The 57,625-nt window shown below is 67.0% G+C and carries 39 protein-coding genes and 5 pseudogenes; 19 read left to right on the plus strand and 25 right to left on the minus strand.

What is annotated here, in order from left to right; genetic code table 11:
- A pseudogene (locus tag OG580_RS35890) lies at nucleotides 1-193 on the plus strand (hypothetical protein); the annotation flags it as partial.
- 14 nt (nucleotides 194-207) lie between these two features.
- On the opposite strand, the gene OG580_RS35895 reads toward OG580_RS35890, so the two are convergent.
- The gene (locus OG580_RS35895; protein ID WP_267047833.1) at nucleotides 208-1,779 is read right to left on the minus strand and encodes a hypothetical protein; all 1,572 of its coding nucleotides are present in this window, start codon (nucleotides 1,777-1,779) and stop codon (nucleotides 208-210) included.
- 113 nt (nucleotides 1,780-1,892) lie between these two features.
- On the opposite strand from OG580_RS35895, the gene OG580_RS35900 reads away from it, so the two are divergent.
- Nucleotides 1,893-3,100, plus strand: a protein-coding gene (locus OG580_RS35900; RefSeq protein ID WP_267047832.1) for an IS3 family transposase whose coding sequence is annotated in 2 segments (ribosomal slippage) — nucleotides 1,893-2,139 and nucleotides 2,139-3,100 — 1,209 coding nt in all. Because the reading frame shifts where the segments join, the coding sequence is not laid out codon by codon here.
- A gap of 29 nt (nucleotides 3,101-3,129) precedes the next feature.
- Here OG580_RS35900 and OG580_RS35905 read toward each other — a convergent pair.
- Nucleotides 3,130-3,777 (minus strand): hypothetical protein, encoded by a 648-nt coding sequence (locus OG580_RS35905; RefSeq protein WP_267048251.1) that lies wholly within the window; start codon nucleotides 3,775-3,777, stop codon nucleotides 3,130-3,132.
- 589 nt (nucleotides 3,778-4,366) lie between these two features.
- Here OG580_RS35905 and OG580_RS35910 point away from each other — a divergent pair.
- Nucleotides 4,367-4,489, plus strand: a pseudogene (locus OG580_RS35910) (ATP-binding protein); the annotation flags it as partial.
- Nucleotides 4,490-4,523: 34 nt separating this feature from the next.
- On the opposite strand, the gene OG580_RS35915 reads toward OG580_RS35910, so the two are convergent.
- The gene (locus OG580_RS35915; protein WP_267048252.1) at nucleotides 4,524-4,898 is read right to left on the minus strand and encodes a hypothetical protein; all 375 of its coding nucleotides are present in this window, start codon (nucleotides 4,896-4,898) and stop codon (nucleotides 4,524-4,526) included.
- A gap of 145 nt (nucleotides 4,899-5,043) precedes the next feature.
- Between OG580_RS35915 and OG580_RS35920 the strand changes: the two genes are divergently transcribed.
- Together OG580_RS35920 and istB (OG580_RS35925) are read left to right on the plus strand one after the other, a co-directional pair.
- A complete protein-coding gene (locus tag OG580_RS35920; RefSeq protein WP_267048253.1) occupies nucleotides 5,044-5,721 on the plus strand; it encodes a hypothetical protein in 678 nt (225 codons plus the stop codon).
- Nucleotides 5,721-6,485 (plus strand): IS21-like element helper ATPase IstB, encoded by a 765-nt coding sequence (istB, locus tag OG580_RS35925; RefSeq protein WP_267048254.1) that lies wholly within the window; start codon nucleotides 5,721-5,723, stop codon nucleotides 6,483-6,485. The genes OG580_RS35920 and istB (OG580_RS35925) overlap by 1 nt, the downstream gene beginning before the upstream one ends.
- Before the next feature lie 6 nt (nucleotides 6,486-6,491).
- Here istB (OG580_RS35925) and OG580_RS35930 read toward each other — a convergent pair whose 3' ends face one another.
- Nucleotides 6,492-6,821 (minus strand): hypothetical protein, encoded by a 330-nt coding sequence (locus tag OG580_RS35930; RefSeq protein WP_267048255.1) that lies wholly within the window; start codon nucleotides 6,819-6,821, stop codon nucleotides 6,492-6,494.
- 270 nt (nucleotides 6,822-7,091) lie between these two features.
- A complete protein-coding gene (locus OG580_RS35935; RefSeq protein ID WP_323182701.1) occupies nucleotides 7,092-7,883 on the minus strand; it encodes a helicase-related protein in 792 nt (263 codons plus the stop codon).
- 307 nt (nucleotides 7,884-8,190) lie between these two features.
- Here OG580_RS35935 and OG580_RS35940 point away from each other — a divergent pair, with 307 nt between their 5' ends.
- On the plus strand, nucleotides 8,191-8,919 hold the full coding sequence (locus tag OG580_RS35940) for an SMI1/KNR4 family protein (protein ID WP_267048257.1): 729 nt from the start codon (nucleotides 8,191-8,193) through the stop codon (nucleotides 8,917-8,919).
- 42 nt (nucleotides 8,920-8,961) lie between these two features.
- Here the strand turns inward: OG580_RS35940 and istB (OG580_RS35945) are convergent, their stop codons facing one another.
- Both istB (OG580_RS35945) and istA read right to left on the minus strand, forming a co-directional pair.
- The gene (gene istB / locus OG580_RS35945; RefSeq protein ID WP_267048258.1) at nucleotides 8,962-9,756 is read right to left on the minus strand and encodes an IS21-like element helper ATPase IstB; all 795 of its coding nucleotides are present in this window, start codon (nucleotides 9,754-9,756) and stop codon (nucleotides 8,962-8,964) included.
- Nucleotides 9,757-9,768: 12 nt separating this feature from the next.
- On the minus strand, nucleotides 9,769-11,388 hold the full coding sequence (istA, locus tag OG580_RS35950; protein ID WP_267048286.1) for an IS21 family transposase: 1,620 nt from the start codon (nucleotides 11,386-11,388) through the stop codon (nucleotides 9,769-9,771).
- Nucleotides 11,389-11,566: 178 nt separating this feature from the next.
- On the opposite strand from istA, the gene OG580_RS35955 reads away from it, so the two are divergent.
- Nucleotides 11,567-12,661, plus strand: a complete 1,095-nt coding sequence (locus OG580_RS35955) for a TniQ family protein (protein ID WP_267048259.1) — start codon at nucleotides 11,567-11,569, stop codon at nucleotides 12,659-12,661.
- A gap of 51 nt (nucleotides 12,662-12,712) precedes the next feature.
- Here OG580_RS35955 and OG580_RS35960 read toward each other — a convergent pair whose 3' ends face one another.
- Nucleotides 12,713-13,471, minus strand: a complete 759-nt coding sequence (locus OG580_RS35960; RefSeq protein ID WP_267048260.1) for a hypothetical protein — start codon at nucleotides 13,469-13,471, stop codon at nucleotides 12,713-12,715.
- 210 nt (nucleotides 13,472-13,681) lie between these two features.
- Here OG580_RS35960 and OG580_RS35965 point away from each other — a divergent pair, with 210 nt between their 5' ends.
- A complete protein-coding gene (locus OG580_RS35965; RefSeq protein WP_267048261.1) occupies nucleotides 13,682-14,098 on the plus strand; it encodes a hypothetical protein in 417 nt (138 codons plus the stop codon).
- Between the two features lie 233 nt (nucleotides 14,099-14,331).
- Here OG580_RS35965 and OG580_RS35970 read toward each other — a convergent pair whose 3' ends face one another.
- Entirely contained in the window at nucleotides 14,332-15,189 is an 858-nt protein-coding gene (locus OG580_RS35970; RefSeq protein ID WP_267048262.1) for a hypothetical protein, read from the minus strand.
- 123 nt (nucleotides 15,190-15,312) lie between these two features.
- Between OG580_RS35970 and OG580_RS35975 the strand changes: the two genes are divergently transcribed.
- Both OG580_RS35975 and OG580_RS35980 read left to right on the plus strand, forming a co-directional pair.
- Complete coding sequence (locus OG580_RS35975) at nucleotides 15,313-19,659, plus strand: ATP-binding protein (protein ID WP_267048263.1); 4,347 nt, start codon at nucleotides 15,313-15,315, stop codon at nucleotides 19,657-19,659.
- A gap of 40 nt (nucleotides 19,660-19,699) precedes the next feature.
- Nucleotides 19,700-24,259 carry an AAA family ATPase gene (locus OG580_RS35980; RefSeq protein ID WP_267048264.1) on the plus strand — a complete coding sequence of 1,520 codons (4,560 nt, stop codon included), beginning with the start codon at nucleotides 19,700-19,702 and terminating at the stop codon, nucleotides 24,257-24,259.
- Nucleotides 24,260-24,823: 564 nt separating this feature from the next.
- Here the strand turns inward: OG580_RS35980 and OG580_RS35985 are convergent.
- From OG580_RS35985 to OG580_RS35995, 3 genes are all read right to left on the minus strand, one after another.
- Nucleotides 24,824-27,688: an NACHT domain-containing NTPase gene (locus OG580_RS35985; RefSeq protein ID WP_267048265.1), complete on the minus strand. Its 2,865-nt coding sequence runs from the start codon at nucleotides 27,686-27,688 to the stop codon at nucleotides 24,824-24,826.
- 30 nt (nucleotides 27,689-27,718) lie between these two features.
- Entirely contained in the window at nucleotides 27,719-28,201 is a 483-nt protein-coding gene (locus OG580_RS35990; RefSeq protein WP_267048266.1) for a hypothetical protein, read from the minus strand.
- Nucleotides 28,202-28,624: 423 nt separating this feature from the next.
- Nucleotides 28,625-29,155, minus strand: a complete 531-nt coding sequence (locus OG580_RS35995) for a transcriptional regulator (RefSeq protein ID WP_267048267.1) — start codon at nucleotides 29,153-29,155, stop codon at nucleotides 28,625-28,627.
- 557 nt (nucleotides 29,156-29,712) lie between these two features.
- Between OG580_RS35995 and OG580_RS36000 the strand changes: the two genes are divergently transcribed.
- From OG580_RS36000 to OG580_RS36015, 4 genes are all read left to right on the plus strand, one after another.
- Nucleotides 29,713-30,291: a hypothetical protein gene (locus OG580_RS36000; protein ID WP_267048268.1), complete on the plus strand. Its 579-nt coding sequence runs from the start codon at nucleotides 29,713-29,715 to the stop codon at nucleotides 30,289-30,291.
- Nucleotides 30,288-32,348, plus strand: a complete 2,061-nt coding sequence (locus tag OG580_RS36005; protein ID WP_267048269.1) for a DEAD/DEAH box helicase family protein — start codon at nucleotides 30,288-30,290, stop codon at nucleotides 32,346-32,348. The genes OG580_RS36000 and OG580_RS36005 overlap by 4 nt, the downstream gene beginning before the upstream one ends.
- On the plus strand, nucleotides 32,338-35,061 hold the full coding sequence (locus OG580_RS36010; RefSeq protein WP_267048270.1) for a TerD family protein: 2,724 nt from the start codon (nucleotides 32,338-32,340) through the stop codon (nucleotides 35,059-35,061). Before OG580_RS36005 ends, OG580_RS36010 begins: the two co-directional genes overlap by 11 nt.
- Before the next feature lie 262 nt (nucleotides 35,062-35,323).
- Nucleotides 35,324-36,166 (plus strand): hypothetical protein, encoded by an 843-nt coding sequence (locus OG580_RS36015; RefSeq protein ID WP_267048271.1) that lies wholly within the window; start codon nucleotides 35,324-35,326, stop codon nucleotides 36,164-36,166.
- A 356-nt stretch (nucleotides 36,167-36,522) separates the two neighbouring features.
- On the opposite strand, the gene OG580_RS36020 is transcribed toward OG580_RS36015, so the two are convergent.
- From OG580_RS36020 to OG580_RS36030, 3 genes are all read right to left on the minus strand, one after another.
- The gene (locus OG580_RS36020) at nucleotides 36,523-38,724 is read right to left on the minus strand and encodes a family 16 glycosylhydrolase (protein ID WP_267048272.1); all 2,202 of its coding nucleotides are present in this window, start codon (nucleotides 38,722-38,724) and stop codon (nucleotides 36,523-36,525) included.
- A 66-nt stretch (nucleotides 38,725-38,790) separates the two neighbouring features.
- Complete coding sequence (locus tag OG580_RS36025; protein WP_267048273.1) at nucleotides 38,791-39,663, minus strand: glycosyltransferase family 32 protein; 873 nt, start codon at nucleotides 39,661-39,663, stop codon at nucleotides 38,791-38,793.
- A 195-nt stretch (nucleotides 39,664-39,858) separates the two neighbouring features.
- Nucleotides 39,859-41,463, minus strand: a complete 1,605-nt coding sequence (locus OG580_RS36030; protein WP_267048274.1) for a hypothetical protein — start codon at nucleotides 41,461-41,463, stop codon at nucleotides 39,859-39,861.
- Nucleotides 41,464-42,383: 920 nt separating this feature from the next.
- Here OG580_RS36030 and OG580_RS36035 point away from each other — a divergent pair.
- The 3 genes and pseudogenes from OG580_RS36035 to OG580_RS36045 all read left to right on the plus strand — a co-directional run bounded on the left by OG580_RS36035 (nucleotide 42,384) and on the right by OG580_RS36045 (nucleotide 47,269).
- Nucleotides 42,384-45,482, plus strand: coding sequence for a dsDNA nuclease domain-containing protein (locus OG580_RS36035; protein WP_267048275.1), 3,099 nt, complete (start codon nucleotides 42,384-42,386; stop codon nucleotides 45,480-45,482).
- An 862-nt stretch (nucleotides 45,483-46,344) separates the two neighbouring features.
- A pseudogene (locus tag OG580_RS36040) lies at nucleotides 46,345-46,932 on the plus strand (transposase); the annotation flags it as partial.
- A gap of 40 nt (nucleotides 46,933-46,972) precedes the next feature.
- Entirely contained in the window at nucleotides 46,973-47,269 is a 297-nt protein-coding gene (locus tag OG580_RS36045) for a hypothetical protein (RefSeq protein WP_267048276.1), read from the plus strand.
- Between the two features lie 375 nt (nucleotides 47,270-47,644).
- Here OG580_RS36045 and OG580_RS36050 read toward each other — a convergent pair whose 3' ends face one another.
- From OG580_RS36050 to OG580_RS36095, 10 genes and pseudogenes are all read right to left on the minus strand, one after another.
- On the minus strand, nucleotides 47,645-47,776 hold the full coding sequence (locus tag OG580_RS36050; RefSeq protein ID WP_267048277.1) for a hypothetical protein: 132 nt from the start codon (nucleotides 47,774-47,776) through the stop codon (nucleotides 47,645-47,647).
- Nucleotides 47,777-48,051: 275 nt separating this feature from the next.
- On the minus strand, nucleotides 48,052-48,219 hold the full coding sequence (locus OG580_RS36055; protein WP_267048278.1) for a hypothetical protein: 168 nt from the start codon (nucleotides 48,217-48,219) through the stop codon (nucleotides 48,052-48,054).
- 482 nt (nucleotides 48,220-48,701) lie between these two features.
- Entirely contained in the window at nucleotides 48,702-49,007 is a 306-nt protein-coding gene (locus OG580_RS36060) for a hypothetical protein (RefSeq protein ID WP_267048279.1), read from the minus strand.
- A gap of 494 nt (nucleotides 49,008-49,501) precedes the next feature.
- Nucleotides 49,502-49,732 carry a hypothetical protein gene (locus OG580_RS36065; RefSeq protein WP_267048280.1) on the minus strand — a complete coding sequence of 77 codons (231 nt, stop codon included), beginning with the start codon at nucleotides 49,730-49,732 and terminating at the stop codon, nucleotides 49,502-49,504.
- A 313-nt stretch (nucleotides 49,733-50,045) separates the two neighbouring features.
- Nucleotides 50,046-50,219 (minus strand): hypothetical protein, encoded by a 174-nt coding sequence (locus OG580_RS36070; protein WP_267048281.1) that lies wholly within the window; start codon nucleotides 50,217-50,219, stop codon nucleotides 50,046-50,048.
- A gap of 491 nt (nucleotides 50,220-50,710) precedes the next feature.
- The gene (locus OG580_RS36075) at nucleotides 50,711-51,337 is read right to left on the minus strand and encodes a hypothetical protein (protein WP_267048282.1); all 627 of its coding nucleotides are present in this window, start codon (nucleotides 51,335-51,337) and stop codon (nucleotides 50,711-50,713) included.
- On the minus strand, nucleotides 51,328-51,624 hold the full coding sequence (locus OG580_RS36080; protein ID WP_267048283.1) for a hypothetical protein: 297 nt from the start codon (nucleotides 51,622-51,624) through the stop codon (nucleotides 51,328-51,330). Before OG580_RS36080 ends, OG580_RS36075 begins: the two co-directional genes overlap by 10 nt.
- A 930-nt stretch (nucleotides 51,625-52,554) precedes the next feature.
- Nucleotides 52,555-53,001 (minus strand): hypothetical protein, encoded by a 447-nt coding sequence (locus OG580_RS36085; RefSeq protein ID WP_267048284.1) that lies wholly within the window; start codon nucleotides 52,999-53,001, stop codon nucleotides 52,555-52,557.
- A gap of 225 nt (nucleotides 53,002-53,226) precedes the next feature.
- Nucleotides 53,227-53,715, minus strand: a pseudogene (locus tag OG580_RS36090) (DnaB-like helicase N-terminal domain-containing protein); the annotation flags it as partial.
- A 176-nt stretch (nucleotides 53,716-53,891) separates the two neighbouring features.
- On the minus strand, nucleotides 53,892-54,587 hold the full coding sequence (locus OG580_RS36095) for an MOSC domain-containing protein (RefSeq protein WP_267048285.1): 696 nt from the start codon (nucleotides 54,585-54,587) through the stop codon (nucleotides 53,892-53,894).
- A 312-nt stretch (nucleotides 54,588-54,899) separates the two neighbouring features.
- Between OG580_RS36095 and OG580_RS36100 the strand changes: the two genes are divergently transcribed.
- A complete protein-coding gene (locus OG580_RS36100) occupies nucleotides 54,900-55,079 on the plus strand; it encodes a hypothetical protein (RefSeq protein ID WP_323182704.1) in 180 nt (59 codons plus the stop codon).
- A 49-nt stretch (nucleotides 55,080-55,128) separates the two neighbouring features.
- Nucleotides 55,129-57,625: pseudogene (locus OG580_RS36105) on the plus strand (Helicase associated domain protein); the annotation flags it as partial.

Consider the following 57,625-nt stretch of genomic DNA (forward strand, 5'->3'; position numbering starts at 1 on the left):
CCACCGGCCCGTTCCGAGAGGGCACAGCGAACAGATCGAGGTCGACAGCGAGACGGAGCCAGTGACCGTGAAACTCGGCGTGTGGGCATCGAACACCAAATCGAGGAGGGACCGGCTGGACGCTGACCAGCTCGCCGCCCTCGCGAAGCTCGGCATGGACTGGGCTGACCAAGGCACGCACGGCTGTCCGTAGTGGGCGGCCGGTGCTCACTGCCTGTCTCGGGGCGGGAAGAATCCCTGGCGTTCCGAACCGTCCACGCTAAATGCGTGGACGGTGGCACGCCCCCTGATGCCCGCTGGCGGTGTCGGGTTCTCGATCACGATGACTTGGCCCGGCGGGTTCTCCAGGAGGTCGCGGTAGAAGTTCTCGGCGACGTCGGCGGTCATCAGCTCGGGACGGTCCTCGTGCGGGTCTTCGGGCCGGCGGTAGGTGAGGACCGGCGTGTCCAGCACGACGAAGCCCGGGTGGATCAGGTCGCGGGCTGTGTTCCGGCGCGCGAGTGATACTGCGAAGGCGGCGTGGAGGATGGAACGCATACCCCTGCCGCGGCTCTTTCGCGGCTGTCCGTCAACGGAGAGCTCGGCAGCCGTCGGGTCATAGCGGACGCGATTGTTCCCTGGAACATGCCAAGCTTCCAAGGTCTCATGAATCATGCGCTCGAAGTCGGCGATGTCGGCGGCAGGAATGCCGTCGGGACGGGCAGCCGGCAGAGCAGGAGCCACGGTGGACAGCGATGCCTTGAGGTCTTCGAGCTGCTCGATCTGACCGTGCAGGGCAAGCTCGCTTTCGACCCGTGAACGGGCGTTCAGCAGTTCGGTGGCGTCCATGTCGACCGGCTGCATCCGTTGATCGAGTGCGCGGAGCTCCGCAGCGTTGTGCGCGAGCTCTTCGTCTCGGGCGGCGCGGGCCGACTCTATGTCCGCTGCCTGCTCTTCCAGATCTTCGATCATGAGGAGCAGGTCGCTGAGCAGGTCGGTTGTTTTTCGGGTCTCCGCAGATACAGACGCTGCCAGCTGGGTGCTCTCGGCGACGTGGTGCTCCAGGTGCTGGTGCTGAGGCTCGGCGCCGCAGAAGACGCAGGTCCCGGTCTGGAAATAGCCCAGGAGGGTTCCGGCCTCACCAACCATCTGGAGCCGGGCCAAGTCCGACTCGTACTGCTCCTTCAGCAGAGCGAATCGCGCAAGCAGTTGCTGGACCTCGTCGCCCCGCTGCTGGGCCGCGAGGTCAATCTCTTCCAGGCCCCGGCGGTCACGCAGAAGGCTGGTGCGGACTTCAGCAAGTTCGACGGCGGCGGCGGTCACCTCGCCAAGGGCCGCCTGCAGGCGGCCGAGCCGCTCCCGCAGTTGCGACTGGTTCGCCTCCATCGTGAGCTTCCCTCGGCTCTCATCGATCAGGTGGTCGATGACCGCGATCTTCCCCTTGCCGAACTGCTTCTCCAGATTGCTGGGCGCCGCAGGGCGCTCCGGCTCCTCCTCTCCGCTGAGGAGGAGTTTGAAGACCGACTTCTCCCTGGTCTCATTCAGCGGATTTCGAGTGCCGAGTACCGGAGAGTGCTGGTCTGCCATACGGGTGTCGTTGACGACGGCCAGGCGCGCGAGGTCCCGAAAATTTAGCGGCAGCACGTTGCCACGGCCGCTCTGGAGGATCCGCCGGCCGTCGATCCCCAGCACGGTCAGCAGGTAGCGGGAGATGTTCTTCTGCGACTTTGCGTTGTGCTTCGACTTGAGGGTCTCGTCGGCTGGCTCCGATGGCACCTCTCGGAGATCGTGGTTGAACACCTCGATGGTGTCGCCGCCGATGGCCCGGGACAGGGTGAGGCTGCGACTGAGGCTGATCCTTTGGAGTGGACACCCTGACAATGGATCTTGATGGTCCAGGGAGGGATGTCCAGGTGGGACGCAGGTCTCCGTATCCGGAGGAGTTCAGGAAGGACGCGGTCGCGCTCTACCGTGCCGCCGCCGGGAAGAGGACCTACGCGGCGGTGGCCGCGGATCTCGGCATCACCGCGGAGTCGCTGCGGACGTGGGTGCGCAAGGACGAGGCCCAGGCCGTGCCCGGACGCCGTGACACGGGTGGCGAGGCGGAGGAGCTGGCCCGGCTGAGGGCGGAGAACGCCCGGCTGCTGAAGGCCGAGAAAGAGTGGCACCTCGAGCGCGAGATCCTGCGCCGGGCGGCCGCGTATTTCGCTCGGGAGGTGAAGTGAGCCCTCGCCGCTGGGACTTCATCTCCGACAACCGCGCCGACTTCGGCGTCAAGCGGATCTGCCGGGTGCTCGGGGCCTCCCGCGCCGGCTTCTACCGCCATCTGGCCACCGGGCAGGCCCGCGCCGAGCGCCAGGCAGAGGAGAAGCGGACCGTGGCCGAGATCCGCGCCATCCACGCCGAGCACGATGGCGCCTATGGTGCCCCGCGCGTCCATGCCGAGCTGCGGGCGAGAGGACGGCGGATCAACCGCAAACGCGTGACCCGGCTGATGCGGGTCAACCACATCGTCGGCCGGCACCTGCGGAAGAAGAAGCGGACGACGATCGCGGACAAGGCCGCGCCGCCCGTGCCGGACCTGGTGATGCGCGACTTCACAGCCGACACCCTCAACACCAGGTGGTGCGGCGACATCACCTACATAGCCGTCGGCACGACCTGGCTCTATCTCGCCACGGTGATCGACATCTGCTCGAGGCGCGTGGTGGGCTGGTCAATCGCCGATCACATGCGGACCTCGCTGGTCACCGACGCGATCGAGATGGCCGTGGCCGCCCGCTGCGGCCGGGTGGACGGCGTCGTCTTCCACACCGACAGGGGTGCCCAGTACAACGCGGCCGCCTTCGCCGACGTCTGCCGCCGGCACGGCATCCGCCGCAGCATGGGCCGGATCGGCTCGAGCTACGACAATGCCCTGGCCGAGTCGTTCTTCCAGGGCCTCAAACGAGAACTGCTTCACGGAAGACGCTGGACCTCGAAGGCGCAGACACGGCTTGAGGTGTTCCGCTGGCTGTCGTACTACAACAGGCGCCGTCGGCATTCCGCTCTCGGATACCTCACACCAGCCGAGTTCGAACAACAACTGATCACGTCACGTACGCTGTCACTCGCCGCATGAAACCCGGTGTCCACTCCCCGGGATCAACCTCAGACGACATGCTGGTCCAGTTCCGTAGTCAGGCGTGTCTTGCCCACGCCCGGGACACCAACCAACACCGTGTCGTGGCCGGCCCTGACCTCAGCGGTGAGCGCTTCGAGCGAGCCCTCCCGTCCCACGAGAGGAATCGTGACGGCATCGTCGTCCAGCATTTCAAGTGGGTCGTCGAACAAGGCACCAGGTTCTGCGGCAATGCGCAGGAGGTTCCAGCGCCATGCCCTCTCATACACCAGCCTGCTGGCGAACCACTCCTGGCCGTAGATCTCAGGCGCGGGCAGCTGTTGCTTCTCGCACAGCTGGTGCATGGCCCTTCGTGTCTTCGCGTCGATGGCGTTGGAGCAGGCCACCACGACCAGGTCTACTCTCAGGCCCTCCTCGCGCATCCGCTTCAGGCCGTTGCGCAGATTTGCCACAGGGTCGCCTGTCGTGACGAGGAGACGTCCACGGGCGTCCACATCACTGCTGCCATCGGTGAAGGGGAGATAGATGTCGGCGTCGCGGCCGAAGTCATGACCGCCCTCGACTGCTGCCAGCCCTGGGTAGCGTGCTTGCAGGAGCGCGCACGCGCACCGCTCGAACTCGGTGGGATGAATGACCTGCTCACTGAGTGCCTGTCGCACCCGCGCCACGAGATCCACAGGAACTCATGCTACGTGAGGCAGTGGTCCAGCTGTCCGGCTTCCACTGAGTGTGAAACCCCAAGTGGCCATAACAGTGGCGACAAGGGCTGGCGGGCCGAGGCAGAACACCAGCCACTCCGAAGGGAGCTCCTGGGCGGCTTGCCTGTAGGCGGCGTGGCGCGCCAGGTGGTCGGCGATGGCGGTCAAGACGCCCGGAAGGAGAACCGCCAGGGCCAGGTTCATCATCTCTCTGGAGCACATCTCCACCACGCCGCCGTGGGTTGCCCCAGGCCTGTGCCCCAGACGCCGGTCAGTCCGCGGTTCCTCCAGACAGGCCAGTACAGAACGGAGATAGACAGAGCCGATGCCGGCGTCACGGAAGTCCCGGGCCCAGATGATCGCACGCCGCATGCCTGTTGGGTGCAATTCAGCTCCTCCGCTAAGGGCTGTCCCGTAATCCCCGGCGGGCGCGCGGCGTCAGCTACGGCGCCTCGCCGCGTTGTCGGAACGTCCGCATACATCCAGTATGCGGACGCCCCTCCGCCTTGCGATGCACCGCATCTGACGCCGCGCGCTGATCCACCGGGGATTACGGGACAGCCCTGAGGTCCTCGCCACCGCCATCCTCGACCGGCTCCTCCACCACTGCGAAGTGATCTCCATCAACGGCCCCAGCTACCGGCTCAAGAACCGCCTCAAGGCCATCGAGCGGGACAACGACGTGGCCTGACGACCCACGTTGTTTCCGGCGGCCAAGCACTTGATCAGTTGTTGACCGCCCGCTGGAAGATCTCGGAGAACTCACCGTTCTCGATCAGTCCGGCGATCACGTCGGTCATGTTGTCGATGCCGGGATCCCTGACGATCAGGCCGTCCGAGACCCAGAAGTACCGGCCGCCGAGGGCCTCGTCGGTTCCTGCCCAGAGTTTCATCAGGCGCTCGACTTCCGCGACGGTGAACACGGTCGCGGTCCAACGAGATCCATCCTTCAGAGTCACGAAGACATCGACGTTGCAGACCTCGCCCAAGTCCTCGCCGTCGCTGGGCAGGAACGACGCCTGGAAGTCCTGCATGCGGACCCGATACCAGGGCTCGTCCCACCCTCGCTCGATCGGTTCAGACGATGTGCTGTGGCTCATCGCGCGAGTGTCCCTGGTCGGGGCATCGATCTCAACCGAGATCCTCTGCCGTGCTGCTGCCCACGGTCAGAGCTGGGGACGTTCGTCCGTACGCAACTGGGGAGAAAAGTCCGTACGCCGACAGCCATTGCAGGGAGCCGCCCCGATGGCGGTGTTCGAGGCCATCGAGGCCGAGACCCTGCTGCCGCTGCCGCCCACTGCGTTCGTGCTGGCCCGCTGGTCGACGGCGGTGGTCGGGCCGGACATCCACGTCAAGGTCGGCCGCACCCTCTACTCGGTGCCCTGGAAACTGATCGGCCGCAGGGTCGACGTCCGCTCGACCGCCACGATGGTGCAGGTCTTCCTCGACGGCGACCTGGTCAAGACCCACGTGGCACTTGAGCAGGGAAAACGCACCGACAGGAGCGACTACCCGCCGGAGAAGATCGCCTTCCAGATGCGCACGCCGGTCTGGTGCCGGACCCAGGCATCCGAGGTCGGTGACGCCTGCCGGACCGTGGTCGACCAGCTGCTGGAGGTCAACGCGCTCTACCGGCTCCGCGCCGCCCAGGGGATCCTCGGTCTGAAGAAGAAGTACGGCGACGCGAGGCTGGAGGCCGCCTGCGCGAGGGCCATCACGGTCGGTGACCCGTCCTACCGGACCATCAAGGGCATCCTGATCGCCGGCACCGAGACCGATCCGGAGCCCGAATCGAGCGGGGACGCGGGAGCCGCGGCCTTTCTCCACGGGCCCAAGCGGCTGTTCGCCTCCGTCGCCCCGTCCGAGACGGCGGATGAGCTCCACGACGACCAGGTCCACGGCGAAGCTGAGGGAAGCATCTGATGAGCGTGATGGATTCTGCCCTGCGTGAGTCGCTGAAGTCGCTGCGGCTCTCGGGGATGCTAGAAACCCTCGATGCCCGCCTGGCCCAGGCCCACGGCGGCGAGCTCGGGCACCTCGACTTCCTTCAGGTCCTCTGCCAGGACGAGATCACCCGCCGTGAGACCGTCGCCTTCCAACGCCGCCTGACGCGGGCGAAGTTCGAGCAGCAGGTCACCCTGGAGGAGTTCAACTTCACCGCCTCCTCGAAGCTCCCGGCCGCCCAGATCCGCGACCTCGGGGCCCTGCGCTGGCTCCACTCCGGCGAGTCGGTCATCCTCTTCGGTCCGGTCGGGGTCGGGAAGACACACGTCGCCCAGGCCCTCGGTCACCTCGCGGTCCGCCAGGGCGCCCACGTCCGCTTCGCCAAGACCAGCCGGATCCTCGCGGACCTCGCCGGCGGCCACGCGGACCGCACCTGGGACAAACGGATCCGTGAACTGGTACGGCCCGACGTGCTCATCCTCGACGACTTCGCCATGCGCCAGCTCGGCGCGTCCCAGGCCGATGACCTCTACGAGCTGGTCAGCGAACGGCAGGGCAGGTCCCTGATCATCACCAGCAACCGAGCGCCCAGCGACTGGTATCCGCTCTTCCCCAACCCCGTGGTCGCCGAATCGCTGCTGGACCGGCTGATCAACACCAGCCATCAGGTGATCATGAACGGCCCCAGCTACCGGCCGAACAAGCGCCCCAGGAACCCCACCGACAAGCCCGCAGGCAAATGATTCCGTTCAGTCCCACCAGTTGAACATCAGCTCGCCGACCGTGCTGGGGCGCCAGTAGCCCACTTGTTCCAGTTCTTCTTCGGCGAGCTCACTGGTGTCAGCCGAGGCCAACGGGATGCCCAGTTCATCGACGTCCAGCAGCCGGAAGCCGCCCGTCTCAAACGCGGCCGCCCATGCCGGCGGAGGTGTGAAGTCCGGCAGGGGCGCTCCAGCCTGCGGCGGGCTCGCCACAAAGGCGACAACCGGGAGCACCTCGTGGCACAAGACCGTTGACGAACCGGACGGCGTGGTGATCAGAGCCGTATGGAAGCTCGGCGTGGCTCCGGCCGGGGTCACTTCGCCGACCGTGCCACGAATCGATCGGGCCACAGCATGGCAGGCAGTCCTGAAGGCCACGACGTCCGCCCGCGGCAACGGGTCATCGCTATGCCCCCAGAACCCGGTGGCGCCTCGCGCGACACGATTCAACGCACGACTCAACTTTCATTCTGGCCGTCAGATCTGCTGCCAAGGGTGCCACGCGACCCAGCCGAGTGATCACCTGCCCGTTCTGCCCCCCATCAGAACCATCTCCTGAGTGGCTCGCTCAGCCGCGAGGGTGGGGAATTACGTGAACTTACCCCTGGGGAATAACGCGATCGTCCACAGCAGGGCCTGCAGGATGTTCCACAGGCCGCCGAAGCTGGTGCCGGCCAGGATGTCGTGGGCGCTGGCGCCGTCGGGCAGGTAGACGGGGATGACGAGGGTGGCTTTCTTGCCCTCGCCGGGCTGCTGGCGCAAGGCGCGGCCGATGGACTGGATGGCGTCGATGACGCTTCGGCGGGCGGCGGCGAAGACGACGGCGTCGATGGCGGGGATGTCGACGCCTTCGTTGAGGACGCGGACGTTGCTGAGGACCGCGCGCCGGCTGGTTGCGTCGAAGTCCTGGAGCAGCCGTCGGCGTTGCCAGGTTTTCTGTGTGCTGTCGACGGCGTGGGACCACAGGTCGGGGATTCTCAGGTCGCCGGTCAGCTGGCCGACGGTGCCGGGAAGGGCCTTGGCGAAGGCGTGGGCGGCGGCAATGCGGTTGTGGAAGACCAGGACGCGCCGCAGGTCGTGGTCGGCGATGGCGCGCAGTACCGCGACGTGGAGGGCCGCGGTGCGCAGTCCGTTGTGGTGGCTGGTGCCTGCGGGTGGTGCGGTGAGGATGGTGCGCAGGTCCGTGTCTTCGATGACGGGCATGACGACGCGGTAGTCGGCGAGGATTCCGCGTTCGATGGCGTCGGCCATGCCGAGGCGGTAGACGGTGGGGCCGAAGATGTCGACGCGGTCCATGGTGGCGTCGGGCATGGACTCGAACAGAGAAGAGAGGCCGTTCGCCGGTGCCGGGGTGCGGAAGATGCGCGGGGTGGCGGTCATGTAGAGGCGGAGTTTCGCCGGGATCTGGGCGTCGTCGTGGATGACGCCCCATCCTTTGTCTGAGCGTCTCGTGGCGCGGTGGGCCTCGTCGATCACTGCCAGGTCCCACGCCGGTATCCGGTACTGCTCATGGATGTGACGGATGCGGGGCAGTGGCTTCGTAGGTGTAAGGCGAGAGCGTTTGATGCCGAGTTTGGGCAGCAGATGGTGATCAAGAAGGCCAGGAATGTTGCTGACATCCGAGAGCACCTGGTCGGCGTGTCGGGGCAGTCCGAGGACCGGTTAGCCGGACGGATATCGTCCTGGCATGACACATAGGTTTGATCTTGCTGCGTCTCTCGCCAGAGGCGTCGAAGACCGCAGCGGCGCGTGGAGTTTCATCCAGGACTTCTCTGTCCATTGGGCCAGCGCCCTGAAGACCGGCGACGGGTGGACCGAGGCTGACCTGGCCGCGGCGGAGGAGAGGCTGGGTGTCCAACTGCCGGCCGCGCTGCGCGAGGCGTACCTGCTGTTCGGGCGCCGTCGGGACCTCACCAGCAACCACGATGTGCTGCTCGGCCCGGCAGAGCTGTATGTGGATGACGCGAAGGAGGCCCTGGTCTTCCGGCACGAGAACCAGGGAGCCGCCTCCTGGGGCATCCCTCTCGACAGCCTCCAGGATGACGACCCGGCGGTGTTCATCCGGTCCGACTTGGCAGACAAGTCCGCCGAGCGGTGGGAGGGCTGGCTGGAGCGTCTCTCCCTTTGCTTCGTCGAGATCGTTCTGTCCGAGTGCGTGCAGGCCGACGGAGAGTTCTGCGACTTCCTTGACCCGGATCACGACAGCATCGAGCTGCTGGAGCAGAACTGCGTGCAACTGCCGTTCCCGGCCTATCCCATCTGCGAGGAAGAGCACCCGACTCGCTGGTTCCTGGGCCAGGACGTCCTTCTGCGCGACGACGACGGCATGGCCGTCCTGGCTCGTGCCCGGACGCCGGAAGACCTCGACCGCATTCGTGACCTGATTCCAGGCGACTGGCTCAACGACTACCGCTGAACGCGCCCAAGGCTTCCGTCGGCCGCGCTTCCCGCGTCGACGTCAGCCCAGGGATTGCTGTTCGGCGCGGGCTCGGGTGGTGGCGAGGCGGTAGGAGTCAGTCCCAGTCTCGATGATGTTGCCGCCGAAGGTGAGGCGGTCGACAATTGCAGCGCAGAGGCGGGGATCCGTGAAGGTCTTGGTCCAGCCGGAGAACGACTCGTTCGAGGCGATGGCCACGCTGTTCTTCTCCTCGCGCTCTGTCAGAACCTGGAAGAGGAGCTCGGCGCCCCGCCGGTCGAGTTCCATGTAGCCGAGTTCGTCGATGCACAAAAGATCAACGCGGCCGTAGCGGGCGATGGTCTTGGTCAGCTGCTTCTCGTCGGCGGCCTCAACGAGCTCGTTGACCAGCTTCGTCGCCAGCACGTACTTGACCCGGTAGCCGGCCATCGCGGCTTCGGTGCCGAGCGCGATCAGCAGGTGGGACTTGCCGGTGCCGGAGTCGCCGATGAGGCAGAGCGGCAGGCTCTTCTTGATCCATTCGCACTTGGCAAGGGTGTGGATCAAGGCGGCGTCGATGTTCGGATTGGCGTCGAAGTCGAACTTGCGCAGCGACTTGTCGCGGGGGAACCCGGCCGCCTTGATCCGGCGCTCGGAGCGGCGACGTGCCCGGTCGTCACACTCGGCCAGCAGCAACTCGGCGAGGAAGCCGAGGTAGGACATCTGCTCGCGGCCAGCGGTCTCGGCGAGTTCGGGGAACTGGTTCCGGATGGTCGGCAGCCGCAGCATCCTGCATGCCTGGTCGACCGCGGCGGTGGCGGCCTGCTCGGTGAGTCCTCGCTGGCGGGGGAAGGTCACAGTCGTTCTCCTTCAGGGGGTGGGGCGGTCCGGCCGACGCAGTCGCAGCAGCTGGTCGTAGTGGGCGACCGAGGGAAGCGGCCGCTTGTCGGGTGGCAGGTGGGCCAGCCGACGTGAGGTCAGGAACGTAACGTTTGACCGGTCGACCGTGGGTGGCACGGGTTCCGCGAGGGCATAACTGTCCTCCTCAGCCGCCTTGCGGGCTTCCAGTGCGACGGCGTCCGCGGTGAGCGCGCCCGTCTTCAGGGCCGCCGCGAGGCCGGTGACCAGGTGTTCGTGGGGCAGGTGGCGGCCCAGCAGGAGGACCTCGATCAGCGCGCGGGTGCCGTCTCGCTCGCCGTGGGCCCTGACGGCCGCCGCCCACCAGGCGTCGTGGACCGGGGTGAACCTGCCTGCGGAACGGGCCTGGTCGAGCGCGGTCGCTCCTGGCAGGGCGCCGGGCTTGCGCACGAGCGCCTCCAGATAGTGATCCAGGTCGAGGCGGCAGCTGGCTTTGGCGATCAGCCGTTCGTGCCGGGCGACTTCCTCGCGGCCGTCGTAGACCACCAGCTCGGAGGCGTGCAGCATCGCGCGGACTGTCCTGCCGATCAGCCGGACCGGCACCGAGTAGCGGTTGGTGCGGACGCTGATCTGGCTGTAGCGGTCGACCCGCAAGGTGAAGAGCCGCCCCGTCTCGAACGGCTCGTCCGGCAGCGGGTCCAGAAGCGGCCGCTCGGCCGCGAAGTATTCGCCGATCGTCCGGGCCCGGGACCGGATCCGCCGGGCATCGTCGGCCTCGTCCCACCTTTCGATCATCTCGTTGAGCTCGGCGAGGGTGTCTACTTCCGGGACGGGGACAAGGTGGTTTCGACGGAACCAGCCGATCTGCCCCTCGACCCCGCCCTTCTCGTGGGCCCCACGGATTCCGGGCTGGCAGTAAAGAGCTTGCAGGCCGTAGTGCGAGCGGAACGCGGTCCACCGCTCGGCCTCGACCCGCTGCCGGGAGAAGCCCAGCACCTGGGCGACCGCGGCCCTAAGGTTGTCGTAGCGGACCTTCGAGGTCGGCACTCCGCCCAGCACGTTGAGAGCGTGGACGTGGCCCTCGAAGAACGCCTCCTGCCCGGCCGACGCGAAGATCCGGTGCACCGCCTTGCCCGAGTAAGACAGTCGGAACGCGAACAGGTAGCAGGTCACCAGCTCGCCGGCCAGCCGCACGGTCACGTCGCCGAAGTCGACCTCCGCCTCGGCTCCGGGCTTGTGGGTCTGCGGGACGAACGCCTCCACCACACCCCGGCCGGCCTCGATCCGGATCTCCTCACGGCGCGTTGCAACGTAGCCGCGGACCATCTGGTAAGAGATCTCGTCCGCGCCGTGCTCATCGAGCAGCCGCTCGAAGATCCGCTTCACCGTGTGCCGCTGCTTGCGCGGCGCGTCCAGGTCCGCCCGCAGCATCTCGTCGATCAACGGCTTGAACGGATCCAGCCGGGTCGCTCTCGGCGGAAGCGGCTTCCGCGGCTCGGGCCAGGCCGACGACAACGCCTTCTGCACCGTCAGAAACCCGACGCCGTACTTCCGCTGAAGGGCACGGCTCGACAGGCCCTGACGCGAATCACGGCGGATCGCCGCGTACAGATCGACCTTGGACTTCGGCAGCACCCGGGACCCCTCGTCGTGCAGAGCACAACCATGGTCCCGAAGCAAGCAGCCAGGTGCTCTCAAAACTCAGCGACATCACTCTCCCGTGGAAGAGGGCGCTCTTGGCGCCGGGCAACAGGCGCTCTCGTAACTCACTGACAAAGCCAGCTGGAGCGGGGTGAGGGGGCTGAGACGAGTGGCGACGAGGAAGAGCACGACGCGCCGCAAGGCATGGAGGACGCCGGAGCGTCTGCCGCGGCAGGCGCGGCTGATCGCGGGTGAGTCGACGGGGTCGTTCCTCGGCCGGCTCACGCAGCTCAATCACATGCCGCTGGACGACCTGATGGGCCTCGTCGGCGAGGGCGGCAAAGCGATGCAGCCGCGGTACACCGAGGTGTATCTCAACGCCGGCGCGCTCGATCGACTGGCGGCACTGACCGCACGCGGCCCGGAGGTCCTGCAGCGGACCTTGCCCAGCCTCCGGTCTCATCACCTGCTCGACGCGGGGCCGGGGCCAGTGTGGAAGTGGCCACAGTGGGAGGCAGAGAACGTCTTCCTGGTGCGGGCGTGCGATCTGTGTGCCATGGCCAAGCGGCATCCGTCGGATGTGTACCTGGTGTCGGTGACCCGGTGGAGGGTGTGCGCCCGGCACCACCGGTGGCTGGACAACCTCCGCGAGGACGGTACGACCTGGCTGCCGCTGCAGAACATGCCCGAGGTGGTCCGGGCACACTGTGACCGGATGAGGCTAGAACGCAGGCTCGGTGCCGGAGGGCGTGCCCTGTTCGCCGATGCCCTGCGCATCACGGCCTTGTGGTGGAACGTCCCCGCGCTGAGCCCTCCGGTGTGGGAAGCGCGTGGGCAGCTTCTGGGCGAGGAGGCCGGCGGAGACCTTCGTCTGGCGCCGCTCGTGTCCTACCCCGAGACCGTGCGACTGGCGTTGATGCTCGCGGCCCGGGAACGCCGTCGCATGCGAAGGGCCTGGAGCGTCGAACACGACAGGGCGTGGCTTGCTGCCGTGGGCGCCATGCTGGAGGAGTGGCAGATGCCCGCGGCTCTAGCGCTGGCGCCCGTGGAGATCTGGATGCAGCACCACAGCATGCCCCCGCTGCACCGGAGCGTCAGCCGGCCGGTGCAGGGCAAGTGGCGTCGGCTGCCCGCGCCGCTGCCTCACGAGGATGCGTCTTCGGGCATGCACCTGGAGCGGCTGACGTGCTTGCCGTGGCGGTTCGGCGACGAACCCCCGGAAGCGGACGAGACGATGGCCTGGTCCGTCGCGGGCCGTGCCTGATCGTACGGGTGCGGAAGGCCGGGGCGCTGAGGGTGCGCGTTGAACCGGCTCTCACACGGGGTCCTGCTCGGGGTCGGGCGCGGCCCAGATCGACACCATGGGGATGGGGTCGCTTGGCTGGGCGCCAGGACCCCAGCCACCGACGACGGTGACGCCCGGCGTGCTGGTCCGCGGACCGGGAAAGTAGCCGCAGCGAAGTCCGAAGAAGACCGGGGTGGGCAGACCCTTCCGGTCGAATCGGATGAGAGGGCCCGTAGCCAGCCAGGGGTACTTGGCTCGCATGGCCTCCTCATCGGTGCCGGAGAACAGGGCGACGTTCAGCTTGGACGTACCGCCCTCGCCGGGACCGGGCACGACGAGATCGAGATCCGGCGCCTGAGCGGAGGGGTTTTTGACCAGCGGCAGGCCTGAGAGGTCGAAGCAGGTGATGGAGGCGATGTGGCCGCCAGAGGGATCGTGGAGAGGGCGGCCCATCACGGCGGGGAGCCGGTTGTTCTTTGCTCGAGGCCCGATGTAGACGTGGGTCTGTCCACTGCCGTGCAGCGACATCTTCAGTTCGTCGAATTTTGCGTCCTTGTGGCGCTCCGCCTCGACGTTGACGCTCTGGTCTGGCGCCACGGCCGGGGTGACGGAGCCGTACGCGGTCCATCCCTCGCCCACGTACGGGCGTATGTAAAGACTCGCGTCGCCTGGGTTCGTCAGTCGTGCCCAGGACAAATGAGCGACCTGAGCGAAACCGTCGTCGTGGGCCGCGATGATGCGTACGGACTCGATGCCGTGGGCTGGGAGCCGGGCTGATGCGGTGGTCATGGGTGCACAACCTAATCCGCATTTCGTGGGGGTGGGGACCTGACGGATGTGTGTGGTGTCACCGGCAGGGGGTCCGCCGCGGGGTCGCGGCTGGGATCGGTGGCTGGAAAGAGGCTTGGAGCGCAGGGGGTCTGTACAGATGGCCGCTTGTGATCGGCTGCTGTCGGTGGGCTGGGATCATCAAGTGCACAGGTGTAGGGGAAGGGGCTGATGGCTTTGGCGGACGGTGTACGCCGGGCGAGCCGGTGGCAGGATGCGGTGCGGCTGCTGCTCCTGATCGATGCTTCGGCGAAGCCGGTGTCTGGGGACCTGTCAGCTCCTGCCACTGCGGTGGGGGTGGTGCGGACGCAGGTGCGTCTGCAGAAGCTGGATTTCTGGCTGCGGTATCCGGACTGCTCGTTCCATCAGGCTCCGAACCAATTGATTCACCTCTACGAGGTGCTGGAGTTCGAACGCCTCACGACGCCGGCGCAGCTCCTCCTGCGCGACGGCCCTCCGCTCTGCCCGCATGCCTCGCAAGTTCATGAAGGTGTTGAGCTGAGTCGCCAGAATGCCACCAACGAAGGCCACGGCCGTCCACCAAAGGGGCACCTCGTTCATGCTCGAAGTCTAGAGACGATCCCCTGACCTCATCGGCTGTGACACCGGGCCGTGTATCCCTGGTTCGTAGAAAGATCCCGGATCGGCAGGGCGTCAGTCGCAGGTACCGGACTGCAAACCACGTGCTAGCAAGGGACACCGGCGCTCCGCCTCTGCACGGTTCGATTGACCTCATCCGACGGAAATGCGAAGACAGGCTCTCCGCCTTCTTCGGGACCTGGCCGCGTGGGACACGGTCGAGTGCCGATGGACCATACCGATCACAGACTGTTGGTTTTGGCAACGAGGTCGGCAAGTACCTGCTGGCCGAGGTAGCGCGTGACAGCATGCGGTTCGGCAACGCCGTTGTTGACTGTTTCGTCGCGGATGAAGGGCGCGACGGATGCAAGTCCTGAGTGGGCGACGATGTCGCCGGCAGCTCGGAGGTTCACCCAGTCAACGCCCTCTGGCAGTTTCAGGGCGTCCTCGCATCCCAGTGAGCGGCGTACGGTCAGCCAGCTGAGTGGGGAACCGCAGGTGACGAGCGTGGTGAGGCCTTCTGGACCGGGGCCTATGTCCTGGCGGGTGAGCATGTCGTAGGCGATGACGCTGCCGAGGGAGTGCGCGATGACGAGGCGGGGGCCGGGGCGGTGAAGTTCGGCGCGGACTTCACCGCAAATACGCTCGCCAATGTCGTGGTGGAGATACCGGTACACCTGGCGTATGGGCTTGAGCAGACGGCGGCCCATGTCACGGCCGATGGTGCGGTCGGCGGCTGCGAGTGCCTGGGCAACGGGGCGTGGGGTGTAGGGGATGCCCAGGCCGAGGGTGTCTGTGGGAATGTCCTGGGGGTCGGTCCCGGGTGGGATGTATTCCGCGAGGGTGTTGAGGACGAAGGCCTCCTCCTCGTCGGTGAAAGGTTCGTTGTCCTCGACCAGCGGAGCACTGGTGGGTGAGCTCAGGTGCCGGCTCGGGGTGCGGAAGAGGTGCCCGTAGTAGGCGACGGTGAGTGGCGGGACGGGGCATGCGGGTCCGTGATGGGTCCGCAGGCCCTTGGTGAGGGCTGCGGACCAGTCGGCGGAGAGATTCGTGCTGGTGGTCTTGCCTTGCCAGATGCCGTGGATCCCCACGATGTGCATGCTTCGTCTCCCCCGACTCTGGGCCTGTACAGAAGATCTGTCGTGCGGGGATCGTAGCTGGGTGCTGGTCTGTGGGGGTGGTTAGGGTGCAGGGGCAAGGCGGTTCCCCGGGGTGAGACAGGTGTGGCGGTGCAGGGTCCTCGACAGCTGGTGATTGTTGCGGTGGATGACTACTTCACCGGAGATGAAGATTTCGCTGCCAGGATTCGTGGACAGGTGGAGACGGTCACGCAGTGGCTGGCGGCTCCGGCGCTGGATGCTGAGCGGCGGTTCAAGACTGCGCAGTCCAAGCTGGGTTCAGCTGGCGACCTTCGCGCGTTTCTGGTCGAGCAGGAGCTGACGAGTCCCGCATGGGGCGAGGCGGTGGTGGTCTACATCACCGGGCACGGGGTGCGGGGCCCTTCCGGGCGTCACTACCTGACGTTCGGGGATACCTGCGACGACCGCCTTCTGGGCACGGCGTTTCCTACGAGTGAGCTGATCACGCAGATCCTGGACAGTGAAGCGGAACATATATTGGTGCTGGTCGACTCCTGCTTCGCCGGCAGCCTGGACAGTGAGCTGAGCAGAGTTCTGGAGGATCTGTCTGCCGCCCGCAGAGGTCTGAAGACTCTGGGTGTTGTCGCCACTGGCGATTTTCATCAGTCGCCCCGTGTGGGTGAGTTCACCGAGCTGCTCGGGAAGGTGCTGGCCAAGGCGAGTGACGAGTCGGCCGGGTTCACTGCTCCTCATCTGTCGTTCGAGGAGTGGGACGGGCTTCTGCGGGCCGTGGGTGACGAGAACCCGTGGCTGATCGAGGCGATATGGGTGTGGCCGCGTTCACGTCGCGACGTGCCGAGCCTGTGTTTGCCCAACCCTCGCTACGTGGCCCCAGAGCAGGTAGTGCAGGCGCCCCGGCAGCCGTTGGCTCTCTCTGTACCGGTCTTGGACCAGTTCTGGCTCAGCCGGGCCTCCGGTCGTACCGGTGACAGCGATCCGGGCTGGTACTTCAGCGGGCGTCAGACGCTGATGAAGCGGCTCGTGAACTTCGTTTCCGACGGCGAGGGTGTACTGGTCGTCACCGGCGCCGCAGGGTCGGGAAAGTCTGCGTTGCTGGCACGACTTGTCACTCTGAGCGACCCCCTTTTCGCCCTCGAATCCCGGTTCACGGATGTAGTGCACGGGATCCCTGAGGAGCTGCGCCCGGGGTTGGGGTCGGTGGATGCGGCAGTGGTCGCCCGGGGGAAATCGTCCCTGGAATTGATCGAGGACCTGCTGACCGCGTTCGGCAGGACGTCCCAGGATGCTCCTCCCCTGCAGGTGCTCCTGGAACACCTCCTCGAGGTCGGCACCGCCTTGGCGAGACCCGTCACTCTGGTTGTCGACGGCGTGGACGAGGCGCAGCAGCCTCTTTCGGGATTGTCGGATGTGATCCTCCCCTTGGCACGGCTGCGGAGGAAGGACGGCAGTCTGGCCGTCCGTCTGATGCTGGGCATGCGTAGCTCGGCGCAGGATGCCGGGGACGGGAAGCTGATCGATGTGGTGGCTGATCAGCTGCTCGATGCTCTGCATGGGCTCTTGCGGGCGGGCGGGGTGGAGCTGGGGGTTCCGTTGTCGCAGGTCCGCACAGACGGTGACGAGAGCGTGGAGGACATCACCGCGTACGTGCGGGCGTTGTTGCAGGCGCAGGAGAGCAGCCCCTATCACGGCCTCGACGGCGTGGCCGCTCAGACATCGGAGGTGATCGCGCGGGCGGTGTTCCCGTCGTTCCTCGACGCTCGGCTGGCCGCGGCACAGCTGCGGAGTGCTGCTGGGGTCCAGGACACGGGGGACCGTGAGTGGCGGGAGCGTCTGCAGCAGGGGACGCTGGCGTTGTTCAGGAGTGATCTGCGGCAGGTCGCTCTTGATACCTCGGTCGGGATCGGCGTGCTGTTGTCCGTGCTGCGCGCCACTGCGTTCGGGCAGGGGGCTGGGCTGCCGTGGGCGGACGTGTGGCCAGCGGTGGCGTCCGCGCTGCTGGGGTCGGACGCGTCTGCGCAGCCGGGGCTGGATGAGGTCATCAGAACGGTGCAGAACAGTCGTCTGGTGGGTTACCTCGCCTCCGGAGAAGAAGACGGACGGGTCACCTATCGGCCGGCTCACCAGCGGCTGGCTGAAGTCTTGCTGGAGTATCCGGGTGACCTTGCGTATGGGCCGGACCGGGATGCGTCTGACGGCTGGACCGCCGTGGTGGAGGGCTTCCCAGGGCCGGTGCAGGGTCACAGGGCGATCGCTGTGGTCTGCTCCGATCTCGCACGAGAGGCAGCCCCTGGGGTCCCGCATCCCTATGTGCGCCGCTATACGGTGGCCCACGCAGATGCCGGGGGCGTTCTGAATGACTCGATCATGCCGATCTCCCTGGCGGCTCGTGAGAGCTCGGGAACGGTGCGAGCTCGGCTGGGCATGCCTTTGCCTGTGGAGGACAGCACGCGGCGGGTGCTGTCGGCTGCGGGGTTGATCGAGCCTTACGTGGATGGGTCTGTCGACGTGGCTTCCCGACTGAGTTCTCTGCGGTTCCATCTGGCAACCGCCAGCGGCTCAGAGGCAGTTCTTTCTGGTCGCCCGCCTGAGGATGCCGCCGGCTTGGGGGCCGGCGACTGGATGACGCCGGTGGCGGTGCAGTGGCAGCCACGGGCCAACGTGATCGCATCGCCCGATTCTCATGTGTTCACCCTGTGCACAGTCGGGACGCCGGACGGCCGCAGCCTCATCGTTGCAGGCGTACGCGACGGAATCGCGGTGTGGGATGCAGCCAGCGGCAAGCAGGTGGTGCAGATCGACACAGGGCTGGTCAGGGACGTCTGCGTGATCAAAGCGGCCGGGGGCCGATCGTTCCTGGTGGCCGCCGGCGAGCAGGGGGCTGGGGTGTTCGACCCTGTATCAGGAAGGCGACTGGCAGCCTGGAGCGGCTCCGGCGCCCACCATGTTCACGTTCTGCGGGACGGCCGCGACCGGTGGCAGGTAGCCATCATGACCGCGCACGAGGCCGTTGTCTGGCATCCCTCGGATGATCACTACCGTGCAGTCGTCGGCCCTTCCGGCCGGAACGTGAATACGGCCGCGTGGCTGCGCAGCCCTGAAGGACACATGGTGCGGCTGCTGAGAGATCGTCCCGGTTTCCTACTGCACGACCCGCTTACCGGGGAGTCTTCGCAGGTGCCGCTGGAGTCCGCCGCGACCCTTCCGATGGCAGCGGCACCCGGTCCTGCCGGCTACGACCTGCTGGCGGTCGCACGCCAGAGCAAGGTGGAGCTGTTGGACCCCTTCACAGGAGAGAAGCAGTATCTTCCCGTGCGGGGAGGAAAGGCCGTGACGCTGACGTTGCCTGACGGCCGGCGCGCGCTGGGCCTGAAGAAGGGCCGCTCGCTCACGGTCTGGGACACGTCTGTCGTCAATCCGGCGGTGATAGCGAGCTTTGACTGCGAGCCCGGCTCTCAGGTCACCCTGGTCGCGCTGCAGGATGGCGCCTGGGGGCTGGCGGCCACCAGCGACGAGGGTGTCCTGCTGGTACGCGAGCGTAGAGAGGACGCTCAGGAGGAACCTCGCCCGACGGCCCCGGTTCCTGGGCGGCCGCGGTTGACGGCCGCTGTCACGGCGCAGGACGGGCGGCAGTGGGTGGCTGCGACGCACAGCGATGGCGTGCGTCTGACGGATCCTGTCAGCGGTCAGACTCTGGGGTTTCTGAAGTGTTCCTCGCCGGTGCAATGCCTGGAAGGGCTGCCTGACCTGGGCAACGGCCCTTCGGTGGCGGTTTCCCACAACGGCGGGCTGGTGCTGTGGCAGCCGCAGGCCGGGCACGCCCAGAACATCGCGGGAGCCCCTCTGGCGCCTATCGCCTGTCTGGCCGCCAGGCTCGCCAACGGTACGCCCGTGCTGTTTGTCGCCGGCCACGACGGCATAGGGGCCCTTGACCTCCTCAGCAGCACATGGACGTACTTCGAGCCGCCCGCGCGGGAACGCGTGAGCGAACTGGTGGCGTATCCGTCCCTGGCAGCCTGCACAAAGATCATCGGTGTGGCCAAGAGACGCATGGGCGCGTGGGATGCGCTCAGCGGATCGGCCATCACACAGATCGGGCTCCCTCTCAGTGCGGGGCGAGGCGCATGCGTGGTACCTGTCAAAGGCAGGGCACCCCTGGTGGCGGTGGGCGCCGGGCGAGAGGTGACGCTGTGGGACGTCCACGGCTGGAAGCCCGTCGGATGGATCGACACCCCGCTGACCACTGCGGTCGCGCCTGTCCAGCGAGACGATGGGGCATGGCTGCTGGCGACCGGCAACGGCACAGGGCTGCGGTTGTGGGATCCGCTGAGCGGAGGGCTGGTGCACTCCGTACTGACCGCCGCGCCGGTGACCGGCATCGCACAGACGACCGATCGCGGCAATCTGCTGCACATCAGCGGTCCGGCCGGGGAGGCGTCCCTTCGTTGGCATCTGGGCGACTGCCCCGTGTGAACGGGACGGCTGCAGCTCGGACGGATGCCAAGAAGTTTTCGTGCCGGAAGCAGCCGGGATCGTTGAGCGGCCGCCGTGCGTCCGTACCCACACCACCTGGGCCATGTGCCCGCTCAGCCATCTGGAACGAAGCAGCCGAGCGGGCGAGCAGTCGCTAGAGTCACTGCACGGACAGGTTGCGGGGCAGGTGGGTGTACAGGTGAGCGGGCCGATGACGGCAACGCGGCGGCTCGTGGTGGTCAGCGTCAGTGACTACGGGGACGACGACAGCGTCTTCGCCGAGAACATCGCCGCCCAGGTTTCCGTGGTGACCGGCTGGTTGTCGTCACCCACGCTGCCCGATGCCGGCCGGTTCGAGGTGTCGCAGCCTGAGAAGCTGGAGCAGGTGGACGATCTGCGCCGGTTCCTGCTGGAGCAGGATCTGGCGTCCGCTGGGTACGACGAGGCTCTGGTCGTCTATGTCACCGGGCACGGGGTGACGAGCACAGCCGGCCACCATTACCTGACCTTCGCCCGGACCGAACCCGGGCGGCTGCTCGGCACCGCCTTCCCGACCCGGGAGCTGGTCTCCGCCGTTTTGGACAGCGAGGCCGAGCACATCCTGGTTCTGGTGGACTCCTGCTTCGCCGGCACGCTGGGGGCCGAGGTGGCTGCTGTCGTCAATGACCTGACGGCCGCGCGCCGTGGGCTGCCGACGCTCGCGGTCATCACCAGCGGCGATGTGCATCAAATGCCCCATGTGGGCGAGTTCACCCGGCTGATCGCTCTGGGCCTTGCGAAGGCAGCGGGCGAGGAGGCCGGGTATGTGCGCTCCCACCTGTCGCTGGCGGAGTGGGAGCAGGTCCTGGCTCAGGTGAGTGCGGAACATCCGGAGCTGATCGAGCCGGTGTGGGTGTGGCCGCGTTCGCGTAAGTCGGTCGCCAGTGCGTGTCTGCCCAATCCTGCCTTCCATGCGGTGGAGCCGGTTGTCGAAGCGGCTCGGCAGGAGGTGTCGTTGGCTCCCGAGGCGCTGCGGTACTGGGTGTCACGGTCCTCGGGACGGGTGAGCGAGGAAGACGCCGGCTGGTACTTCAGCGGTCGTGGCGTGTTGATGCGTGAGCTGATCGGTTTTGTGGTCGAGGGGGCGGGTGTTCTGGTCGTGACGGGCGCCGCCGGGTCGGGCAAGTCCGGCCTCCTGGCCCGGCTGGTCACTCTGAGCGATCCCGTGTTTCTGAACACTCCCGGCTTTGGTTCTGTCGTGCGCCAGGTGCCCGAGGATTTGTGTCCGCCTGCGGGTGCGGTCGACGTGGCGGTTCTGGCCCGGGCCAAGACGTCGCTGGCGCTGCTCGAGGATCTGCTGGAGGGCCTGGGCGTGGATCAGCGTTCTGGCGGCCTGCCTCCGTTGCAGATGCTGATGGATGTGCTGGTGCGGAAGTCGGCGGTCTGGGGGCGGCCTGTGACCCTGGCCGTCGACGGCCTGGATGAGGCGCAGCGACCGCTGGAATGCCTGGGCGATGTGATCGTGCCGCTGAGCCGGCTGCGCTTGGCTGACGGCACTGCGGCCGTGCGGCTGCTGCTCGGGTTGCGCAGCTCCGCGCCGGAGCATTCCGGTGCGTCTGTCGGGCTGAGGGATGAGCAGGCCGATCAGCTGCTGGACACTCTGGTCGACGCTTTGGGCGGATCGGACGGCCAGCAGCCGGTGGCCTGTCGGCTGGTGCGGACGGACCTCCCGGATAGTGTCACGGACATCGCGGCCTACGCCGCGGCGCTGCTGGCTGACGGGGATGCGTACCAGGATGCGCCGGCCGCCTTGCTGGAGACCTCGCGGCTGATCGCGGACGCGGTATGGCCTTCGTTTCTCGACGCCCGGCTCGCTGCGGCGCAGCTGCGCTCGTCGCGGGACGTGGAGGATCTGACGGACCCTGCTTGGCAGTCTCGGCTGGAATCGGGCACCGCCGCGCTGCTGCGGGCGGACCTTGAGCAGGTGGCCTGCGGCCATCAGACGCCCTCGTTTGTGCTGCTGGCGGTACTTCGGGCCGCTGCCTTCGGGCAGGGTGCGGGGTTGCCCTGGGCGGAAGTGTGGCCCGCTGCCGTACGCGGCGTGCTGGACGGGAATGTGCCGGACGGTGTCGGCCTGGACCAGGCCATTCGCCTTGTCCATGCCAGCCGGCTCGCCGGCTACCTGGCCCGTGGGGTCGAGGACGGCCGGGCGGTGTACCGTCCGGTTCACCAGCGGGTGGCTGAGGCGCTGCTGAACGAACCGGGGTCCTTGCTGGGTGACGTGCCGGAGGGCTCCGCGCGGCCTGCAGGGCTGGCTCATCCGCAGCGTACCCATCGCAGTATCGCCCGCAGGCTTGCAGGTCTCGCGCGGGAGGTGGCACCGCTGCCTGCTCACCCCTATGTGCAGCGGCATCTGTTGGCGCATGCCGATGCTGGTGGGGTGCTGGACGATGAGCATGTTCCTTTGGGCCTGCTGGTTCAGGAGTCTTCAAGGACATTGCGGGGGCGGCTGCGGCTGCCGTTGCCAGTGGAGGATATGAGCCGTCCCACGCTGGTGGCCGCGGCGTTGGTCGAGCCGTACCTCGATGACGGCATCGATGCCGAGTCACGGTTGTCGAGCATCGCTTTCCAGCGGACCGCGCTCAGTGACCGGGTGGATGACGAGTGGATGCTGCCGCTCGCCGAAGCCGACTATGCGGCGTTGGAGCCCACTTGGGCTGTCGCATGGTCGCGGTGGCAGGCGAACACGAATGTGCTGGCCTCGCCCCGGGGTGTGGTGCACGCGCTGTGCGCGTTTGTCGCGCCGGACGGGCGGGCCTTGGTGGCGGCGGCCGCCGGCTCGAGCGTGGGGGTGTGGGACGGTGTCACCGGTCAGCGGCTGGTCCATATCCGGGTCCCCAAGCTGCGGGATTTGGTGACGGTAAGGGGACAGGGAGGCCGGACGTTCCTGGCCTCTGCGGGCGGGGACGGCGCCGCCGTATGGGATCCGCTGTCCGGGCGCTGCCTCGCGGTGCTTCCCCGGACGGCACTCGCCGGAACGGTCAGAGCGGTTCGCGTGCTCCGGGATGGGGATGAGGAATGGCTTCTCGCTCTCCTGGCAGGTGACCGTATCCAGCTGTGGCGTCCGGCCCAGGACACCCTTCACGAGGTTCCCCTCCCCCACGCGGTCGCTCCCCGGCAGGCACGCGATTTCGTTACGGTCCGCGGCAACGGCAAGGACAGGCCATCTCTGCTCGCCTTCCCCGGGCCTGCGAACAAGCGCTACGTCGCTGTGTGCGATCCCGAGGATGCAACCGTCGCACCGCTGGAGATGCCCTACGGCTTCTCAGGTAGCTCACTGGTGTCGGTCCAGGGGCCCGGGGACCACGACGTGCTGGTGACGCAGCACGGATTCCGCCACGGAATGTACGTATGGGACCCCTACACCCGTCAGAGGGTCTCGAGGATCGGGGGCGTGGCTTCTGCGCTGTATTCCCTCGCTGGGGCTGATGGTCATCAGGTCCTGGGCATCCAGCGCAGCGGCACCCTGAGTATCCACGACCTCGGGGCACAGTCCGGCAGCTCAACGGTCTTCACCGTGCCCTACGCGAACGGGACGCTGCACGAGGTGGCCGCCGTTCCGGGTGGGCGCGGCCGGCAGTGGACGATCGTCACCGCGGGGCAGGACGGGATCCGCCTGGCTGTTCCGGCGTGGGCGAGCCGCGAGGCAGCACGCGCCGTCCAGCGACGCCGTGTGGAAAGCCCGACCGGCCGCATCTCAAGCCTCTGCGCACTCGAGGACGGAACCGGTTCGCTCATCGGTGTCCGCGACAAGAAGGCTGTGCTGCTGTCCGCCGCCGACCCGTCGTTCGTCCATGAACTGCCAATGCCCTATGTCCGGTCGGTCCGTACGTTCCCGGAGGATCACCATGTCATCGCCGTGGAAACTGGCGACGATCTGATCAGCTGGAACCTTCGTGCGGCGTGCCCCGGCGGCACGGTGTCTCAGCTGCCACGCGGGGCAGTGTGGTGCACTGCGGAGCTGCCCGGTCACCGTGGGCCTGGCTGGGTCATCGCCACCCCCTCCGGGCTGTCGTTGCACCGCCTGGACGGCGAAGTCGTCTGGCAGGTGTCAATGGCACCTGCCGATGTGCCGGGGACTCTGGGTGTGTGGCGCACGGGGCCAGGGCAGGCGGACGTGATCGTCGGTGGGCGGGCCGGCCGGATCGTCTTCTGGAACCTGGCAACGGGCGCCGTCATCCGTAGCGAACGGGCCGTCGGACGGGCTGTTCCCAGCAGCATGGTCTGTGTCCCCGTCTCCCGGCACGGGAGCAAGCTGCTGGCCGTGGCTACGGGATCGACGATCTCTTTGTGGGGTCAGGACGTGCGCGTCACGCTGGAATCACACGCTGCTGTCAATGCACTGGCCGTGGTCAAACTTCCCGGCAGGCCGCCGCTGCTCGCAGCCGGCACCGGAACGGGGGTGCAGTTGTGGGACCCACGCACACGCGAGAACGTCCACACAGTCCTGACGGCCGCCCCGGTGACGGACCTCGCCCACGTCCATGAGGGCAGCAGACGACCCCGGCTGTGGATCAGCGGACCAGCCGGGATCGCCGCTTTGTCCGCCAGCCGCCTGTGATCTGCGTTGAGAACGTCAGCCTCGCCGTCCAACTTCTGCCTGACGTTCTGGCTGTGCCGATCGACAAGCTCCCCTCACCGTGATGGCCCGCAGGAACAGGGGGCGCTGATGATCAGCGCCAAGACCAAATCTGATTCCGCAGGGAGTGCCACCCGTCTGCGGCGTCGTTGTCCAGGTATGGGTGGCTGCTCCTGCTCATGGGGCACGTTCGCCGTAACCTCGTGCTTCGAAGAGGAGACAGCGGTCGATGTCATCTACCGGAACGAATTCGGCTCCCTCAGGAACTGGGCCAGGTCGAAGAGTGGGGGCACGCCTCCAGGCATGCACGGGTGCACGGGCAAGTCAGCATGCATCGCCACGGTGAATCGGTGACCATCGCTGGACGCGTAGCCAGGGTATTCCGGGGAGACGTCACGAGGCTGGCGCTGCCTGCTTTGTCCATGTTGACGACGATGACACGCGGCGTAGCTGCGTCCAACCGGCCCCGGGAATGGGTGTTGTAGTAGGAGCAGCCGTTCTGCCCAGCAAAGCCAGCGGCCTCTTCACAGCGTGATGCCACGCGTGTCAGGGAAGTCGGGGGATGGGCTTGGGATGCTTCTGCGGGCAGGTGCCAGCGTCCACGGGTCTGGTGGCACCGCATGTCTTGCAGGTCCATTGCAGTGCCGGAGACAGCAGGGCTGTCTCGAGGGCGGGCAGGTTGTCAGGCGATGGAGCGTGTAGTTCCTGTGCTGCGGTGTGCCGTACGAGCAGATCTGGGTCGGCCAGGAGGTATCGGGCCTTGTGGTGCTGACGGCTATGGCTGAGTGCGGCGGCGGTGACACGTGCGGCTCCGGCCCTGACCAGTGGATCGTCTGTCGGCAGGGCCAGGCCCGGCCACCGGTGGGTGAGGAGGGCGGCGGTGTTCATGCGGTCGAACGCCGTGAGGTTAGGCAGTGCCGCGAGCGCGCGTTCTGCGAGGTCCGTTGGCGGAGTGACGGTGGCTGCAGTGAGCAGCAGGGCAAGGTACGTGAGCCAAGGGTTGCCGGTGTTGAGCGTATCGATGACGAGGTTGGAGTCGATCCTCTCAAGGTGGAGCTGGGGTGTGGGTGTGCGGGTGCTGGGCAGGTAGAGCAGCCCCCAGTCCGGGTTCTGAGGATCCTCGTCGCGCAGGCTGCGGAGTTGCGCGCCGGCCAGTGCACTATCCAGGCCGCTGGCCTCGGCGATCAGCCGGAAGGCGCTCTGCGTCAGGTCGGCGTGGTGTGTGACAGCGTCCGCGACGACCCTCATCGGCTGGGCCTTCATCCTGAGGGCGGAAGTGAGAGCGGCGGCCTCATTCAGGTGCCAGGCCTGAGCTGGGGTGAGCTGCGTGGCGGTGGTGTTCAGCGCTGCCAGGAACTCGAAGGGAACAGCCATCTTCTTGTACGAGTCGCTGAAGGTGGCCAGGAAGTTCCCGGTCGCCTCGGTGAGGACGGCAGCAATCGCTCCGTGGTACCCGAGCCGGGGCAGTTCTGTTTCCAGCCACTCGAAGGTGTCTAGGGTGACGTGGTGGGTGGTTGCGATCAGGTGAGGCAGGATGCCGGGCCGTGCAGCCAGGACGTGCTCGACGGCGAAACGAGCGAGTGAGTCGGTTCCGGCGATCCCAGGTTCACGAACTGAGGTGATGGTTGCCGCGGCGGCAAGGCCGGCTTCGATGGTGTCGAGTTCGCTCTCGATGGGTTCGCTGCCCCGTCTGGTGGCCTGTCGCTGTGCCCGCAGGGCGGTGATGACGGCCTTCTGCTCGGGCCCCAGGGTTTCTGCGGTGTCGGTGAGCTGCTGGGTTTGGGTGGCGTCGAGGTCTTCATCCGCGAGACGGGCTGCGAGTTCGGCGCGCGGGGATCCTCCGGTGTAGAGGTGGAAGACGCCGTCGTCTTCGGCTGCCTCTGGGTGACTGGGCTGGAGTGTCTGGAGGCGGGCGAGCTGGGCGTCGCGGTATGTGTGGAGTGCGTTGTCGTCGAAGACAGTTCCGTCGGTGAGCGCGTCGTGCACCAAGTCGAGTGCTGTTCCGCCTGTGTGGAGCGCCTGCTGGATGAGGGCGTCTGCGGCATGTGGGGAGAGGCTTGCGGCGAGCCGGGCGGTTTCCCGGCGTTCGGGGTCTTCGAAGGTGGTCTGCATCCACCCGGTCATGTGATCCGGGTGGCGTGTGGCCCAGCGTGCATCGCCAATCTCGGCGAACAGGCGTGTGCGGGCTGTGAGGTTTCCCTGGTGCGTGTCGGTGATGAATACACCGGCAGTTGCGTCCCAGTACTCCAGGATGTGGCGTGCCATGGTCGCGGCCGTACCTGCCGGTTTGCCCCAGTGCTGTTGGAGGCGGGCGCTGACGGCCTGGTGGGCGTTATGCCAGGTTGCCGAGCCGGAGGGGTTGATGGCGTGTGCAATGTCGTCGAAGCAGTCGATCAGGATGTCGGCGGTCAGCTGGGGATCGGTATCGGGCAGGGTCTTTGAGGAGCGGCGCATCTCCCATCCACGGACACTGCTGTCGATTACTTCATTGAGAAGACGAGCCCGGTTGCCTGGCATGACGGCGTCCGGGCGTTCCGCGATGAGCAGCACCATCAGTGTGGCCAGAAGCGGCACGTTCCACAGGGCTGGTTCGGCGCGGCGGGAGCGTTCGACGCGGCTGCGGAGGGCTTCGCGCGGGTTGGGATGATCGGAAGGGTGGGCGGCTCGCTCTGCGACGGTGTCCAGGAGGCGGTCGAGAGTGCCGCTCAGGTCGTTGGGAGGGCGGAGCTCGTAGAGGGGAAGGCCGAGGCGGGCGGCCGCTTGCTGGGAGGAGTACCGGGAGGTGACGACCACGTCGCAGTCGGCGGGCAGCTGGCTGATCAAGGCGGCGACTGCTTCAACTACTGCGTCCTGACGCTCGTGGACTTCGTCGAGGGCGTCGAGAACGATGAGTGCTTCGCCTGCATCGATCTGTGAGACGAGTGCCTGTGCAAGCAGGGGGTTGGTGGTGCCCACGGCTGCGCGGACCAGGTCGGCGGGGTGGAGCAGGTAGGGGCCGGCCGAAGGCAGAAGCGGGACCAGGTCTTTCATCGGCAGCCACACGGGGACGGGGGCATGGGGGTGTCCGGCCCAGTGCGCGGTGAGGAGACGTGAGGCGACGGTTTTTCCCGAGCCGGGGGCTCCGACGAGGAAGAGACGGCCTTGGCGACGGACGGTATCGGCAAGCCTGCTGCGGCCGGGGCCTTGGCCGGGAGTCTTGGCTTGGAGGTGTCGAGTGGCTCCGGGGACGGTCATCGATGTCAGTCCGCGGCCGAGGTCGGCAAGCGGCAGGGTGTCCTGGTCGGCTGCCCACTTCTCCCGGTACTCGGTCAGTGCCTGGTCCCTGGCTTGGAGCCGGGCGGCTTGTGCGCCTGCCTCGTCTGCGATCAGGGGAAGCTTCGCGTCGGAAACCCAGGCGCGCCACTGTGTCACGTGGGATGCGGTGCGCTGCTCGGCCTGGCCTCACACCGCTGCCTTCATGGCGCGGAAGGCTGTCCGACCGTGTCCTGCCGGGACGACGGCCGCGTTCAGGCAGGCCGCGCCCAGGGCCTCGTCGGGGCCGTTGTCCCGGGCGTCCAAGGCGATCACCTTCGCCGCGGCCAGGAGCCGTTCCGTGCCGGCATGGTCCAGGCCGTGCGCGGCTGCCAGTTTACGCAGCGCGTCGAGCCGTTTGACGGCTGGTGCGGTCAGCGACGCGCCGCTCTGGTAGGTCGCGAGAGCCTGTGCAGTGCGGGCCAGCAGATCGTCGGTTCTGGTGACGACGAAGAGCAGTTCGTCGCCCTTGCGGCACTCTCCGGATTCGACAGCCCGGCACCACTGGTCGACGGTCGAGGTGAAGGCTGCCGGAGTGGGGGAAAGCTTGGCCTGCATGAATGCCGTCGTGCCGTCAGCAAGGTCAACAACGACATCGTCGACGTGAAGATCTGCTTCCATGCGCAGCTTCACGGGCATAGCGTCGGAGCGGAGCCATGGGACCGCCTCCCCCAACAACCCATAGACGGCGATGAGCGCCGCGATCCCAGACCGGTGACTGGCACCTGCCTCGTTGCTCGCTCCGCCGAGCGCACCCGGCCTGGCCGTGTCCATCTGTCACTCCTCAAAGGCTGTGCGTTCCCTTTGAGGGAGCCCCGATACGCCGTACGCACGATGCTAGGGCAGGGACGGGGCAGCTTGGTGAGTGTCTCGGAGGGGCATCGCGCGTGGGTGGGTCCGGGGCCTACGTCAGGGGCAGAACGGCGGGAAGAGCGGGATGGGCCTTGGACGCCTTCGTTGCTTCTGAGCTCGTCGAGTCGGGACAAGGCCCATCGGGCTGGGTTTGAGTGGGGGCTGTCACGCGGTCGGCTTTCCCGGCTGTTCGTCAGCAGGGATTCAGACGCCGAATCCAAGGTGGGCTACATAGCTGTACGCGCTGTGGTCTGATCCGAGGTCGTGAACGATCGACTGCCACAGGTCATCGAGTGCGGCGTAGTCGTTGCTGCTCCAGGCGTCCACGATGGCCGCCCATTGCCTCCGTACGTTGATGCGGCGCACGCGGAGCTCCCTGCGCCGGCTGGGCTCTACCTGTTCCTGGTCGACCGGGTGGATCTCGATGCGCGTGCCGCGGCCGTCATCCCAGAGGCGCCGCTTGTAGTACTCGGTCAGATGAGTGCGGCGGCATGTCCAGAACGCCCAGTCGATCTTCTTCAGGTTGGCCGGCCCAGGGCGCTGCTGTCCGCTCTTCCATCGGGCGATGGTCTGGTCTGTGGCGGTGATCCCGGCTCTGCGTAACCATTGATCGCCTCGGTTGTCCCAGGTGAGGTAGCACAGCCTGATCGCCAGTCCGCGCGAGGTGTTCACCGAGGGAAGCCGCCTGCCGGCCCGGTCGTCGAGCTGGCGTGCCAGTGCTTCACCGCCGGACATGCCGCGGGCTCCGTACAAGCCCCGCTCGCCCCAGCGTTCCTCCGGTGTGAGCGGCACTGAGCGGGAGTCGTCTCGCATCGTTTCCTCGGTGTCCTTTCAGTAGGCGGGTTGGCACAGACTTACCGTGAGGCGTGCGGCTCGACGGTTACATCAGGACAGTTCCTGGAGCGACGGCGGAGTCGGGCGACCTCGTCGGCGCTGGGCTTCGGCTGGGATGAGTCCGTCGAAAGCCGGTCTCCTGGGCCTGCTGGAGTAGTCGGCTTCGCTTTGGCCATAGCGCGGGCGCGGACTGTGGGTGGCTGGCTCGTCTATGTGACCTTGGGTTCAAAACCACTTGTGGGTTACGGGCGAAAGGCTGCGCTGGGGGTTCCATCTGGGACAGTTCTGCTGCTGCCTTGGCCGTCCTCCTGAGAGGCTTCGGGCTCGCCGCTTTGTCTGCCGGTAGTGAGCTGCCCTGACACTGCCAAGGCTCTGGTCAGCGACACACATATGATCGTCTGATCGTCGTCCGCTCGACGCGTACTGGGGTGGGGATTATGGGTGCCTGGGTGGAGCGCATGGCTGCGATTCCCGGCATTGCTTTCAGCGGCAGCCCGGGGGTGGTCCGCAAGATGCTGCCAGGCGCGAAGGATCGCCCGGACGAGAGGTACGGCGAGCCGATGTGGCCGACGGCAGCAGGAAGCACGTCTGCGACGCCGGCCAGTCGGCATGTGCCGTTCGAGGCGCGGGGCGGGGAGTTGGCCGCACGGGTCTGGGAAGCGTTGGAGCTTCCGGGTTCTGCGATGGACTATCACTTCGTTCTGCAGACTGCGGTTGACCGGTTCTGGTCGGAGCGCCGTTCCGATCCTGATGGCCTGCGGCTGGTTGAGGACTTCGCCCGGCTGGATCTGCAGCTGATGGAGGCTGCCCCGCAGGCAGTGTCCTTCGACTTCGAGGTTTCCGGCGGTGAAGCCACGTTCGTTCGGGTCTCGTCGGTGCCTCGTTTGGTAAGTCTCCTGGAACGTGAGGGGGCTTTCGGAGAGGCTCTCGCGCTGGCGCGGCGGCTTGCGCGGTTCAAGCAGGGTGAGGAGGCGGTGGCGCGGCTGTCGGAGAAGACGCGCGCGTTTGCCGCTGAGGCCGAAGGCGGACCGGTGTGAGTGGTGGGCTGGAGCAGGTGATCCCCGCTTCCTCGTTTTTGGAGGAGGCGTTTGTGCGGTGGGTGCTGACGCCGGCGGTCGATGCGGCGGTCGTGCCGCGGGTGCACAGCCAGTTTCCGATCAGCGTCGGTGAGCGTAACTATCGGCTGGACTACCTGATCGCTGGTGAGAGTCTGCGGCTTGCGGTCGAGCTGGACGGGTTTGCCTTTCACAGTGATCGGGCGGCGTTCACGTATGACCGGCTACGGCAGAACGACCTGGCGGCCAGCGGTCTGACTGTGCTGCGTTTCTCCTACGATGCGGTGCGCACGGATACAGCTCGCTGTGTTGCTCAGTTGCAGGCGCTGCTGATGCAGGATCCCTTGTTGGCGCCGTTGGTGACAGCTGTGCCGCGAGTCGAGGTACCCGATATGGCGGGTGATCCGATGCGAGCAGCCGATCCACCGCTTCGGGCCGAACTACTGCCGGGCGGGGAGTATTTCGCTGGTGCTCGTGCCCGGATGGACAGGTCGCCGTTGCGGGCGTGTCAGGACGAGGCGTTGGCGGCATTGGCGAACTACTACGCTTCCGGCGGTCGGCACGCGGTGGCGGTGATGGCGGTCGGGGCGGGCAAGACGGCGCTGGGTGTGGCGGCTGCGTTGTCGTTTACCAGGCGCAGGGCGTTGGTGGTGACGCCCGGATCGGTTATCCGGGGCACGTTTGCCAAGGCGCTCGATCCGGGGATGCCGGGCAATGCTCTGTATGGGCTTTCCGGTGGGCCGCTGCTGCCGGGTACGGCGCCGCCGGCCACGCTTGTCCTGGACGCGCAGGATGGTCAGATCAGTCAGGTCAGTAGGGAGCGGCTGCTGGCCGCTGATGTGCTGGTCACGAATTTCCATTCGCTCGGCAGCGGCAAGGCGGAGACGGATCTGTTGGCCAAGCTGCAGCCGGAGGACGTGGACTTCATCGTCGTCGACGAGGCTCACATCGCGGCCAGTGCCTCGTACCAGCGGCTGTTCGCGCACTTCCGGGATGCTCGGACGCTGCTGATGTCGGCGTGCTTCAAGCGGCTGGACGGCAAGCCGATCGATGCCGCTGTGGTCTACCGCTACCGTCTGGTGGATTCCGTCGCGGACGGCTCGGCGAAGAATCTGCGGGTACATCGGTTCGCGCCTGATGTGACGTCGACCTTGTACGAGGCGGTGTGGCCGGACGGCCGGCGTGAGCAGATCGTGGGCCGGGACGCGCTGCTGGAGGCGCTGGGTGACGAGCGGAAGATGGCTCGGATCACTGCACAGTCCGAGGCTCCGATCCGGCAGGTGATGGCCGTGACCCGGGCGTGTCTGGACGCTCAGGCCAAGCTGCTGGCACCTATCAAGCCCCGGGTGCTTTTCTCGGCGATGGGGCAGGCTCACGCGGAGCAGATCGCGCGGATCGCCGAGGAGTGTGGCATCCCGTGCGCCACGCTGCACCACAGCATGCCGTCTGGGGCGATTGCCTCCACGAGGCGGCGCTTCGAGTCGGATGCGGGAGATCTTCAGGGCATCGTGCAGCTGCGGATGCTCGGGCAGGGCTACGACTTCCCGCCGGTCACCGTGGTTGTTCCGATCCGCCCATACGGCAGTTTCGGGGAGTTCTACCAGTTCATCGGCCGCGGCGTCCGTGTTCTGCGGCATCCCGGGGTTGCTGCGGAGCAGCAGTACCTGGATGTGGTCTGTCATGCCGAGCTGGGCCTGGAAGAGCATCTGGAGGCCATGTGCGCGGACAACGATATGGACCCCGATCTGCTGCTCTCAACCACCCCGATCGATGCTTCCGCCGTGGAGGAGCTCCTCGCTGGTGACGGTGATGACCCGGGGGTGGCCGGGCCGGGAGGGGTGGACGCGTTCGTGCTGTATGAGCAGGGGCGTGTCGAGCAGCGTGTCGTGCACGATGTGGATCGGGTGGAGGCGCGACGTGCTGAGCGGGAAATGCAGCTGATGGCCCAGCGCTATGCCGCCTACGTGCAGGGCACGGCGACGCCTGTGCCGTTCGAGCAGTTCGTCGGGTACATGAGGAGGCTGTCCGGTGGCCAGTGACACGACGGCGCGCTGGTGGCGGTCTGCGTTGGAATGCAGCCCCGATGCGGCGCTTGGGTTGGAGGCCGCTGTCGGGCAGCAGCAGCGGTTCACTGACCTCGACGCGATGGTTGGCCGGTTGCTATCCCTCGCGCTCAGCGGCCGACCATTGGTGACGGTTACGCCTGGCAGTGCTCAGTCGTCGGACAGCGTCGAGGTCGCAGTCCTCACAGCTCAGGAGCGGGCTTGGTGTGGCGAGGCGTTCAGGGTGCAGGAGCAGCAGCGGCGTGGCGCCTGGTTCGTTCCGCAGAAGATGTCCCTGAAGGCGGGAGTGGTCAATCTGTCGCATCTGCTGCGCGCACGCCCCGCCTACGCGGTGACCCTGGCAGGGGATGACACTGCCCGTCTCAATGTGGTGGAGGGGGCGGACGCGGTCTTGCTGTGGGCGTTGCTGGTGCCGTTGTTCGAGACGCTGCTGGAACCTGTGCGGGTGCGGGCGGCGGGTCCGGCGGGGACGCGTGAGGAGCAGCGGCAGCTGTGGTCTGCCGTTAAGGACCGGTATCGGTCGCTGGGCATCGACAGTGGTGCGCTGGAGGCGTTTCGGTTCGGTGGCGGGTGGCATCTGCTGGACCGGGCCGGTCAGCAGCAGGCGCGTCTGCGGCTGCTGGATGCCCTGGCTGCGGTTGATCCGGTTCAGCTGGCCGCGCGCCACCGCATGCTGATGCTGCAGGGTTTGATGTCCGCGTTCGCCAAGAAGGCCAAGACGGGCACCGCTCTGGCGCGCCGGGTGCTCACGCGGGCGCTGCAGCCGGTTGTCTCCGGCTACTTCGCCGGCGACTGGCTGGCGGTGCTGGACTATCTTCATGCCCCACCGCATCCGGACGAGGAAGTGATCATCGCGCTTCCTGAAACGCGTCTCTATGTGGGCATGTCGTCCCAGGCAGCCAACACGGCTGCTGAGGCGGGTATCCCCGAGAGCGAGCTCCATGCCATGCTCGCGGCCTTCATGGGCGGTGGGACGTCTCTTTCTCCTGTGGAGGAGCGCTCTGCGGCCTTGCGTGACTGGTGGGCCGCGTTCGACGAGGCACATGCCCTGCAGAAGCCGGGCATGGTGCCGTTGTGGGGGCTGGTCGACCAGGATCTTATGAGCGTGTCCCGCACCGTGCAGGGCTTCACGCCGCAGCTGTATGCACACCTACTGCCTGCGGAGATCCGTGAGAAGGTGAGCCGGCTGTGGGAGACGGTCACACTGCCGCGTCACCCTGGCAGCATCGTCAGCAATCCGAGGCCGCACTTGACGATGGCCGAGGCTCTCGGGCCTGCGGCTGAGTTCTGGCACGGTGTTGGCCTGACCGCATGGTTCTGCTGCGAAGGTCCCATGTCTCGCACCACACTGTCCGGGATCGAGCGCTACTACCAGCAGCCCTTGGCCGCCCTGCAGGCCGCCGGATACCCGGTCGACCCCGCACTCTTCGAGGAGCTGGGTGCTGCCGAGCAGCAGCTGGGGCCAGAGAAAGAGATCACTGACAGCCGGGGCAGTACCGTCGAGACCGACTACGGCACTCTCACCTTCACCACCAGCATGGGCCGTGGAGTACGCCGGGACGGGTTCGAGCAGGTACGGGACCTTATAACCCGCCACCGGCGTCAGTGGGCGCACAATCATCTCGATGCGTACGTTGAGCACCGCTGGCGCTGCGAGCTGGAGGAAGTCGCCCACCAGCATCACCGCCATGTCGCCGCCAAGGGTCGGCCACCCACCCTGATCCAGTTCGCCCGGTTCGCCACGCAAGCAGCCAACCGCTGGACGGGCGGAGACCTCGGCGCGCTCTACACGGTGATCGGCGAGCCGGCACCCTCACAGCAGGCCCGGCCCGCGCGTCTACTGGAGGGCGACGACGGCTACGACTTCGCCCGACGGATGTATCAGGAACTCGGCGGCGAGCCAGTTGTCCAAGACACTTTGGCGCACAAGCCCGAAGAGGCACGTCGGCAGTGGCAGCTGGATCGTCTGGCCACCGAAAGCCTTCGCTACCTGCAGCTCCAGGAGGCACTCGGACAGCCCCCGACGGCGAAGCAGTTCGGGGCACATCGGCTTGCCTGGCCGTGGCCCGGGGAGGAGGACGAGGGCTGGCCGATCCTCCAGCGCGTGCTGACGACACTCACGAGGGGTGCGGCTGTGTCTGGCCACTGCCCCGCCGTCGCAGTCCCCGCGGATTCTGTCCGGGCCCTGAACAGCCCCCCTCTCGCCAAGGGTGCCAACGCCTTCCTTCGGACGGAGGCGACGACCGTAGAACTCACCACGACCGGGGCACCTGTCGACGTGTCCGCAGTGCTCCTTTCCTGCGACGGAAAGGTCCGCAGCGACAGCGACCTCGTCTTCTACAACCATCCCAGCCATGATGGTGTGGCTGTCGGCGGCAGCACCGTCACCGCGGACCTGGAGCAGGTTCCCGGTGACGTCACGACGATTGCCGTCGTGGCCAGCATCGATCTCGAAGCGCAGCCTGCTGCCGTGTTCGACCAGCGCGCTACGTGGCGAGTCGATATCGCCCAGCCGTCCGGAACCCGGCTGTCCTTCACGCCGGCACCTTTCACCTCTGGTGAGACTGTCGTCGTCACGGTAGAGCTGTACCGCTACGACGGCGGGTGGAAGACACGCGCTGTCGGCCAGGGGTATGACACTGGCCTGGCAGGCCTCGCCATCGACTACGGCATCGACGTCGAGGACTGACCGTGGTGCACGACCTCGCCCGACTGCTTCATCGTCATTCACCGCTCGAGGAGGAGCAGTTGGCGCGGTGTGGGCTGGAGGCAGACGGCACGCCGAGCACACCTTGGTAGCGGCCCCGGCATGATCCTGACTCGGTCCCGGGGAGCACGGGCAGGGGCTGCCGTGCCCGGCGAGAGTGCCCCATCCTGGCGTACTGGGCGGGAAGGGGCAGCCGTGACTGCGTGGCCCTGGCATTGTCAGTCCGCTGTGCCAGAGTGCGCCTGTGAATCTTCAAGATGCTGCTGATCTCGGCACCACGCTGGCCGCGATAGCCACGGTCACTCTGGTGTGGTTCGGTCTGATTCAGCTACGGGCTCTCAAGAGGCAGGTCGAGTCGGCCCAGCAGTCAAGCGACGCTGCGGTGAGCGCGGCAGGGGCAGCTCATATGTCGGTCCGTGAGGCGGCGCGGGCCCGGATCGATGAGCAGGTCGCACGCGTAGTGGTACTGGCCGAGCGACCCAGATGGCCCCCCTTCATCACTCCTGATCTCGTTGCCGAGGAAAGGCATCGACTGTTTGAGTCGATGACATACCACGCCTCGGCCGAGGTGGGGCGTGAGGAGTTCGTCTTTCCTGAACGCTCCGATCAGCTGATGTGGTTCGAGGTACGCAGCGTGGTGACCAACGAAGGGCGGTCCACGGCAAGGGTCCGTATCGTCGGTGACGGCGAGTTCATCGCTGGTGCGTCTCCCCTGTTGCCCGATGGACGGGTCGAGGTTCCGCCGGTGGCGTCCGAGTGGCGCAGCGATCGCAGTTACCTGTTCCGGGAGCATGTTCTTCGCCCCGGGCAGTCCGCGATGTTCCGGTGGGCTGCCGCGCATACCGTGGCGGGCTGGACCGAGGACTCGGCTGATCGTGGGGCACCCCGTGCGGGTGTGAGCCTGGAAGTCTTCGACTCCGCCGCCCACGGCGTCATCGACACGGTCAAACTGGAAGTCCAGGCCCGGCCTCTCGTAGCGGTGCCCACGCGGTCGGGGCACTGCGTACTGGCTGACGGACCGTCCGAGGTGGATGTCGTTGTCTGGCCGGCTGAACGCCGGTACCTCGCCGAGGAGGCTTCCGCTTGAGCCAGCGTTGCCCACTTGTGTGATCTTGGCTTCCGCAGTGGCTGGCGTAGAGGCGCTGCTACGCGGCTGGTGGTCTCGCAGGAGCCAGCAGGTCTTGATGGCGGGCCAGCTGCAGTCGGCCCATCTGCTGCAGGCCGTGGAGCCGCGGCGGCGTGTCTACGGTGACTTCGTGGCCCGGGTCTCCCGGATGCGTTCCAGGCTGTATGGGGCATGAGACTACGGGCCTGGCGACGGATACGGCCGCTTGCTTCTCGTCCTGGAGGACGAGCAGTTCATCGGCATCCTAGGCGGCCTTGGTTGCTTCTGAGGGTGTTGAGCCGGGAACGCTGATCGGGCGGGCACCGGCCGGGGCGGTTTCAGCGGCGCACTTCGAGGGATGTGACTTCGAGGGTTGCGGGCAGTACGTGGGGAGGGAGAGGGCCGGCGAATTCGGTGGACACGCTGTTCCAAAGGTTGAGGTTGAATTCCATGGGCTGGTCAGGGATGGGGGTTGGGTCCCACAGATGTCGTTCGTGGACGACGGTGCCGTCGACGCGCCAGCGGATGCAGTCCGGTCCCCACTCGATTGCGTAGTCATGGAAGTTTTTTGAGGCGTCAAAGCCGAGGTCGACGAGCAGGGGGGTGCCTCGGTAGCCGTATTCAAGCTTCGTTCCGGGGGCCCCCGGGTTGTAGAAGACGTTGACGAGCATGCGGGTGGTGTCCCGGCCGAGGAACTCGATGTCGATCTCCTGACGCGGACCGTTGCGGTGCAGGAACAGTCCGGAGACCAGGCCTGAGCCGGAGGGCACGCGTAGCCGGGCAGCGAACGTGCCGTAGAGGTAGGAGCGGCGGGTGGCGATGGCCGCTGCGGTGAGGTTGCGGACCTTGCTCGGTTCATGCCGCAGGGTGAGTAGAGCTGGCCCTGGGTGATGCAGGGTGGTGTTTCCGGGGCGGAAGAGGGCCTGGTTGCCGGGGAAGGTGTCGTTCCGCAGGTACCAGTCGGTGTTGTCGAACGCTGGCATCGTCTCGGCGTGCCAGGCCGCGACTGTGAGGGGCTGTGGTGCGGCCAGGCTGTTGTCGTGGCTGATGGCAGTGGTCTCTTGGGCCGGTGTCAAAGGCAGGCGCATGAGCCCGGACCATGCGGGGTGTTCGATGATCCACGGGGAGGTGTCCCATGCCATGCGAGGCTGGGGACGTACCAGGGACTCGGGTGACCGGTGGCGCTGCGTGAGATGCCGTTGTCCTTGGTCGGGCGTTCGGGGCCAGGGGTGGGAGGGGTAGTCCTGGCCGAGGAAGCGGGCCAGTCGTTCCCAGGGATCCGGGTCGTCCGCGGCAAGGATCAGGTATCTGTCGCTGTTCAGGCTGGACAGCAGGCTGGCCCACGGACCGCGGATCTGGGCACGGGGTGCCGGTGCAGCCGAGGTCGTGACGATGAGGCGTGCCTTTGTGCTGGCTAGGACGCGTCCGACTTCGCTGGGGTGGAGTGAGCCGATGTTGACGTAGGCATCGAACAGCCGTCTTTGGCTCTTGCGCAGGAGTGCTTCCCTTTCCCTGGCGGGCAGGGAGGTGAGGTCGCTGATACAGCGCAGTCCAAGAACGGATAGCGCGGTGGCGGTCGCGGACAGGCCGCTTCCTGGTTCGCCGACGACGATGACGGGGTGCTTGAGAGGCTGGCGCCGGGGAAGCTGAGGCTTCTCCCGGCGGATCGCGCCTACCTTGGCCAGGACAGGCATGACCGAGTAGGAGTTGCTTGAGGCGATGCCGGGGCGCTGCTCGATGACGGGCCGGGGTGTCATCCGCACGGTGAGGTCGGGGAACTGCAGGTTGATCCACAGGTCGATGGGACCGTGCGCCGGCAGGCGGTCGACGAGCTTGCGGGCTGCCTCGCGGGACAGGACGTAGCCGGACAGCTGCCACAGGCCACTGGTGGGGGTCACGAGCGCGGGTGCGGCGCGTGACCGTCTGCGCTGTGCTGGGCGGGTCTCCTGGTAGGACAGGTACAGCAGGTCCACATCTCGTCCGCGGGTGTGCTCGGCGCGGAGTTCCTTCCATGCGCGTTCCAGCAGCGGCATGCACGCACGGGTGATGTATGCATCGTCTTCGAGGACGAGGACGTGCGGCGCGTCACCATCGGCGATGAGTTTCCAGACCTCGATGTGTGAGAGGGCGACCGCGATCTCCTGTGCTGTCATGGCGATGCGGGTAGCGTGTGCTGCCGCGTCGATGTCCAGGTGGGGATGGGGGTCGACCAGGAGCTGCTCGGCCAGGGTATAGGTGGGCTCGAGGAGTGCAGGCGGGGGCGGGCCCTGTAGGTGACGGGCGTCGATCGCCGCGAAGCGGCGCGTGAGGGTGCTGAGCGGGTTGCCGTGCTGGTCATGAAATCTGGCGAGCTCGCGGTTGACCATGGCCCAGCGTTCCTGTGCACGGTCGAGATTGATGACGTAGATGCGCCCGATGGTGGTGTGCGCGGTTTGGCGGGAGAACGCGCTGGTGGTACGACGCGCGGGCAGCCGTCGGGTGCGGTACTGGGTCTGCGCTCGCAGTGTGTGGCGCAGGCCTTTGAGGGATGCGAGGTTCATGGGGTGAAGGGTGCTTCCGTCGGGCTCTGGGAACTACGGGTGCCTGTCTATGGGAGGCAGGGGCAGCTAAGACTGCTGCCATAGTCGCCAGTTCCTTTCATCACTGCGGTAGCTCAGTGGCCATCGGCTGATGGCTACGTGATCCCAGTTGGAGAGGATCTCGACGTCGACGGGCTGCTTCTGTTGCTGTTTGTCGTAGGCGTACTGGGCCAGTGCGGCAGTGAGGTTTCCTGGGCCCGTCATGGACTGGATGTCGATTGGTCCGCCACCGTGGGAGAGGATCGCGCGGGTGCTTGCTTCCAGCGCGGCTTCGATGACAGGGTGATGGGCTGGCGCGATGATCGGGTTGTTGTTGATGTAGTGGATCCAGGTGTCTGGATCCACATCGGTAGTTGCCGCGTGGTGGGCGTCGACCATCGTGTCGGTCGCGGTGTCGTAGCACAGTGCCTGCACCCTGAGCCGGGAGTCACGAAAGAGGTGCTTCCAGTCGGCACCTTGGTAGGCGTCGTCGGCGTCCACGTAGAAGCCTCCGCGTTGCGCGAGGTAGCACAGCCGGAAGTAGTCGCTGCGCATCGCCGGATGCGGGCAGGCGTCGAAGGCTGCGACGTGCGCTGGTGTGTGAGCGGAGCGGATGAACGCACGGGCGGAGTCGTCCCCGTAAACCTTCCGCCGAAAGCCCTGGCGTTCGAGTGCCGACCAGCTCCTCATGCACTGCGCCACGTCGGCAGGAACACTGTGGGGGTCGTCCCAGAACTGGATGATCACCCGGGGCACGGGGGCAGTCGGCCATGCTCCGTCCGGTGCGGTCAGCGCGCGGGTGAGACTCCTGAGGTATGCGGACCTGAGCCGGTGATCGTCGATGATCTGTTGGATGGCGGGCTGGCCAGCCGCGGGCTGCTCGCTGTGGCCAGGCAGATCCCACGCAGAGGGAACGCTCATCGGCCCTCCTTCGTAACTCCCCAGGCTGTATCAGTCTCGGACCTTGCCACATGAGCTTAGTGATCTCCTGCAGAACGCCCAACGTCCCGCAGCCGGCCCGGGGGTGAGGCCAGCCGCAGGGCCGGTCGGGTGGGGCACCCGGCCTCGCTGTGGCGGCGCTGCGGGCGGCGAGTGCCTGTGTTTGGTGTCTCGGGTTCAGAGCCACTCGGGAAGTACGGCCGGAAGGCTGCACCAGGAACGCATCCGAGACAGTTCTACTGTTGCCCGGGACGACGACTTCCCGAGGCGCTTGTACCGGATGACTCCGGTGAGCGCCCAGGCGAGCTCGTCATCGCCTGCGAACTTTGCCAGATCGCGGAAGCTGCGGAGGCGGGTGATCGCTTCTGCGGGTGCCTGGTCCATGGTTTGCGCGGCTTGCAGGGCGGTCCATCGGCGCACGTGGTGGGTGGAGAGGACGGGGGCGTTGTCGTATGTCCATGAGAGCTGGGCGCGGAAGTAGGCCATCATTTTCGCCTCGCTGTCCTGGGGTGCTGTCGCCACTTCGTGCCAGGGAGCGAGGGGGCCGGCCAGTGTGTGGACTTCGTCTCTCTGGTGCACGGTGAAACTGAGCTCGTCCACGTGGGCTGGCAGGTAGGGGCGGATGAGGCCCAGGTGAGTGGGGAGCGCAGGTGTGGATTCTGTCCGGGCCTCCACCTTCCAGTGCCTCTCCCCTGGTGTGACGGCGATGTCCCGGTAGCTGGAGTTCTCCAGCATCACAGTGATCATCTGCTCAGGGGTGAGGCCCAGCGCCTCCCACAGGTCTTCGGTGGCGAAGTTGGTGAACCCGAGCTCGCCCATTGCCTGCCACAGCGCCAACTGGCAGGCGTGGATGCTTTCATAGCCCTGGAAGACACCGTCGATGACGTCGCGCCACACCACGGTGCGGGTGTTCTTCTTCCGCTCGATGACTACACCGGCGTCGCCGTAGTGGACCAGAGCATGGGCACGGCCGGTACGCAGGTCGTTGTCCAGCCCGTCGAGGAGGCCGTGCAGGGCTGGTTCCTGCTGCGCTGCGGTGATGAGCTCGGTGGCGTTCTTGTGCCGCAGGTTCGTGTAGGCGGCCGATTTACGGCCGCAGGCCAACAGGAGGGCAGAGGCGATGACCTGGCCCGGTCCTTCGACCTGGGCCATCGCGATGCCGAGCAGAGCTCGGCCGGCCTGCCGGGAGTGAGTGGCGTGGTCGACGGCGTGGACTGCTTCCATCGATCCGTCGAAAAGCTCGTGGAGGGCCCGCTTGAAGTCGCCTTCGAAGAACGGTTCTTGTGCCAGCGTCCGCAAGACCTCGGGGTTGGAGCGGAACACGTCATAGGCGAGGCGCATGACCTCACGGAAGCGCTCCGGGTCGAAGATGCTCTGGGCCAGGGCCTGCCCGATGGCGAACATGACTCCAGAGCCGTCGACGCCTCGTGAGCCGGTGACGCCCTGAAGCTGGTCCCGGGCTGCTGCGTCAAGGGCCAGCAGATCGGGCACTTGATAGGTGCGCAGTGCGCGGGCCAGCAGGATCGTCTGGATCCGCGCGGTGTCCCGCTCGGCGGACAGAAGTTGCGCTCCGTCGGCCGTAGTGTTGGCTGTCTTGATGAGTTCTGCGGCACGGTCGTGGTGGCTTTGGGCCTGTGCCCCGTGTTTCTGTGCTTGCAGGGGGGTGGAGGCCAGCAGGGCGGCGAGGTAGGCGTCGATCATCGAGGTCAGCTCGGCAACCAGCTCACGCAGGGTGGTGAGCAGCACTTTCAGTGGGCGTCTGGCGTCGGTGTTGTGCACCATGGCACGCAGTTCCGTGAACTCGACGACGCGGGCCTTGAGGTCTGCCGCTCCATGCTCGGTGGCCTGTGCTGCTTCTGCTACTGCCGTGAAGAAGCCGCTGCACCATGTTGCGAGGCGCTTGAAGAGAGCAGCATGCAGGGTCTCGGGGACTCCGAGTGGGCCGTTGGACAGTGGGGTGACGGGCTGCGCCAGCAGCTTCCGCGCCTCAGCAGCAGCCTCACGGCGTGCACGGCCAGCCGTGTCGATCTCCCACGGCTGGGGACGGCGGCCGCAGTCGGGGCAGATGATTCCCCGGATCCGGCTGATGCCGCATTCGGAACAGCTGAATCTGCGAGAAGGACAGCTTGAAGGCGTACGAGGTCATGGAACGGATCACTTCTGTCTGTGCGGATGCGACGTGGTGGTTGCCGTCCACGCTGCATCGACGCTACCCCTGAGCACTGACATCGGTGAATCTGCTCGATCTGGGGCAGGGTGATACACAGGCGTCGAGCTCCCCCAGCCGGAAGTACCGGAAGGCGTAGGCGAGGGTGGGGAGGGCGGAGAGACGTTCGTCAAGGCGGTCGGGTTCATCGAACTGAGCATGAGAACCAGCGGGTCTTTCGGCAGGGTGGTCCAGCAGTCGAGCGTAGCCGCCACCGATACCCGGGGCGTCCATCCGGCGCTGCAGAGCGGTGAGCTCGTCCGGTGGTCTCATACGGCTTGATGATGCGGTCCGGCCGCAGGCTGTGCGCCTCGAGCTGAGTGACCCACCAGCTGGGCTGGCCTCCCCTGCGCCGGGTCGCCAGAGCGTCTCGGCCGACCGGTTCAACCTTCCCTCTGCGGGCCTCAGGCATTAACGAACGGGAACACCACACCCGTCATCAGCGGACAGGCAAAGCACTAAGCTGAACGACGCCGCACGCATCCGGGGGGATCTTGTGACCGATCCGATCAACATCGTGGCACCGGATGATTCCGGCTCCATGACCCAGCAGCGCTTCGAGTACCAGGCACACGCCGCGCTGCGGCCGATCCTTCAGATGCTTGGGGGAAGGGGCGTCAGGCATGTGACGTGTGAGCACATCGAGGACATCGTGGTGGCTTCGGCGGACCCTGAAGGTCTGGCCGCGCGCTGGGACTTCCAGCAGATCAAGACACGCGACGGTAACAAGTCGTGGACTCTGGCCGGGATCATCAAGGCCGAACCTCTGCGCAGTCTGTGGCGTACGCACCAGGCGCTCAAGGGTTTCGAGCTCACGTACCAACTCACGGTGGGACTGGAGGGGCAGCTTCAGAAGAGCGACGATGTCAAAGCCCTGGCCGGTGGTGCCGGTGGTAGTCGTGCAGCGGTGGTCCAGCAGGTCGGAAGCCACTTGAACGTTTCGGATCGTGCGTTGTTGGTCGAGTTTCTGAGCCTGGTTCGTATAGAGGAGTTGCCTAGGCGTGGTGAGCTCGAGCTACGAAACTGGAAGGCGCTGCAGGAGCTGGCAGCTGACCTGACTGGTGCTCAGGTCGATGCGTTGTACGAGCGGCTTCTGCAGCTCACGCACCGCGCTATGCAGGGTAGTGCCGGGCCGAACTGGCCCGCGTTGGTCGCGGTTCTCGATCCGACCGAACAGGTCCTCCGTAAGCGGATCACTCTCTCTCTTCTAGCCGGAGAGATCCGCCGGTCAGGACTGGGGGCCTTGTGCGCGCGGGTGGGCGTGGTGGACCTTCCTGGCCGTGCCGGGGGCGTCCGGAGCGCTGATCTGCCGCTGCAGGTTGGGGTGATCCCTGTGCTTGCTGACGACTTTCAGGACCGTGCTGTGCAAGGTCTCCTTCGCTCTGGGGCCACGGCCGACGGCCAGCAGGTATACAGCCACGTACTGGCAGGGATGGGTGGCACCGGTAAGAGTCAGGTCGCCGCCCATCATGCCGATTGGCTGTTGAGGCAGGGGAAGACGGATCTGGTGGTGTGGGTCAACGCCGCCAGTGTCGAGGGTATACGCGGGGCCTTCGGCAGGGCTGCAGCGATGGTCGGCGCCGTCGAAGCCGGCAACCTCGAAACCGCACCGACCGCGTTCGTGGAATGGCTCGGGACTGCCGGGTGCAGGTGGCTCATCGTCCTGGACGACCTCCGTGACCCACTGAACATGCGCGGCTTGTGGCCTCCCAAGCGTGAGGCCGGGCAGGTGGTGATTACCACCCGCCGGCGCGATCCTGGCCTTCGTTCCTCCATGCAGGACCTGATTGAGTTCGGTCCGTTCTCCCCTGACCAGTCGAGCGCCTATCTCAGTCGCCGGTTTGCCACGCATCGCCTGTCCGAGCCGCCTGAAGAAATCGCCGGCCTAGCAGAGGAACTCGGTCACCTACCGCTTGCGCTGGCTCAAGCGGCCTCGTATGTAGTCGACCTCTCGGACGCCGGGATGACTGTTGCCCGGTACCGTGATCTGCTGAATCGACGGCTCCCTCTCACAGAGCTCTCTCCCGGTCCAGCTGCTCTCCCTGACGACCAGAGTGAAACCCTCGCCAGAGTGCTGGGCCTCTCGCTCAAGCGGGCCGACGAAGTCACCAGCGGCCTGGCAACGCCGATCCTGCAGCTTGCCAGCTTCCTGGACCCGTCCGGATTCCCAGCCAGCGTGCTCACAACCTGGCGCGCCATCACGTACTTCTCCGCTGCTCTCAATGATTCGGGGTCCTGGACCAAGCACGTGCGCGCAGACGACGTGGCCCAAGCAATGCGGACGCTAAGTCGCCTCAGCCTGGTGAACATCTCCCCTGTCCACGGCCATGCTGCGGGCCACCGTTCCGAGAACCTGGTGGCCGTCCACGCGCTCACCCAGCACGCGGCCTACGACACGGTCCCGCAGGGATGGCACGGCGATCTGGGGCGCACTGTCGGCGGCGCGCTCTCCGAGGTCTGGCCTGAGGACAATTACGACGGCGACATCACCAGGGCACTGCTGACCAGTGCCTTCAGGTTGGAGTCAGCTGTGGGAGAGGAGGATCTGTGGGATCCCGACTATGATCCACAGTTCCTGCTCAAGGCCAGCCGCAGCCTTGGCGAGAGCGGCCAGGTCAGCGACGCCATCGCTCGCTTCGGCGAGCTCGCAACCACAGCAGCCCACCGGTTCGACCCTGAGGACACGTACACCCTGAGTGCGCGACATGGACACGCATTCTGGCGCTGCGAGGCTGGCGACCCAGCCGGAGCAGCGAAGGAGTTCGCGGAGCTGGCCGCGGTGCGTATGCGCGTCCTCGGCCCCGACCACGTCCAGACTCTCGTCACCCGTGCGAACCACGCCCGATGCCTGGGCGAGGCAGGAGACGTCGCGGAGGCCGTCCGGCTTCTGGAGGAGCTCCTCGAGCACCAAATCCGGGTTCTCGGCCCCGACCACCGCGAGGTCCTGATTGTCCGCAACAACCTGGCCAGCTGGGAGGAGGATCCGCTCGAAGCGCTGGAGCAGCACCAAGCTCTACTGGGCGACGAGATCCGGGTCCTGGGTTCTGACCACCCACACATCCTCACCACACGCGAAAACATCCTCTATCTGACGCGCGAAACCGGCAGCGAAGACGAGATCGACGGAGCATTCGAGGCGCTCCTGGAGGACCAGACCCGGATCCTCGGGCCCGACCACCCCGAGATCCTCGGCACGAGAAGCGACTTGGCCCACCACCGCGGCAATATCGAAGCCGCAGCCGAGTACATGCGCGGCCTACTCACACACCGCTCCGGTGCCCTGGGGCCCGACCATCCACGTACACTCACGGCCCGTCATAAGCTCATTGGGTTGCAGGCGCCACTCTCGCCCGTCAACGAGCAAGTGGCAGCCCGCGAGGCACTGTTCTGGGACATGGAGCGCGTGTTCGGGTCTGACCACCGGAACACCCTCATCACTCGCCGCGAGCTGGCGTTCTCACGTCACCTTGCGGGTGACACAGAACGAGCCGTCGCCGAGTTGGAACAACTCCTCACCGACCTCGAACGGTTGTTGCACACCGACGTGTACTTCAGCGTGTATCTCCTGCTGAAGGACATTCAGCAGGAGGGTTGATTCGTGATGGACTTCCAGAAGTGCCACTCGAGCCAAGCTTCCGGACGAGATCCAGGCAGCGGCGGGCGCCCTGGTCAGGCGGGCGCGGACGTCACGGCGACACACTCTCCGAGTGACACCGACGTCACAACACGTGGCTCGCTCTCCCACTGAGGGCCCGAACGCTGCGCCAAGCGGAGCAGCGCGCCCGCCACTGGCGCTTTGGACCCGCGGCGGCATCGCTCTCATCAGCGCCATAACCATGAGAATCGCCCCGCTAGGGGTTGTAGTCTCGACCATCCTTCGACATCCACACCTACCGGCACGAGAGCAACATCGGCCCTGCGGACGGGCCCCGCTTGGATGGGTAGAGTTTGGGATCAACAGTCGGCCTGGCCGAACTGCCGGCGCGGCGGCTACCCCGATCCCCATGCGCGTGGTGCCGCCGTCCGACGGATGGCGGCACCCGGCCGGGGAGGAACTGCTGCCTGACGAGACAGCCGAGGCCAGGTCCCAACTGGAACTTCGCTATCGGCCATCCGCACTGTGGCCCAGCGAATAGCAACGCGACACGGCTGGACCGCGGTCACCCAGGGCATCTCCCTGGGAAGATCTGGACCGGCACGTCACCAGGCCACACAAATCTCATTTTGGCATGACCACGCCAGAGCTTTCGATCCGCGCACCCTCTCAACGAAAGAATTTACCGATGAAGTTGCAACACCTCGCATTAGATCTAACGCATGCCTGGTCGACAGCATGATCAAGTTGACCTTAGATGGATACCCCCAGCTCAGAGGACTCTTAAATTCTTCCCCATGGATCTGCAACATCCCAGGTAAACGAGCCTGCGACGTTGTAACTAGATAGGTAACTGACACTCGACCGCGTCTTCGCGTTCGACGAGTTCGGGCCGCTCGGCATCCGCCCCACTGGCGGCTCGGGCTGGGCTCCTGCCGGTCACCCCGAGCGGCACCCCGCGACCTACCACCGCACCCACGGCGTCCGTTACTTCCACGGCTGCTACTCGATCGGCGACGACACACTCTGGGGCGTCAACCGCCGCAGGAAGGGCGCCGCAAACACCCTGACCGCCCTCCGCTCGATCCGCGCGGCCCGCCCGGACGGCGCACCGATCTACGTCATCCTGGACAACCTCTCCGCCCACAAGGGCGAGACCATCCGGCGCTGGGCGAAGAAGAACCGCGTCGAGCTGTGCTTCACCCCGACCTACGCGTCCTGGGCCAACCCGATCGAGGCCCACTTCGGACCATTGCGGCAGTTCACCGTCGCCAACTCCCACCACCGCAACCACACCGTCCAGACCCGGGCCCTGCACGCCTATTTACGCTGACGGAACACCAACGCCCGCCACCCCGATGTCCTGGCCGCGCAACGCAGGGAACGCGCCTGCATCCGCAGCGAGAAGGGCATCCGCTGGGGCGGACGCCCACTGATCCGAGCTGCTTGATCGTGGTGGTGGATCCGACCGGGACCAGTACCGTGCGGACATGGCAGGCAAGCGGCAGCCGTACTGGCGCACCATCGGGACCCCGACGACTCTCGTGCTCTACCGAACCGTCGGCAGATGGCGGTATGCGATCTACTTCACCGAACCGTCGGGCGTCGCCGATGGCGCTCTCAACGATCCCGTGTCCTCGTCCGAGCCCGGTATCGCGCAGGCTGCCTGCCGCCAGAAGGCCGAAGAACTCACGCACAGAGGCCTGGAGGTCCTCTGGCGCGAATCCGATCAACCGGACGGGTGGACCGGCACCATCACCAGCGTCGGCCCACGTCCACCTGTCTAACCGAATCAGCGCGTCATTCAACCTGGCGAACCTTCGCGGTCAGAGCACTAGAAGATGTCCTGGCCAGGTGCGCAGCCGGGTTTGCTGGACAGCTCCCCAGCGGGGTCGCACCACCATGTCCAGCCTCATGACCCCTCACTGAGACTCACCAGTCCTCACCGTGGTGCGATGGTGCCTATCGGTGCCTGGCTCGGCTAACCTGGCGATGGACACCTTGTCCATGGCCGCCTCGCGGTGGTGGAAATGACGAAGGCCCGGAACCGGTTGCCGCCAGTCCCAGGCCGTCGCCTCAAGGTGTGACTACGAAGCCCGGCCGACTGATTCGCGGCCGGGCTCAGTCATGAGCCGACCATCTCGTCCGGTCCTCGTCCATCTCTAGCCCAGCCAGAGAGTCACCACCCTGTCGATGATCTCCGCGACCAGCAGCGGCGCCAGCCAGTCGATCACCGCCTGCCATGCGCGGCGCTTCTTCTGACCAGCCGGTGGCTGCTCGTTCTCGGGCATCATCTGCCCCTCCCAACACGGCCCGTTGGCCCTGGGCCCCAGGGCACCGCCCCTAGTTGGGACGGAGACTCGAGGACCGGTCTCAGGAGGAACGATCCCTAGCCTAGGCGAAGAACGGAACTTCGAAGGCACCCCCCACATGTTGTGTCGTCCCGTCAACAAGCGCTCTGTACCGTCCCGGAGGGCGTCTTACGGCTGTCGAGTTCTCGCTTCAGGCCGAGCGCGCCTCGTCCCGTCCAGGAAGGTCCGGGCGGGACGAGGCGCCTTGCACGCCGGTCTTAGCGGCCGATCATCTGGCGCAGGCCAAAGAGGCTGGCGCCGACGGCGGTGAGGCCGGTGAGTACGGCCGTGGGGAGGTTGGGGGTCGCCGCGTACGTCAGGAGACCGAAGCCCCCTCCGATGATCACGGAGAAGAGGAACACAACGGCGCCGTGCGTGGTCAGCATCGGCCCGGCGTGGGGCTCCTGCGCGTGAACCTGATCTCCGGATCCTGCGGTACCGTCGAATCCAGTGGTTGGGTGTGACATAGGCGTACCTGCCTTCTCGATGTTCGGTTCGTCCCGTGCACGAGGCACCCGCTACGACTGGTCGGGGAGTCCCGCCGCTGCGCCCACGCCGGCCAAAGCTCGGTGCAGCAGGGACTCCCCGTCGTCGTATCGGGAGTTCGCGTTCAACACGATACGCAGGGGGCGCAGACCTGCCCCAATCGGCAGGGCGAGGGTCGCCGAGGGCTTTCGGGCGGCAGAGTCGGGGGAAAGTCTCTGACCTGCGGAAACCATGCAATGACTGTGTGTGAACCTGGCTTGGTCGAACCCCAGGGTCAGACCGCCGGGCCCGACGAAGAAGTCCAGAAACTACGTCGATCTCGACCCGCTTCTCCTCATCAACCCGCGTGCATGTCCCTGGGAGTGGCTCAGGAGTTGCCCCGCTACTGGTCACCAGGTCGACAGTCAACGGACGTTCGGACGCGGCGCTTCTGGAAGACGTACATCCTCTTGAACTTGGGCTTCGCGAGCTCGGAGGCCTTGCGGACGATGCACATGTTCCTGACCTTGGAGCCCATCTCGAAGACGATGTCGTCGCCAACGTAGCCGTTCTTGACCAAGATCAAGGTGGGCTGATGTGCCCCTGCCGTTCCCGACGGACGACCCGGTTCATCTTCCTCCTTGTAGAAGTAGGACTTGCCGACCTTCTTCATCTCCGTGAAGAGCGCCTCGCCCTTGTTCCGCTGCACACCGACTCGATCTTCGGAACCGTGTGGAACGTCTTGGCCTCGTTCCGGCACATCAACTCGATCGACTCGACGAAGACGAACTGCCGGTCGTCTCGCCCCTGGCAGGTCCGTGGGCGTATGGCCGCGCCCCCTTGATCGACAGGTGGGCAAGGGAGCCAGCCGTCGGGTGCAAGGCGGTCAAGGGGGTGTCCCCCCTTCGACCCGAGCAGGCCGGCCGCCACCGGGCGGAGCTGACACTCGAGGTGCTGTCACACCGGGATCCGGGGTGGAGGTACGGGGGGCGCAGGTCAGCGCTCGTGACAGGTCGGCCGTGTGACAGGCGGCGTGACAGGGCTGGGTCATCGCAGGGCCACGACCAGAGCAATGGCGGCGATGAGGGCGGCGCTGGCACGCGGCAAGAAGAGTTGGGGCGGCCCGGCGGTACTGCTCCCAGAGCGCATCTGGGCGCCGGGCCTCGCCCGCGCACGCCATATCGGCGCGGGCTGGAGCCGACCCTACGGCAGCAGCACGGACGTGGTCCCGGCATCCGCCGGACCGCCGCCAAGACGGCGCCGCCGGGCGAGGCGGGACGTCAAAAGCGCGGTTCCGGGGGCGGGGGCGGGTTCGGCGGCCCGGCCACCGGCAGCGGCGCGTTCGGCAGCGGTCATCGCTCGCCGGTCGCGGACGACCGGCTCGGGCAGGTCGGTCCGGCCGGGGCCGAGGGGACGGCGTGGTGCGGTGGTCACCGTCCAAGTCTCCCCGACACCCGTGCCCCGGCCTTTCGCAGGTTCGCCTCTTCGTACGGCTATGCGTACAAAGAGGTGTCGTCGCGCGGATCAGGCTTGCCCACGGGGCCTGACCAGGAGGAACGCTCTTGATCGCGAAAGTGGGGGTCCCACCTCCGGTCACACCTCCGGTGCAACCCCTAGTGCACCTCTGCAGACAACGGTGGGGACAACCTTCGGTGCAACCCTCCCGAGGTGGGCCCGGGAGGGCTTGCCCACCCCGGAACGGCTGCGCATCCGTACGGCCTCCGGCCCCCGTTGCCGGGGGCCGGCTCTACAGGTCGGCGAGGCCGAGGACGGCGGCGACGTACAGGGCGCCGAACGCGCAGGCGACCGTCAGGGGGATGCCGAGGCGGGGGTGGCGCCAGACGAGGTAGCCGGGCACGGCCAGGACGAGCAGGCCGACGGTGGGCAGGAGCAGCAGGACCAGGAGCGTGGTCGTGGACATGGAAGTCCCCCTCGAGGTGGGTGTGGGATGGCCGGTCGGTCGACGCGGCGATCCGCACTTTCAAGGAGGAAGGGGTTAGCCGCGCAACTCCCCGGCACCCAAAGCCCCGAGGGGACCTCATTCAATAGATCGCGTACCTCTGACCTGGTACTTCTCGCGGCCGGGCAAGCCTTAGGCGACCCTGGGCAAGCCTTGAATACGGCCATGCCATGGGCATGGGCAAGCCCCGCAAGGCGCCTGCCCGGGGGCGTCGGGGATGGTGTGTGGTCGGCTGGCGTGGGGTGATGCCGCCGGGTTTGGGTGGGTGGTCAGTTGAAGGTGATGTCCCAGTGGATGCCGCCGCTGCCCGAGGCACTCTGCCGCTACATCGGCGAGACCCCGGCCGACGTCTCCGCGTACGTCTCCGACCGCTGCCGTACGTCACGTCGATGACGTACGGCAGCAAGCACACCAGGGTGCAGGCCTTCAGTTGCAGGCGCGGGAACGCCGGCCTACGCCGAAGCCATCCCACCCATCCGTTCAGCGACCTGAGCAGACTTCTTCAGCGCAACCAGGCGCCGCCACGTGAACACCCAGACATCGAGGGCTTCGACGCCGCACGCACGAAGGAACGCGAGATAGCGGTCGTAGTCCGGCACCAAGGGCGTCCCTCGCAGCATGTCACTCACGGTGCTACGCCGAAGCACCCCGTTGCTGAGGCGCTCCAGGGTCCTGAGTGACGGCTCGCCTCCCCACACGTGAACCGCGTTCAGCACTTCCTGAAGCTCCGCAGGACTGCCGACACCGATGGGGTCCGGCTGGCCGAACTTCGGAACGTACGAAGGCTCACGCCGAAGCGATGGCCTCTCGTTCGGCGTTTTCAGGCCGTGGTGGGCAACCAGGTTGCGCAGCGAGTGCAGGTACTCACGCTCCTCAGCGTCGAGGAGAACAAAGTCCAGCAATCGATCAAGGTTGCGCCTGCTGGGAAGTCGTCGGCCGATGAAGTAGTTATCCAAGACCTCATGGGGGATCCCTTCCTCCCGAACCCGCCTGAAGGGGTCGCGGCCTGAATTGGCCTCCCGCTCGAAGACATCTTTCAGCTCTGCGGCGAACCTGATCCGATCTTCGATTACGCCCACGGCCATCCCCCCTTCTTCGCATTACGCCGGCGGCGGAGCGTGCGGGAGATGCCGTGGCCCAGCCGGAGCACTGCCTCAAGGGCAACCGCGGCGAGGATGGCTCCGATCACCTCCACAGGGTGGGTGAGGGACAGCCACACAAGGACGAGCAGTGCCAGGCTCCCGATAGTGGCGAGGCGGAACCCGAAGGTCTTGGGCTGCTCGACGGGCGCGTACACGCACCCGGGGGAGATAGGGACGACCGGCTGGAAAACCCAGCCGACCCCCAGAACATAGAAGGGGAACACGATCTGATGACCTTTCGTCGAATGGCTTCGATGCGCGAGATGCGCGGACTGCGCGCAGGCGGAGGCGTAGACGAGGGCTTCGCGGGCCCCTCACGCCTTCGGTGCAATCCCAATGATGTCGCCCCGGTATATCTGGTTCAACTGACCCCGAACCGGACTCCTCAGCTCCGAATGGACCGTCAGGAGCGTCGCTACCGAACGTTACTGATGGAACATTAGATTACAAAGCTGGTCAAATGGGAATCTAGGCTTCTGCACGAACGCTGACTCTCCGTCCAGAGCTGTCCGGGACTGTCCGGTGAGATGACCCCAACTCCGAGGGAACGTGCTGGTAGTTGCCGGGAAAGTGGTAGGGGTGTCCGGGACCGTCCGGCAGCGTCCGGTGCGATGACCTAGGTAAAGCGAACAGTGGAAACTCGGCGCTACGAGCTGCTTGTTCGAATGGCTTCGATGCGCACTCGTTGGAGACGTGTTTCGCGGCACGCTCCTTGTGACTGACGTCACTTCTTCGTACAGAAGCCCGTGCCTGACGGCACGGGCTTCTTGCTGTTCCAGACGACACTTCACCGCGGCAGTCGGGCCTCGGTTCGACAACGAGTGTTCCCACAGAGCACCAGGCGCGGGCACCGCCACCCGGTACCGCCCAGGCACCGGCAAGCGACCGGCGCGGGTGGCTGTCAGGCGCCGGCGGGTGGCGGTGCCTTTCCGGTGCCAGATGGCGGTCCGTGCAGACTGTCGCGACGAGCACGATGCGCGCCCGCTGAGCACCGATCCGACGACGAGCACCAGGACCACGAGCACCATCCCTGCCCTGCGGCTTCTGCCTGTCGAGCGGGCCGAGGACAGGGGACTCCTGGGCGATGAAGTCGACCACCAGGCGCAGGCTTCTCCGCGCGGCCGGCAGCGCCTCGGGCAGGGGCCTGGAGACATCTACGCGGGCGCGGTGGCCTGGCCGCCCGGGAGCCGGGTCTGCTTCGCCAGTGTCCGGCCGATCCTGTTCAGGCGGGCCAGGTCGGCGGCGGCGCGCTCCAGGCCAGCCGGGGCGGCGTCGAGGGCAAGGGCTTCTTCGTACTGGGCGAGGGCGCGGGCGGCGAGGTCGGCGGCGGCGGTGAGCCTGCGACCGGCTTCCTCGCGGCGCTGCTTCTCGGCCTCCTGGTCGTCGCCAGCCTTCCGGGCAGGGCGCGGGAGCGTGTAACCGAGCCGCTTGGCGGCGGCCGCGAGGGCGGCCGCGGTGACCTTCTTACCGCTCGCCTGCACATCGGTGACAACTTCGTGGGCCTTGGCCGTTCCGTTGTCCTGGGCGAGGGTCGGGGCGAGGGCTTTCGCGTGGGAGGCGGGCAGCGGACTGTCGGAAAATTCCGACAGTCCGGCGGCCATGACGGCCCGGATCCGCTTGCTGTCGGCGATCAGCTCGTAGACGTACTGGCGGTTGAGGTCGACCTCGGCTTTCGGCGTAGGCCTCGACGCTGGTGTACCCGCCAGCCTTGTAGAGGTCTCGGTCGAGCGCGATGTCGAGCGCCGCGCCCAGCTCGATGGTCAGGCGCACCCGCGCGGCTTTGGCGCTGCCCGCCGCCGTGCTCTTGGCGCGGTGCAGGGCGGCCGTTACGGCGGCCAGCTGTTCCTCCGGGGGGCCAGTGACGGCCTCGGGGTCGAGCGGCTGCGGGGCGAACGGGTCCGGGGCGATGTCGCCGGCAGCGAGGGCGGCGCGATTGGCGGCCTGGGCGACCTGGTCGCCAACCGCGACCCCGGCGGTGGCGTCGGTGATGGGGGCGGCCGGGCAGGAGCGGGGTGGCGTCGGCGGTACGCCCTGGCGCGGGCGATCTCCGCGTAGCGCGGGCCGTTCGCGGTCGTGGGCACCGCCTGGACGCAGGCGTGCAGGTACGCCGCTCCGCCGATCTTGGTCAGCTCCCCGCGCTCGGTCAGCCTGCCGGCGACGGTGATCGGGTCGACCGGCTCTCCTGCCTGGTGCAGGCCGCAGATGGCGCGGTGGATCGTGGCGTGGGCGGGCCGGTAGTACTCCTCCGCGAAGTACCGCCCGGACGCCCCCGTACTGCTCATCAGGGTGCCCAGCACGGCCCGCTCGGCCTCCTGGCTCTGCGGGGGCCGGGACCTGACCCCTCATCCGACGCCGCGTCCCACGGCCCCAACGTCGGCCGATCTCACAACGACACGTCCGTCCCCGGGAGCGATGATCGCGTCGCGCGCACCCCCTCGCCGGTCCGCCCCGCCGCGCCTGGCGAAGAGACCGGCGAGGCCGGGCGGCGAGGCTAGGGCACGACGTACGGCGCCCCGACGATCCAGCCGCCGCGGACCGGCTCCGGCCACTCCTCGTCGGTCAGCCGGACCTCGTCGTCCTCGGTGACGGTGCCGGGGGAGGCCACCCAGCAGTCCAGCGCGAAGGTGCCGTCGTACAGCCGGTGGATGTCGCGCAGGACGTCGTGGTTCCGCTCGCCCGTGTCCGGGTCGACCGTCGTCATGACGCAGCGGGACCGCAGCTTGAGGACGCCGATGACGGCGTCGCCGATGCGCAGGGTACGGCCGGGCCAGTCGCGTTCGGAGAGGCCGGGGACGCCGCCGATCACCAGGTTGGACCGGAGCCGGCGCGGGTCGTGGCCGAGGGCCTGGGCGGCCCCGTCGGTGATGACAGTCAGGTTGAGGACGTCGAACCTCTCCCGGCCGGCGTAGCGCACCGCCTCCGCGTCGGGGCCGGCCGCGCCGCGGATCAGTTCCGCGGCCTCCGGTCCGTCCCAGGGGTGCCCGTTCACCAGCACCCCGCCATCCTCGGCCGTGGTCGCCGACAGACCCAGCAGCCGGGAACGCACCCGTGCGGTCAGCAGGCCGCGGGAGTCCCGGACGTGGACGTGCCGGTCACCGGTCAGGCCGTTGTCGGTGAGTTCGACGCTCTTCAGCTGTTCCCCACGCATGGACTTGACGGGGAATCGCCAGATTTCTCGAAGGTGCACGTGATTCTCTTTCGGGTCCCGGACTGCGCTGTCGGATGGAGCGAACGAAGACAGCGCACCGGACCCTCCGCTTTCGAGGCGTGCGTGTCGTACGCGTCGCGCACGCGGTCATTCTGATGTCGGCCGGTGGCGTGATCCAGTAAGTCCCAGGTCACCCGTGGGCGTCTTCCTGCCATCTCGCGGCTGACCCACCTGAGGATCGGCCGGAAACGGGGTAGCTGTCGGACCGGGGCAGCTTCCTCCCACAGACCTCGCCCGTGAGCGCAGAGTCCCGGGAGGGCGCCCGTCCGTCCGCCGACGGGGGGCGAGGTCGTGCCAGAGGTCGCCGGCCTTGCAGACACCTGGTGGCGCGGCACCGACTCGCTGATCGCCGTCTACCGCGGCGAAGCCGAAATCATGGAATCACCGCGTTGCCAGACCGCCACCATCTACGCCGGACTGGACTCGTGGGGGCTCAGAGGACTCGACGACATCGGCACACCCTCGAAATAACCCCACGCCCCGGCAACCTGAAGTCCGCCCCGGAAAAGGGAACCAGAAAATGCACGTCATCTCACTCAGGGAACACCAGGTCCATCAGAAATCTGCCTTCCGTACATGGGTCGGATTCCCTGAAAGATCATCCGTGCCGCCGCAGGGGGCCCGGGGCACGATCGTGTCAGCGACCGGCTCGGGCAAGACGATCACGGCCGCCGCGTGCGCGCTGGAGTCCTTCGCGGGCGGCCGGATCCTTGTCACCGTCCCGACCCTGGACCTGCTCGTGCAGACCGCCCAGGCGTGGCGCCAGGTGGGCCACCGAGCCCCGATGGTCGCGGTGTGCTCGCTGGAGAACGACCCGGTGCTGAACTCGCTCGGGGTGCGCACCACCACCAACCCGATCCAGCTCTCGCTGTGGGCCGGGGCAGGGCCGGTCGTCGTGCTCGCCACGTACGCCTCCCTCGTGGACCGCGAGGATCCCGAGGACCCGACGGGGCAGCGGAAGGTTCGCGGGCCGCTGGAAGCCGCGCTCGCGGGCGGAGAGCGCCTGTACGGCCAGCGGATGGCCCCGTTCGACCTCGCGATCGTGGATGAGGCCCACGGCACCGCCGGTGATCTTGGGCGGCCGTGGGCGGCGATCCACGACAACCAGCGGATCCCGGCCGACTTCCGGCTCTACCTCACCGCAACCCCGCGGATCCTGGATGCGGCCCGGCCGTAGAACGGCGCGGAGGGCCAGGAGGTGGAGATCGCGAGCATGGCGGACGACCCGGAGGGTACGTACGGGGCGTGGCTCGCCGAGCTCGGACTAAGCGAGGCGATCGAGCGGGAGATCCTTGCCGGGTTCGAGATCGACGTCCTGGAGATCCGCGACCCCTCCCCCGTCCTCGGGGAGACGGAGGAAGCGCGGCGCGGCCGGCGCCTGGCGCTGCTGCAGACCGCACTTTTGGAGCACGCCGCCGCGTACAACCTGCGTACGGTCATGACCTTCCACCAGAAGGTCGAGGAAGCCGCCGCGTTCGCGGAGAAGCTCCCGGAGACCGCTGCCGAGCTGTACGTCAACGACGCATCCAACGACGACCTGGCCGCTGCGGGCCGGCTGCCGAAGTCGTCGATCGACGCGGCCTTCTACGAGCTGGAGGCCGGTCGCCATGTACCCCCGGACCGGGTGTGGTCGGCGTGGCTGTGCGGCGACCACCTCGTCGCCGAACGGCGCGACATCCTGCGCCAGTTCGCCAACGGCATCGACGCGGCCGGCCGACGGGTCCACCGCGCCTTCCTCGCCAGCGTGCGCGTGCTCGGTGAAGGCGTCGACATCACCGGCGAGCGGGGCGTGGAAGCCATCTGCTTCGCTGATACCCGCGGCTCGCAGGTGGAGATCGTCCAGAACATCGGCCGCGCACTCCGGCTCAACAAGGACGGCACCACGAAGATCGCGCGGATCATCGTGCCCGTGTTCCTGGAACCCGGCGAGGACCCCACCGACATGATCGCCTCCGCCAGCTACAAACCACTCGTAGCCGTCCTCCAGGGCCTGCGCGCCCACGACGAGCGTCTGGTCGAGCAGCTCGCTTCCCGGGCGCTCACGAGCGGGAAGCGCAAGGTTCACGTCCGGCGGGACGAGGACGGGCGGATCGTCGGGGCCGGCGGCGCGGGCGACGGCGAGGACCAGGAGGACGACGACACCCAGACCGTCGCCGAAGCGGCCCTGCTGCACTTCTCCAGCCCGCGCGGCGCCGCCACGATCGCCGCGTTCCTGCGCACCCGGGTCTACCGGCCCGAGTCCCTGGTCTGGCTGGAGGGCTACCAGGCCCTGCTGCGGTGGCGGAAGGAGAACGAGATCACCGGCGTCTACGCCGTGCCCTACGACGTCGAGGTCGAGGTCGGCGTCACCAAGGACTTCCCCCTCGGCCGGTGGGTGCACCAGCAGCGCAAGGCGCTGCGGGCCGGGGAGCTGGAGGAACGGCGCAAGACGCTGCTGGACGCCCCGGAGGCCGGGATACTCTGGGAACCCGGCGAGGAGGCATGGGAGACCAAGCTCGCCACGCTCCGCTCCTACCACCGCGCCACCGAACACCTCGCGCCCCGGCAACGCGGTGTGGGGCGAGGACGACGAGATGGTGCCCGTCGGGCAGCACATGGCCAACCTCCGCAGGAAGGGCGGTCTCGGGAAAGACGTGGAGCGGGCCGCCGAGCGCGCGGCGCAGCTGGCCGCGATCGACCCGGACTGGAACTGCTCGTAGCCGCTGGACTGGCAACGGCACTACCGCGCCCTCGCCGACCTGGTCGACACCGACGGCGCCCTGCCACACATCGCGCCGGGCGTCGTCTTCGACGGCGACGACGTCGGCAAGTGGCTCCATCAGCAGAAGCAGCCAGCCACCTGGCCGCGACTCCTGCCCGAGCAGCAGGAGCGACTGACCAAGCTCGGCGTGCAACCCCACCAGGCGCCCTCTCCCACCCCTGCGGCCAGTCGCGGGGCGAAAGGGGGTCGAGCAAGGCGCAGCAGGCGCTCCAGCGCGGCCTGGCGGCCCTGACACAGTGGGTAGAGCGGGAAGGCG

Source organism: Streptomyces sp. NBC_00094 (assembly GCF_026343125.1).
Taxonomy (GTDB): Bacteria; Actinomycetota; Actinomycetes; order Streptomycetales; family Streptomycetaceae; genus Streptomyces.

Bases quoted from the DNA above. Each gene is read 5' to 3' on its own strand.
- OG580_RS35915 (WP_267048252.1), bottom strand. From the start codon at position 4,898: ATGAGCCACAGCACATCGTCTGAACCGATCGAGCGAGGGTGGGACGAG.
- OG580_RS35920 (WP_267048253.1), top strand. From the start codon at position 5,044: ATGGCGGTGTTCGAGGCCATCGAGGCCGAGACCCTGCTGCCGCTGCCG.
- istB (WP_267048254.1), top strand. From the start codon at position 5,721: ATGAGCGTGATGGATTCTGCCCTGCGTGAGTCGCTGAAGTCGCTGCGG.
- OG580_RS35935 (WP_323182701.1), bottom strand. From the start codon at position 7,883: ATGACCGCCACCCCGCGCATCTTCCGCACCCCGGCACCGGCGAACGGC.
- OG580_RS35940 (WP_267048257.1), top strand. From the start codon at position 8,191: ATGACACATAGGTTTGATCTTGCTGCGTCTCTCGCCAGAGGCGTCGAA.
- OG580_RS35960 (WP_267048260.1), bottom strand. From the start codon at position 13,471: ATGACCACCGCATCAGCCCGGCTCCCAGCCCACGGCATCGAGTCCGTA.
- OG580_RS35965 (WP_267048261.1), top strand. From the start codon at position 13,682: ATGGCTTTGGCGGACGGTGTACGCCGGGCGAGCCGGTGGCAGGATGCG.
- OG580_RS35970 (WP_267048262.1), bottom strand. From the start codon at position 15,189: ATGCACATCGTGGGGATCCACGGCATCTGGCAAGGCAAGACCACCAGC.
- OG580_RS35995 (WP_267048267.1), bottom strand. From the start codon at position 29,155: ATGTCCGGCGGTGAAGCACTGGCACGCCAGCTCGACGACCGGGCCGGC.
- OG580_RS36000 (WP_267048268.1), top strand. From the start codon at position 29,713: ATGGCTGCGATTCCCGGCATTGCTTTCAGCGGCAGCCCGGGGGTGGTC.
- OG580_RS36020 (WP_267048272.1), bottom strand. From the start codon at position 38,724: ATGAACCTCGCATCCCTCAAAGGCCTGCGCCACACACTGCGAGCGCAG.
- OG580_RS36025 (WP_267048273.1), bottom strand. From the start codon at position 39,663: ATGAGCGTTCCCTCTGCGTGGGATCTGCCTGGCCACAGCGAGCAGCCC.
- OG580_RS36030 (WP_267048274.1), bottom strand. From the start codon at position 41,463: ATGGTGCACAACACCGACGCCAGACGCCCACTGAAAGTGCTGCTCACC.
- OG580_RS36045 (WP_267048276.1), top strand. From the start codon at position 46,973: ATGGCAGGCAAGCGGCAGCCGTACTGGCGCACCATCGGGACCCCGACG.
- OG580_RS36050 (WP_267048277.1), bottom strand. From the start codon at position 47,776: ATGATGCCCGAGAACGAGCAGCCACCGGCTGGTCAGAAGAAGCGCCGC.
- OG580_RS36055 (WP_267048278.1), bottom strand. From the start codon at position 48,219: ATGCTGACCACGCACGGCGCCGTTGTGTTCCTCTTCTCCGTGATCATC.
- OG580_RS36070 (WP_267048281.1), bottom strand. From the start codon at position 50,219: ATGTCCACGACCACGCTCCTGGTCCTGCTGCTCCTGCCCACCGTCGGC.
- OG580_RS36085 (WP_267048284.1), bottom strand. From the start codon at position 53,001: ATGGCCGCCGGACTGTCGGAATTTTCCGACAGTCCGCTGCCCGCCTCC.